A 57,671-nucleotide genomic window follows, 5' to 3' on the forward strand; every position below is an offset into this window, starting at 1 on the left:
ACCCCGACGAGCAGGAAAAACTGATCAAGCTCAACACGTTGCTGGCCAACCTGGTCATCTTCCACAACGCCCTGGACCTGATGGACGTGGTGCGCACTCTGGTGGCCGAGGGCCGGCCCATCACCGCCGAAGAGCTCGGCGCGCTGTCGCCCTACCTGCGCGCCCATATCAGCCGGTTCGGCGCCTATGCCACCGACGAGATCGGTGTAGAGCCTGCGGCGTTCAACCCCGAGCTCAAGGAGATCGACTTCACTGTTCTTGACCTCGCCGCTTGAACCGCGGAGCGGCACTGGCAGAAAGACACCGCGGGCTGATGGCTGATCATTGGCCCCTGCCAGTGGCGTCTCGACCCTCCTCAGCGCCTCATCCAGATCCACCCACTGCTGTGCTCGTCGAAGGAGGGGTTGCCGCCGACCGCGAGCACCTGGTCGCCTCCGGGGACCTTGGCCATGTCGAATACCTCGGGCGCGTTGTTGATCCTGGGCGCCTTCTCGTATGTCCAAGATTGGCCGTCGAAGTGGAGCAGAATGCGATGGTCGTCGTAGGCGTAGTTGGAGGCGCCGAGCCATACCCCGCCGTGGCCGTCCGGCGCCACGGATCCGAACGAGGTCGCCCCGGCAGGGACGCCGCCGGCCAGGTTCCATCGGCCGCCATCCCAGCGCATTAGCAGCGCGGCCTGGCGGCGGCCTGGCCACAGGACCGAGCCTGCGACCCATACCTCCCGCGCCGACATCGCCACGACGTCGCGGAACTGGACCTTTGCGCCGCTGAGCGACGGCGGCGTATGCACGGCTCTCCAGCGGCGTCCGTCCCAGTGCTCGATCACGGAGACGTCGCCCAGATCATCGCCGGCGAGTGCCCACAGGTCGTCCGGGGCCGCCGCGCTTAACCTGCTTATGTAGGGCGAGGGGGAGGAAACCTCGGACCAGCCTGACGGAGACCAACGCGCGAGGGGGAGGGGACGCCAGGACGGACTGCTCCGCGTGCCGACGTTCTGTGTGCCGGCGACCCACACGTCGGCAGGTCCGGCGACGACGGCGTCCTCCACGACGACCGAGCGCGGCCAGGGCGGTCGTCCCCGGCCTGACCACCGGTGGCCGTCCCAGCGCCACGCGTCCGCGTCCCGATCGAAGATCCAGACGTTGTTCGCGGACGTTCCGGACACCACCTTGGGATACAGCAGCCCCTCCGGTGGGCGCGTGGACTGCCATACGCGGCCGTCCCAGCGCTGCAAACTGCCGCCATACCGGCCGACACTCTCGCCGTCGGTACCCACCGCCCACGCCTCGCCGGGCGCGGTCGCGACGACCCTGGTCATCGCGGCGCCCCCACCGCCCGTCTCCGTCCACACTCCCGCGGACAAAGACAGGCCCCCCTCGGCCGGAGTGCTGTGGCCCGGCGCTCTCCCCGAGGAGTCCTGCGGGTCCGCGGCGCCGTCGCCTGAGCATCCCGCCGCGGCGACGCTCAGCACCGCGATCGCGGCTAGTCGCCTGATCATGAGCGGATTGTACGGAAACCGTGCCATGGAGCAGGAGCGGGGGGCAGAGTGTGGTGGAACGAAAACGCACGGTAAGCCCGTTCCCGCAGCTCGGCCATGGTGGTGAAGGCCCCTGGAGGTAGGTCCGTTATAAGAGATCCCGCTCGGGTCCGTGCGGTCGAGTGCAAAGTAGCTCTGGGTGGTGGGCGTGTGCGGAGTTGTCGTTGGCCGAGGTTGGCGACTGTTGACCGGCTTCAAACACCAGGGGCCAGGTGATCACCCGCCTGGGGGCCGCTCAGGGCCGCCTGACGCTTCTCCTCGGTGATCTCTGAGCCGATCACCGCGCACGCCCCGCACTCCTGAGGGGAAAGGGAGCCTCACGGTGATCTCGTGAGGCCCCCGCGTGGCTCTCAGGGCGCTGTGGTTCACCCGTAGCGCTCAGACCAACTGATCACGTATCAGGCTCCAGCGCGGGCTCTGACCAGCCCTATTGGCCCTTTCCGGCTTGCTGCTTGACATCAAAACTCCTGGGATGTCTTTCCGGCGTACTTGGTCTGCCGCACGGAAGGGCTCATCGGGCTCCGACAGCCTCCAGGAGCATGGGCAGCGCCCGGCGCAGCTCCCGGTTCCAGTAGGTCATGTTGTGGCGCCCCGAGTAGAAGTGGGGCTGGAAGGGAATGTCCAGCGACTGCAGGCGGCCGGCGAAGGCCAGTGTCGCCCTGTGGGCGAGTTCCTCGGTGATGTCCCCGAACAGCTCACCGTCCCCCTTGCCGCCGTCGCCCGAGGCCAGGTAAAGGCGGACTCCGCGCAACCTGCCCGCCAGATGGTACGGGTCGTGCCGCTCCCACACCTCGCGATTCTCCCGCGGATCACCCCAGATCCGCTTCCAGTCGGTGCCGAAACAGCCCGCCGTGGTGCCGAGCATGACCGCCAGGTCGACCCCGGGCATGAGGATGTGCACCGCGCCACTGAAGGAGGCCGCGGCCTTGAAACCACCGGCCGCCGCATACAGCATCGCGCCCTGACCGCCCATGGAGTATCCGGCGATGGCCCGCTCCTTGCCCGCGCCGTACCTGCTCTCCAGCAGCGGAAGCAGCTCCTTGAGGTGGTAGGTCGCCCACCTGGGCGGCCCGCCCTCGCCGCCGTTGTACCAGTCGGAGTAACTGCCGCACTTGCCGCCGTCGGGCATGACCACGATGACCTGATCGTTCTCCGTGAACCTCTCGACGCCGGACCTCGACCATCCCTCGTAGTCGTCGAGCCCCCCATGGAGCAGCCAGAGCGTCGGCCAGGTCCTGCCCGCCTCCCTGGACCAGCCCTTGGGCAGCAGCAGCCGCACCCGGGTGACGTCGTCGAGGGCCGCCGAGCGCAGGGTCAGGTCCATCCGGCGGCCGCCGGACCGTTTCTCCCCGACCACCTCGACACCGTCGGGAACCCCTCCCGGCCTCCTGGACGCGTCCGGCGTGCGGGGCCGCTCCGAGGTGGAAGGGCCCGGCGGGTCCGCGACGGTCCCGCGCTGGTTGGAGATCAGGGCGATCGCGGCGGCCACCGCCAGGACGAAAAGACCACCCGCGATCACAACACCGATGAGGAGTCCGCGTAACCGTGAACCGGGTGCCATGGGAGCCTCCGACAGTCTTATTGACGCCGCACATAATAGTGCTCCGACGGCTGTCACCGATGCCCCGCGCCCGCGCGATTACTCGAGAAATAGAGTTAGCCCATGAGCTTTTCTGAGCTGAACCTGTTTCCTCTCTGTCTCGGCGGCAACGTATTCGGCTGGACCGCGGACCGGAACGACTCCTTCGCAGTCCTGGACGCCTATGCCGAGGCGGGCGGCAATTTCCTCGACACCGCGGACGTCTACTCCGCATGGGCGCCCGGACACGTCGGCGGGGAGTCCGAGACCGTCATCGGCGAGTGGATGACCTCCCGCCGCAACCGTGACCGGATCGTGGTGGCGACCAAGGTGGGTTCACTGAACGGCCGCACCGGGCTGTCGGCGGCCAACATCCGAGCGGCGGCCGAGGACTCGCTCCGGCGGCTGCGTACCGACTACATCGACCTGTACTGGGCCCACATCGACGACGCGGCCACCCCTCTGGAGGAGACCCTCGGCGCGTTCGACGACCTGATCACCGAGGGCAAGGTACGCAACATCGGCGCCTCGAACTACAGCGCCGAGCGACTCGCGGAGGCGCTGGAGATCTCCGAGCGGAACGGCCTGGCACGGTACGGGGTGCTGCAGCAGCACTACAACCTTCTCGAGCGCGACTACGAGGGGGCGCTGCGAGACGTGGTGGCCGAGGCCGGGCTGACCAGCACACCGTACTTCGGCCTGGCCCGCGGCTTCCTGACCGGCAAGTACCGGCCGGGGATCACGGTGGACAGCCCCCGCGCGGGCCAGGCGGCGCAGTATCTTCACTCCGAGCGCGGGCCGAGGGTGCTCGACGCCCTGGACAAGATCGCCGCCTCCCACGGAGCCGCCCCGGCCACCGTCGCCCTCGCCTGGCTGGCCGCCCAGCCCACGGTGGCCACGCCGATCGCCAGCGCCCGCAACGTCGAGCAGCTTCGGCCGCTGCTCGCGGTCGCCGACCTGACGCTGTCCGAGGGCGAACTGGCCCTGCTGGACGAGGCGTCCCGCTAGAAGGACCCGGCGGGGCCCGGCCGTGGTGGGCCGGACCCCACCGGGTTCGGAAGCCGTGCCAGGCCGGCACCTAGTCGGCGCTGGGCTCCAGCTCAGGGCCGGTGCCGGGCTGCCGCTGAACCTCGGTGCCCGGCTGGTGCGAGGTGGCCTGCTCGGCACCGATGCCGGTGAGCGAGCGGACCTCGATCTCCGCGTACTTGCCGGCGCTGTACTCCTTGCTGAGCCGCGCGCCGACGAACCCGGCCAGGAAGCCGATCGGGATCGAGACGATGCCGGGGTTGCTCAGCGGGAACCAGGCGAAGTTCGCGTCGGGGAACAGCGCGGTGGCACTGCCGGAGACCACCGGCGAGAAAATCACCAGGACCAGCGCGGAGACCAGGCCGCCATAGATGGCCGAGACCGCGCCCGCGGTGTTGAACCGCTTCCAGAACAGGCTGTAGAGGATCGCGGGCAGGTTCCCCGAGGCCGCCACGGCGAAGGCGAGCGCGACCAGGAAGGCCACGTTCTGCCCCTGGGCGAGGATGCCGAGCCCGATGGCGACCGCGCCGATGACGAAGGCCGAGATCCGGGCGACCAGGACCTCCTCCTTGTCGGTGACGTTGCCGCGCTTGAACACGTGCGCGTACAGGTCGTGGGCGAAGGAGGAACTCGACGCCAGTGTCAGCCCGGCGACGACCGCCAGGATCGTGGCGAAGGCGACCGCCGCGATGACGGCCAGCAGGATCGTGCCTCCGACGTCGCCGAAAATGGTCTTGCCGACCGCTTCGGCGAGCATCGGCGCCGCCGTGTTGCCCGCCTTGTCCTGTGCCACGATCGCCTTGCCACCGACCAGCGCCGCCGCGCCGAAACCGAGCACCAAGGTCAGCAGATAGAAGACACCGATGATGCCGATGCCCCACAGGACGGACTTGCGGGCCTCCCGCGCGGTGGGGACCGTGTAGAAGCGGATCAGGATGTGCGGCAGGCCCGCGGTGCCGAGCACCAGCGCCAGGCCCAGGCTGATCAGGTCGATCTTGCCCGCGATGCCCTGCGCCTCGGTGCCGTACTTCAGACCCGGCTCGAGGAACGCCTGGCCCTTGTCGCTCTGCGCGGCGGCGTCGCCGAGCAGGCCGGACAGGTTGAAACCGTAGTGGCCGAGCACCAGCAGGGTGACCAGGGTGGCGCCGCCCATGAGCAGCACCGCCTTGACGATCTGCACCCAGGTGGTGCCCTTCATACCCCCGACGACCACATAGACGATCATCAGGACACCCACACCGACGATCGTGAGCGCCTTACCCGTCGGCGAGGTGACGCCGAGCAGCAGGCCGACCAGCGCGCCCGCGCCGACCATCTGGGCCAGCAGGTAGAAGATCGACACCGTGATGGTGGAGACACCCGCCGCGGTACGGACCGGACGGGGGCTCATCCGGAAGGCCAGCACGTCGGCCATGGTGAACTTGCCGGAGTTGCGCATCAGCTCGGCGACCAGCAGCAGCGCCACCAGCCAGGCGACCAGGAAACCGATCGAGTACAGGAAGCCGTCGTAGCCCGACAGGGCGATGATCCCGGCGATGCCCAGGAAGCTCGCGGCCGACATGTAGTCGCCACCGATGGCGAGGCCGTTCTGCACGCCGCTGAAGGACCGGCCACCGGCGTAGAAGTCGGTGGCGTCCTTGGTGTTGCGGCTGGCCCAGAAGGTGATCCCCAGCGTTCCCGCGACGAAGAGCAGGAACAGGATCGTGGACAGGGTCTGGTGGCTCATTCGGTCTCCCCCTCGGCCTGGTGACGGATCTCGTCAGCCAGCGGGTCGAGCTTCTTCTCGGCGAAACGGGAGTAGGCCCAGGCGATCCCGAACGTCGACACGAACTGGAGCAGACCGAAGATCAGCGCCACGTTGATGTTGCCCAGGACCTTCGTGCCCATGAAGTCCCGCGCCCAGCCGGAAAGGACGACGTAGAGCAGGTACCACCCGAGGAACGCCGCGGTCATCGGGAACGCCCAGGCCCGAAAACGCCTCTTCAACTCCTGGAACTGTTCACCGGCCTGAATCTCTTCGTAGACCGATGAGTCATGTTGCCTGGCGGTCACAAGACCTCCCACAGATGTGATCTGGATCACGGACAACGTAGGAGGGGACGCTACCCTTCGTGGAGACCCGCTCGCGGACTCTTCGCCGAGGCGCCGCCGCGTCGCGTTCAGCTGGACGTGGCTTGCGGTGAAAGGTCTGTCTCGCGCGACGAACGGTTGCCGCCGAGGAGACCCCGGCCGGACGGCTCGCCGGACCCGTCAGGAGGAGCGGGGCCGCCAGTCACCCCGGTCCAGGTTGAGGATCTCCGGGGTGTGCAGGCGCACCATCGTACGGGCCACGTTCGGCGGGATGCGCCCCGGCGTCAGCAGCGAGACCAGCACCATGACGAGAAAGGCGATCGGCACCGTCCACGCGGCGGGCTGGGCCAGCATGGCACCCACCAGACCGGGATAAGGCCCCCCTCCGATCGTCATCAGAACCGCGCCGCAGGCCAGGCCACCGCCGGCGAGCAGTCCCGCCATCGCCCCGGCGGGAGTCAGCCGGCGCCACCAGATGCCCAGCACCAGCAGCGGGCAGAAGGAGGAGGCCGCCACCGCGAACGCCAGGCCGACGACGTCGGCGACCGGCAGCGAGCGGGCCAGAGCCGCCAGGCCCAGCGGAACGATCACGGCGAGCACCGCCGCAGCCCGGAACGACCGCACCCCTCCCTTGAGAATGTCCTGCCCGATGACCCCGGCGACCGAGACCGTCAGCCCGGAGGAGGTCGACAGGAACGCCGCGAACGCCCCGGCCGTCACCAGCGCCGTCAGCAGGTCACCGGCCACCCCGCCGATCAGCCGTCCCGGCAGCGTGAGCACCACCGTGTCACTGCCCTCCAACTCCGGGACGTAGATCCTGCCCAGCGCGCCGTAGACGGCCGGCAGCAGATAGAAGGCACCGAGCAACGACAGGACCACCAGCGTCGTGCGACGGGCGGCCCGGCCATCGGGGTTGGTGTAGAAGCGGACCAGCACATGCGGCAGCCCCATGGTGCCCAGGAACGTGGCCAGGATCAGCGAGTAGGTCGAGTAGAGGCCGTACTCCCTGCCGCTGGAGAGCGGCAGCGCCCAGGTGGCCACATCCCGCTCGCTCAGCCCCGGCGCCCCCCCGCTCCGCCACGCCAGCAACAAGAACACCAGCGGCACGGCCAGGGCCGTGAGCTTCAGCCAGTACTGGAAGGCCTGCACGAACGTGATCGACCGCATACCGCCCGACATCACGTTCACCGCGACCACGGCCGCCACCAGCAGACCCCCCGCCCACTCCGGAGCGCCGGTGATGGCCCGCAGGACCAGGCCCGCACTCTGGAACTGCGGCATCAGGTACAGCCAGCCGATCAGCACGACCAGCACCCCGGCCATCCGCCGCACCGCCATCGACTCCAGCCGCGCCTCGGCGAAGTCGGGCAGCGTGTAGGCGCCCGAACGGCGCAGCGGAGCCGAGACCAGCACGAGCAGCACCAGATAACCGCCCGTCCAGCCGACCGGCAGCCAGAGCATGTCCGCACCGTAGGTGAGGATCAGCCCGGCGACACCCAGGAAGCTCGCGGCCGACAGGTACTCCCCACCGATGGCCGAGGCGTTCCACAGCGGGGAGACCGTACGGGAGGCGACGTAGAAGTCGGAGGTGGTCCGCGACAACCGGATCCCGAAGGCACCGATCAGCACCGCGGCCAGCACCACCAGCACGACCGCCGTCACACCGTACGCGGTGCTCATCTGATGCCTCCCGGCGTGGAGACCTCGGGCTCCTGGCCCTGGACGGGGATCAACGGGCCCTGTCCACCAACTCGGCGAAGTGGCGCTCGTTCCGCTCCGCCTGCCGGACATAGAGCCAGGCACCGATCACGAACGCCGGGTAGATCAGACCGGCCAGCACCGCCCAGGGCAACGGGATCCCCAGCAGGCGGACCGCGTGCAGCTCGGGCACCAGCAGGAACAGCAGCGGCAGCCCCACCACCACACACCCCAGCACCGTGCAGACGAACAGGGCCAGCCGGAACTGGGTGCGGACCAGCGAGTGCATGTAGATCTCGCCCAGCCGGGTCTGCTCGTCGATCTCTCGGGTGACCGGGTATCGGGGGTGGCGGGGGGCCATGGTGCGAGGACTGGTCACCACCTCGCGCCGCGGCCGCTCGGACTCCCTGCGCGAGCGGTCGGGCTCCTTACGCGACCGCTCGGAATCCTTGCGCGACCGCTCGGTGATCCACCGGCGCGGCTCGGCCTCCTCCCTGGCCCCTGGGTCGCGGCTCACTCCGGCCTGCCCTTGCGCGCCCGGCGGACCAGGAGGTCGCGCAGCTCGCGGGTGTGACGGCGGCTGACCGGGATCTCGGTCTCACCGATGCGGACCACGCACCGGCCCGAGTCGATGTGCAACTCGTCGATGTGCTTGACCGCGACCAGATGGCTGCGGTGCACCCGGACGAAACCCGCCAACGACCAGCGCTCCTCCAACGTGGCCAGCGAGATGCGCACGAGGTGACTGCCACCCGCGGTGTGCAGGCGGGCATAGTCACCCTGTGCCTCGACGTAGCGGACCTCGGTGCTGGCCACGAACCTGGTGACACCGCCGAGCTCGACCGGGATGGTATCGGGGTCGGTACGGCCCGCGCCCTCGCTCTCCGGCAGCTCCGCCGAGACGAACACCCGCCGGATGGCCTCGGCCAGCCGCTCCGGCCGCACCGGCTTGAGCAGGTAGTCCTCCGCCTTGATCTCGAAGGCGTCCACCGCGTGCTCCTCGTAGGCCGTCACGAAGACCACCCGGGGCGGGTTGGCGAACTGCGAGAGCAGACGGCCGAGCACCACCCCGTCCAGGCCCCGCATCCGGATGTCGAGGAAGACCGCGTCGATCGGCCGCCCGTCGGCGATCGCCCGGTCCAGAACGCGCAGCGCGGCGGCCCCGTCCCTGGCCAGGGAGACCTCTCCGATGCGGGGGTCGTCCCGGAGCAGGTAGGCCAGGTCCTCCAGCGCGGGAAGCTCGTCATCCACCGCAAGGACACGCAGGCCGGTCACGGTCACTCCTCCAGGTCGTTCACGTGGGAATTTCTAGAGGGTGATGAATTAGACATCGCCTGTCAACTTTTTCATATTCGGGAGAAGACTCAATCCGGCATGGGCGCCCGGTCAGACCGGAGAGTCCGGTGGCCGGGCGGACGGACCGGCGGGGGTGATCCTGGCGGGCAGCCGGCGAACGGCACGGCGGGCGGACGGGCAGGGCACGGAAGGAGCCCGACCGCGAGCGGAGCGGCTGATCGGGCACGGTTCAACGGACGGAGACACCCGGGTGGTACTTCGGCAGGCGGACGCTGACCTTCGTCCCCGCCCCCCTGGCCGTCTCCGCCACCAGGCCGTACTCGTCCCCGTAGACCTGGCGCAACCGCTCGTCCACATTGACCAGTCCCACTCCTCCCGCCCCCGAGCGCTCGTCGGCGTCACCGGCCAGGATGCGGCGCAGGCGATCCGGTTCCATGCCGACACCGTCGTCCTCCACGCTGATCTGGCATTCCGCCCCGGCGTCCTCGGCGACGATCGAGATGCGCCCTATCCCGGGCTTGCTCTCCAGCCCGTGCTGAACCGCGTTCTCCACCAGCGGCTGCAGGCACAGGAACGGCACCGCGACCGCGAGCACCTCCGGGGCGATGCGCAGCGTCACCTGAAGCTGGTCGCCGAAACGGGCACGTTCCAGGGTGAGGTAGCGGTCGATGGAACGCAGTTCCTCGGCCAGCGTGGTGAACTCCCCGTGCCGCCGGAAGGAGTAGCGGGTGAAGTCGGCGAACTCCAGCAGCAGCTCACGAGAGCGGTCGGGGTCGGAACGGACGAAGCTGGCGATGGTCGTCAGCGAGTTGTAGATGAAGTGCGGGGAGATCTGCGCGCGCAGCGCCCGGACCTCGGCCTCCATCAGGCGTGTCCTGGACCTGTCGAGTTCGGCCAACTCCAGCTGTGAGTCGACCCAGTTCGCCACCTCATGGGCGGCCCTGACCAGCCCCGCCGAGGCGTGCCCGCCGTACGCGGCCAGGGAACCGACCACCCGCCCGTCGGTGGTCAGCGGCACCACCACGGCGAACCTGATCGGACACTCGGGAAGGTCGCACCAGACGACCTCGGGGCCGAGAACCCGGGTCCGGCCCCCGGCGAGCGTCCTGGCGGCGTGGGTGAACGCCTCACGGGCGTGATGGTCGTCGCCCTCGCCGTCGTAGACCAGCAGCCTCTCCTCGTCGGTGACCGCCAGCGCCGGGGAGCCCAGTAGTTCCCGCAGGTGCCGGGACGCCTTCTGCGCCCCCGCCTCGGTCAGCCCGGCCCGCAGCGGTGGCGCGGCGAGGGAGGCGGTGTGCAGGGTCTCGAACGTGGCCCGCTCGGCCGGGCTGCTGCCCAGTTCCCTGCGCCCTCGCAACACCCGCCACAGCACCAGGGCGGGTACCCCGATCAGGGCGACGACCAGCAACACGGCGATGACGGGTTCCACGCTCCGGACCTTATACGCCCAGCCCCACCCGCGCCCGGCCCATGCGGATCACACCGACCTTCCGTATCCGGTCAGAACAGCGGCAGGATCCACTCTCCTCGCCGCCGTCCCCGAGGCCGGAGGCGGTCAGGCGATTCAGGAGGCCGGCGGGGCGGGGCCGAGTGCCTCGCGGACGCGGCGGGCGTAGGTCTCGGCCTCGGCGGGGGTCGTCGTATCTCGTACGGGGCCAGAAGAAGCCGCGCAGGCCGTCCTTGTGGTTACGGGGGACCACGTGGACGTGCAGGTGCGGGACGCTCTGGCTGACGCGGTTGTTCGTCGCGACGAACGTGCCGGCCGCCCCCAGGCCCCGCTCGACGGCGACGGCGACGGCCTGGACGCGTTCGAAGAACGGGCCGACCATCGGCGCCGGCAGGTCCGCCAGCGTCTCGACGTGGGTCAGCGGGGCCACCAGGACGTGGCCTTTGAAGACCGGACGCGTGTCCAGGAAGGCCACGGCCACGCCGTCGGAGACGACGACGTGGGCCGGGCGCTCCCCCGCCGCGATGGCGCAGAACAGACACCGTTCATCTGGCATCACGTCAGGATAGGAGGCGGCGGGCGGCCCTTACCACTGCCTCGTCGACCATCTGGCCCCTGGCGTCGGTGACGACACCTGATCCGGATGCCTCGAAGCGGGCGATCAGGTCACGAGCCCGGTCGAGCTCTTCCTCCGAGGGGGTGAACACCTCGTTGACGACGGCCACCTGGGCCGGGTGGATGCAGGCTCTGCCGCGGAAGCCGAGGCGTTTCAGGGCGAGGGTGGAGACGCGCAGGGCGTCGAGGTCGCGGAAGTCGGTACTGACCGGAGCGAGGGGCGGGGCGAGTCGGGCCGCCGCCGAGGCCAGGACGACCTGGGAGCGAGCCCACAGCAGCTCACGCTCGTCGGGGCCGGTCTCGACCGCGAGGTCCGCCCGCAGATCGGCCTCGCCGATCTGCAGGCGCGCGACACGGGGCGCCCTGGCGATCTCGGGGGCCGCCAGGATCGCGGCGGCACTCTCCAGCAGGGGGCACACCACGATGGAGCCGCCCGGCACTCCCTGGGCCGCCTCGGCGGCGGTCAGCACGGCATCGACGGCCTCCAGTTCGGCGGCCGACTCGGTCTTGGCCACGCAGACCCCGCGCACCCCGGGCAGGGCGACCGCCCGCAGGTCGTCGTGTCCGGCCGCGCCGGGATTGATCCGTACGTAGATCTCGGGGTTGTCGGGGCCGAGCTCGCGCAGCCACGCGGTGACAGCCGCGCGGGCCGCCGCCTTGTGCACGGGCAGGACCGCGTCCTCAAGGTCCACGATCAGGCTGTCGGCTCCCCTGCCGAGCGCCTTGGCGAGTTTTTCGGGCTGGTCACCTGGTACATAAAGGGCAGATCGCATCACCATCCGACTTTAGCGGTACCCGAGATGAGGGATCTCGCGATGACCATCCGCTGGATGTCGTTGGTGCCCTCGCCGATGGCCATCAGGGGCGCGTCGCGGTAGAGGCGTTCGAGGACGAACTCCTGGGAGTAGCCGTAGCCGCCGTGGATCCGCATCGCCTCCATGGTGGTGCGCAGCGCCACCTCGGACGCGAAGTACTTGGCCATCGCGGCCTCGGAGTTCACCGCGCCGTTCTCGGAGCGGACCGCCGCCCAGTAGGTCAGCAGCCGGGCCGCCTGGATGTCGGTGGCCATGTCCGCGAGTTTGAGCTGGATGGCCTGGAAGTCGGAGATGGGCCGGCCGAAGGCGTGGCGCTCACGCGAGTAGCTCAGCGCGGCGTCGTAGGCGCACTGGGAGACGCCGACGGCGCGGGCCGCTATGTTGACCCGGCCGAGTTCCAGGGCGGACAGCGCCTGCTGCATGCCCCGCCCCTCGACCCCGCCGAGCAGCGCCGAGGCCGGGACGCGCACGTCCTGCAGCACGATCTCGCAGGTCTCGGTGCCCTTGTAGCCGAGCTTGGGCAGGTCGCGGCTGACCGTGTAACCGGGAGTTCCCGCCTCGACCAGGATGAGGGACATGCCTCGGTGCGCGGGGTCGGTGAGCGAGGTCTTGACCAGCACGGGCATCGGGTCGGCGTGCCGGGCGTTGGTGATCCACGTCTTGGTGCCGTTGATCACGTAGTGGTCGCCGTCGCGGACGGCCCGCGTCTGGATGCCCTGCAGGTCGGTGCCGGCCGCCGGCTCGGTCAGCGCGATGCCGGTGCGGCGGACACCGGTGGCCAGGTCCGGGAGGTAGCCGCTTCTCTGCTCCTCCGTGCCGTAGGTGGCGATCATCCAGGCGGCCAGGGAGTGCGAGCCGAGCACCCCGGCCACGCCCATCCAGCCACGCGCGATCTCCTCGAAGACCAGGGCGAACGACACCCGGTCCAGGGCCAGCCCGCCGTACTCCTCGGGGATCGTGATCCCGAACAGCCCCATCCGTTTGAAGCCCTCGACGATCTCCGTGGGGTAGCGGCCGGTCCGCTCCCACTCCGGGGCGACCGGCACGATCTCCTTGTCGACGTACTCCCGCAGGGTCCGGCGGAACAGCTGCTGTTCCTCGTTGAGCTCGAAGTCCATCACGAGGTCCTTTCCGGAAAAGCGGTCCCGCGGAGGGGGAGCGGGCCGGTCCTGGCCTGCGGGGGATACTTCACCAGGTGGCGCAAGGACATGATCTCGCACCGTCCCGGCCGGGCCACGGGCCCCCGCCGGAACCTTCCGGCGATCACGGGAAGGATCCCGCTCGGCACGGCCGCGCCAGGCCTGCCGCCGCTCCGGCAGGCGGGCCTCTCAGGCCCCGTCCCGCCCGGGGGCGAAGCCGGGGGCCGGGCCTGATCGGTAGACGCCTTCCGGGCCCACCTGGGCGGCGTGGACCTCCTCGTCCGGAGCGTACAGCCGGATCTGGACGCCGTCGGGGTCGACGAAACCCAGCGCGTGGCCGGAGGAGGCCCTGATGATCGGGCTGTGCGGGATGCCGAGGTCGTCGAGGTGGGCGACCCAGGCATCGAGCCCGGAGAGGGTGACCTGGAGCGCGAAGGGGTCGGCGTCGAAGAGCGCCCTGGCCAGGTCCGGGTTCTGGCGCAGCGCGATCTGGAAGGCGGCGCCGGGGACCTTGAAGCTCATGCCCCTGATCACGCCGTCCTCGTCCTCGAAGCTGGTGTGGTGCTCCAGCCCCAGGACGCGTTCGTACCAGGAGCGGCTCCGCTCCAGGTCACTCACCCAGATCTTGAGGTGGTGCACACCGGTCAGTGCGGCGTTCAACTCGTCTCCTCAGGAGTCCGGCGTCGTGGTGACGGTCGTGGTGAAACGGTGGTTGCAGAATCTCTCGCGCGCCTCCCTCCGGCTGAAGCGCCGCTCGGACTCCTTGCGGTCGAGCTCTTCGAAACTGTCGAAACCGAGTCTGGTCACGCCCTTGCCTCCGGTGGGGGCGGTGAGGACGACCCTTCCCCGGTGCGGGATGTGGCTGCCCGCGGCGCACCAGACACCGTCGGAGTGCTCGCGGCAGCGTAGGACGGCGACCCGCTTGCCGGCGGCGTCGAGCAGCACCGCCCTGGTGGGGCCCCGCCCCGCGGGAAAGCGGCCCCCCACCCAGAAGGTGCCCCAGTAGGGGGCGAAGGACGGGGTCAGGGTCATGGAGTAGTCAAGGGTGTAGGAGACCTGCCTGCTCGGGGCCGCGGAGGGCGTGGCCCTGGCCGTCACCTCGATACCGATCAGTGGTTTGGCCTGGCATTTCCTGGTCACGCTGACACAACTGGCCTGGGCCTGGGGCAGCGGGGCGAGGGCCACCGCGATGAGAGCGAGGCCTGCGGCGATCCCGAGAGCGTGGCGCATGAGACCTCCCGTGTTGTCCTGCCCTGAGAACGCTACATGCGCTCGGGCACGCATGTGCCTGAGTCCGGATACTTCGCCTTTCGCTATGAAAACGCGGCCTGGCCGGTGAAGGCCGATGTGAAGGTCCGGGCGGAGCGAAGGCGATTTCGCGGGACACCAGCGGCGGGAAGGTCCGGGCAGGCGGAGAGGAGGGGGTCCGCCGCCCGCCCGGAAACGGTCAGATTACCCCGGCAGACATGAGTTTGGCTCGCCTGGGCGCACGGGTATCGGCCGGATCTCCGGAGATCCGGCGGTTCGCGTCGTTCCCGGCGGTGCCGAGGGCCGCTCGGAGCACCCCACCGGCCGTCACCGCCAGGGCGGTTTCGAGGGCTTCGGGCCGCCCCCCGTGAATCGTCGGGGACGGCCCTGCCGGTGTCGCCGGACGGCTACCTCTTCCTTCCTCTCCGCAGGACCCGGAAGACGACCAGGGCGAACGCGGCCACCGCCGCGATCGTCAGAACGGGGCGCTTGCCCGCCTCGGCCGTGACCTTCTCCGCCGCGTCCTTGATCTCGGCGGGGGTCACCTCCTTGACCCGGCCGACGACCTCGGGAGCCGCCTCCTTCACACGCTCGACCATCTCGGTGGCGGTGGTGGCGGTCGCCGCTCTCGCCTTGCGCAGGTCCTCCCCAACATGGGCGGCGGTCTCCTGAAAACGGCCCTTCACATCGGTCTTGTGCACCAGTGCCTCCACAGTGTCGCCAAGTTCGCGGCGGGCGTCCTCGATGTCCCGCCGCACGGTTTCCACGTCGTTCCCGTCTTTTTTGATGATCTTGCCGGTCTTCGTCTCGCCGACACCGGTGTCGACGTAGGGTGCGACGTCGGCGGCCGCGTTCTCCGCGAGCCGGGGCGTGCCGTCGCGCTCGGACTCCGGAACGCCGAGATCCTCGCCGGGCGTGCCGTACGGCTGCTTCGGCGGGATGTTCAGCGACTCCCTCTCGTCCGGCGTTATCGGGGCACCGACCCTTTTCCTCCGGGATCCGGTGATCCCTGCCTCGGCCCGGGACCGGTCGGGTCCGCCCGGGTCTGTCTCAGTCATCGGTGGGCCCTCTCCTTTACCGCGTAGATGTCGTCCCTGACGCTCTCGATGGTCCGCGCGGGAGTCGGCGGGGACGCCTCGGCGACCTGGTGCTTGCCGGAGAACCCGAGCACACCGGCCAGGGCCAGCAGCACCACGCCCACGACCGCCGCGGCCACCCAGGCGGGCATAACGTACGCGAGGAGCAGGATCACCGCGGCGACCAGGGAGCCTGTCCCGAACAGGGCCACGACTCCCGCCCCGCCGAACAGCCCCGCGCCGATTCCGGCGTGCTTGCCCTTTTCCGTCAGTTCCGCCTTGGCCAGACGGAGTTCGTCCCTGACCAGACGCGAGACCTGCTCCGACATCTGCCGGATCAGCTCGGACGTCGGCAGTGACTCCTTGGTGTTGACCATGGACTGCCTCCTCCCCTACAGGAAAGGACGCCTACCCCGTCCCACCGCGGCAAACATCCGCCCGGCGGCGGTGTTCACGGGAGCCTCAGGGGTAACACCGCCCCACGACCGCGACCCGCAGGAGCGGCGGCACCGCCCGCACCCCTGACGTGCCGGACACGTCGATCACGTCTCCCGGCCAGGACTAGGCCATGATCATAGGGAGGCCCGCGTGTCCGAGTGGTGGAAAAGTAAAGGTACGGGCGAAGATGAGCCTCTTGAGATACTGCGTGGCACGATGAGCACGATCAGGAAGGCGGCACGCTAGAGATGGCACAGATCGTCGGCGGCGGAAGCCCGGTCAACGACGCCGAGCGACGGGTCATCGCACACCTGCGAGACAGCGCCCCGCCAGACTGGCTGCTGCTGCACAACATCGAGGTGCCCCGCGGCGACGACACCTTCGAGGTGGACGTGATCGTCCTGACCGGTCACTCGCTCTGCGTCATCGACGTCAAGGGCACCCGGGGCAGGATCGAGGTCGCGGGGAACCGCTGGTTCCCGCTGCGGCGGGAGGCGTTCGGCTCCCCTGTCGCCAAGCTGCGCGGCAACGGGCGCGCGCTCAAGGGGCTGCTCACCCAGGAGCGGCGCGAGCTGGACCGGGTCTACGTCGACAGCCTGGTGGTGCTCACCGGGGCCGACGCGGAGCTGGTCGACCCGGCCGGCCGCGACTCACGCCACGTCACCGACCTGGCCGGGCTTGTCGGCACGCTGAGTGACGCCTCCCGCGTCAGGCGCGGCCACACCACGGACACCGCGCCGTACGGCACCGCGATCATCGAGGCGCTCAACGGGAGCGTGCGACGCTCCACGGCACCGCCGCGGTTCGGCAGCTGGGAGGTGGAGGAGCAGCTGGGCGGCGACAACCGGGTCACCGAGTATCGCGCGATCAACGCGACGGTTCCCGGCAGCGAGACGGTTCTGCTGCGCGTCTACCGGGCCGACCCTCTGGCGGAGGAGGAGCCGAGGGCGGCCGAACGGCGGCTGATCACCAACGCCTACCAGGCTCTCACCAGGATCCCGGCGCACCCGTGCGTGGTGCGCGCCCGTGACTTCTTCGCCATCGACGACGAGAGCCGGTTCGTGCTGGTCCTCGACGACGTGCACGGTCAGGCGCTGCACCTGCACCTCACCGCCTCCCCCCGCACGCTCTCCACCGCCGCCCGGCTGGACGTGGTGGAGGACATGCTGCTGGGCCTGGCCCACGTGCACGCCAACAACGTGATCCACCGGGCGCTCAGTCCCGCGTGCGTGCTGGTGACGGAGAACGGCCGGGCGATGCTCACCGGGTTCGACTACGCCAAGCCCGGCCCCCGCGCGCACACCGTTGCCAACGAACTGCCCAACGTGCTCGACACCCACTACGCGGCCCCCGAGTGCCAGGCCATGCCCGAGCGGATGACCGCCGCCTCCGACGTGTACGCGGCCGGGGTGATCGCCTTCCAACTGCTGACAGGGGAGCTCCCACCGGCCAATCCCGACGCCGAACCCGCTTCCAGTGAGGCGTCCGCCGAGGTCATGGACCTGCTCCGGCGCATGCGCGACCACGCGACGCACAAGCGCCCGGACGCCGCCGAGGCCCTGTCCGACCTGCGACGGGCGCGGCGCCCCCGCCCCGCGGCCCTCACCGCGCCGGATTCCGGCGCGTCGGCCCCCCTCCCCCAGGTCCCTGGTACGGCGAACACCGGCGTGGCGGCTCCCGGACGCCCGGAGGGGCCCGAGCCGGAACGCCACCGGCGAGACGCCCACGCGCCCGCGCGGAACGGGGAAGAGCGCGAGGAGAGCCCGCGTGACAGGAGCGGGCCGGGACAGGAGCCGCTGCTCGACAGGCTCAGGATGAGGTTCCGGCGTATCACCGGAAAACAGTCGTGAAGGCGAACCGGACCCGCGACGGAGTAGGGGTGTAACCCATAGAAGGGACACCCGGCACATGGCCGCTCCCCCTGATGCGCCGACGAGAGTCGACGACGCCGCGCTGATAGAACGGTCGCGGCACCGTCCCGACCTGTTCGCGATGCTCTACGACCGCTACTTCGTCGAGATCCACCGCTACGCCGCCGGACGGCTCGGCTCGCAGATCGCCGACGACGTCGCCGCCGAGACCTTCCTGGTGGCGTTCCGTAGACGGGAGACGTTCGACCCCACCAGGGGGACGGTGCGGCCCTGGCTGTACGGCATCGCCACCAACCTGGTCGCCCAGCACCGCAGGAGCGAGACACGCAGGCTGGAGGCGTTCCAGCGGGCATCCGTCGACGGTGAGGCCGACGAGGGATACGAGGAGCGGGTGGCCACCCGCCTCGCCGCCGCGGGCGTGCGGGGGCCGCTCGCGTCGGCGTTGAGCGGCCTTTCCGACGGCGACCGCGACGTGCTGCTGCTGGTCGCGCTCGCCGATCTCAGCTACGAGGAGGTCTCACAGATCCTCCACATCCCTTTCGGCACCGTCGGCTCCCGGCTCAACCGGGTGCGCAGGAAGCTGCGCGCGGCGCTGGGCGGCGTCAATCCCATGATCGGAGGCTCTGATGGATGACCTGACCGCAGTCCGGGACCTGCTCGCGGAGCCGGAACCGTCCCGCGAAGTGATCGCGGCGGGCCGGGACCGGCTCCTGGCCGCCATGCCGTCGCCTCAGGAGCCGCCCGGGGGCCGAGGGCTCCTGCAGGCACGGCGGGGCCGCAGGGCGGCCTGGTGGACGGCCCTGGGGATGGGGGTGGCCGGGACGGCCGCGGCCGCGGCCCTGGTGATCACCTCGTCGACCGCCGCCTCGCCGACGCCACTCCCGCACCTGCCCGCCCCCGGCACGCAGGACACCGGGGCCGAGGCGAGACAGGTCCTGCTGGCCGCGGCCACCGCGGCGGCCAGGGCACCGGTGAAGGGTGCCTACTGGGTCACCCGCGCCGTCCGAGGGAACCAGCGCGTCGCGCCGAATGCCGGCTATCTCATCCTGCGGAGTCACGCCGAGGAGAGGTGGCTGTCACGCGCACGCGACGGGCAGAGCTGGAGGATCAGCCAGTACCTCGGCGCGAAACCGGCGACTCCCAAGGACGAGGCGGCCTGGCGGAAGGACGGCTCCCCCGACCGCTGGCTGTTCGCGGACGGCGCGCTGACGGGCGGCTACGTCTCCGCCGAGGACAGGATCGAGTCCAAACCGGGAGAACGGGAGGCGTCCCGCCTGCGCGGCAAGTGGAAGGGGTCGGCCGGCCACCTGACCAAGGGACTGCTCACCTGGGCCGAGGTGCGCGCGATACCGGACACCCCGGAGAAGTTGAGGATCTACCTGAACGGGCGTGGCAAGGAGTTCACCGCCAAGTGGCCGGGGGCCGAGAAGGCCGAGAAGCAGGTGGAGCCGTGGCTGCTGGAGGACTGCATGATGATCATCACCTCGCTCCCGGTCACCCCCGCGACCCGCGCGGCGGCCTATCGGCTGCTGGCCTCCCTGCCGGGGATGACGTCGGAGGGGAAGGTCGTCGACGGGCTCGGCCGGGTCGGTCAGGCGATCTCCTACCCGGTCAGCACCACCACGCCACAGGGCGAGAGCAAGGTCTACGGAACCAACCGGCTGGTGATCGACGTGTCGAGCGGGCTGCCGCTGTCGCGGGAGCAGGACGGCCTCGACCGGCTCAGGGACGGGCGGACCTACAAGGTCACCTCGTTCACCGCGTACGAACGGATCGGCTGGACCGACGACCTGCCCGACCTGCCCGCCCGGCACGACTGAACGCGGCTCAGGAGTCGACGAAGTCGTCGGGGACCATCACCCGCAGCCCGTTGGGGACGGTGCGGATCGTGATGGGGGTCATCAGGCGGACCTCGCCGTCGACGTCGGCGGCCAGCGGCGGGTCGGTCTCCAGGTGCATCTCTCGCCCCACCACGAAGGGACCTCCCGCGAGGCTGCGCCAGCGGCCGCTGCCGGCCCGGATCATGGTCTCCACCAGCAGGCGCAGCCGCTTGCCCGAGCCGAGCTGGTAGGCGACCAGGCGGCCGTTGTCGATGCTGATGTCCTTGGCGACCTGCCAGCCGCCGTGGAAGCGGCCGTTGGCGATGTTGAGCTGGTGGGTGAGCAGCTCGTGGCGGCGGCCGTCCACGGTGAGGAAGGCCCGGAACGGCCGGTGGCCCGGCAGGACCGTCAGTGCCGTGAGCGGGTAGGCCGCGCGGCCGAGCAGGCGTTTCACCCCGTGCCTGACCTTGCCCGCCACCTCCACCGACACCCCGAAGCTGGCCAGGTTGGCGAACTCGCGGTCTCCGGCGATGCCCAGGTCGATGTCCGCGACCTTGCCGGTGCGCAGCACCTCGATGGCTCCGGCGAGGTCGAGGGGGACGCCGAGGCTGCGGACGAAGTTGTTGGTGGTGCCCAGGGGTAGCACGCCGAGGGCGACGTCGCGGTGGGCGACGTGCTTGACGGCGGAGCTGAGCGTGCCGTCGCCACCGCCCACGACGAGCAGGTCGGGCCCCGCGGCCAGGGCCTCCTCGATGATGGCGCGCAGACGCTTGGGATCTTCCACGGGGAAGAAGCGGATCGATCCGAACCTCTCGGCCCGCAGCGCGCGGACCACCTCCGGGTAGTGGCGCCGGCCTCGGCGCGAGCGCGTGTTGACGACCACGCAGACCCTGCCCTCGGTCCTGATGGCCTCGGTGTGCTCGGCCTTGCTTCGAAGCTCTCCCACGCTGCCCCTATCCGATCGGGTGCCTGCCCGTTCAAATGGTATGGCCCCGCCGTCGGTGACAGCGGGGCCATACTCCTGCGGGGTTTACTTCTTGGGCGGGGTGACCTGAACGATCGCGCCGAGGTTACCCGGCAGCGGGGTGACGAGCTTGAGCTTCACGCCCAGCGCCTTGCCCTCGTCACCGGGGTTTCCGGAGCCGAGGACGTGGCCGCCGCCCATGTCGGTGCCGTACGCCTGGGTGGCCGGGCTGCCGTCGGCGTTGACGACCCGGGTGCTGTACGGCTGGTCGCCCGCCGACGGTACGACCGTCGAGGCGTCGAAGTCGCGGTAGTACAGGCTGGTGCCGCGCGCCTCGAAGCCGGGGTACCAGGTCTTGGCGTCGGTGAACTCCGAGACCCCCTTCAGCCCGTCCACCTTGGTGCAGTACGTGCTGAAGGGCTCGTCCGGCCCCTCGATGCAATCGGTGAAGGGGTAGGTCTTGGCGAAGGAGAAGGCGGCGTTCGAGCTCTGCACGCGTCCCGACATGTTCTTGAGCGTGGTGGGATCCTTCGTGGCCGCCACGCCGGTCCGCCGCAGCGGGTCGAAGTGGGAGTCGACCAGGATCAGGCTGCCCTTGGAACCGATGCTCGGCGCCAGTTCGAGGTTGTTGGCCACCGAGTTGTTGGTGTAGTTCGAGTCGCGGTACCAGACGAGCAGGCCGGGGGCGTTGTACTTGACCTTCTCCACCTTCCACGCGCCGTCACGCGAGTAGTTGGTGGTGTAGGTGTACTGCAGGCCCTTGTCGAACCCGTCGAGGTTGCGCCACTCGGCCAGGTAGAAGCGGGAGACCTCCCGCGTGCCGTCGTTGAGGGCCCAGCCCTGGCCGTTGGTGTTGTTGAAGCTGCCGCCGGTGGCCGTCCAGCCGTTGAGGCCGCCCTCCAGGTCGTCGCTCCAGACGGTCTGGGTGCCGTTGGTGAGCGCGAAGTCGTCGGCGTGCCAGCCGCGCGGGGTGTAGGCGGCGTCGGTGTTGTAGGTCAGGCGGAGCTTGATGTTCTTGCCGGCGAACGGCGTGAGGTCGACGTAGTCGTGCCGCCAGCCGTTGGTGGCGCCGGTGAGGCCGTACTTCTTGTCGCCGAACGCGGCGAGGTTCCCGTTGGGGTCGGTGTAGTCGTCGTCGGTGGAGACCAGGGCTCCGCCGTCGGTGTAGACCCTCTGCTGGCTCCAGGTGGCGCCGCCGTCAACGGAGGTCTCGATGAAGCCGAAGTCCCAGTCGTCCTCGATCTCGTAGTTGTTCCAGAGCCAGAACTTCAGGTCGGTCCCCGCGGGCACCTGAACGTCTCGGGCGATCTTGACGTTGGCCCACTCCTGGTCGAAGTTGGACCAGAGCGTCTTGGTGCCGCTGTGCGGCTCGACCATCGTGACCGGCGGGCTGTCCAGGTTCACCCGGACGCCGTCCTCGGTGAGCTTGGGCGTACGCGAGGCCTGGCCGATCGTCACCGCGCGGGCGCGGTCACCGGGGTTGAAGACCTTGGGGTTGGCCCAGCCGAGGACCCACTTGCTCCAGATGCTCATGTGGGTGGGCATCGACTGGAAGATCGGGCCGCTGTGCGATCCGCTGGACATCAGGTCCCAGAAGTCCACCGCGGAGGACGCCTGGCCGCTGGTGTCGTAGAGGTCCGGAAGGCCCAGGTCGTGGCCGTACTCGTGGGCGAAGACACCGACGCCGGAGTCCTCGGGCTGCACGATGTAGTTGGAGATCTTCACGTTCTTGCCGGGCACCTGGTAGCCGCCGGCCACAGCGCTGGAGTGTGCCCAGATCGCGTAGGTGCCCTCGGCGCCGCCGTCGGAGGACTTGTCCTTGCCCGCGTGGACCAGGACCAGGTGGTCGACCACGCCGTCGGGCTCGGCGAAGTTCCCGTCGCCGTCGGCGTCACCGACGTCCTCGAGGTCGTAGTCGGCCCACGGGAAGTTCGGGTCGGCGGCGGCCAGGGCGTTCACCGCGTCGATGGCGAGCTGGCCGGCTCCGCGCGGGTTGTCCGGGTGGCCGCTCATGTCCTGTACCGGCTGGCCGCAGGCGCGCGCGCCGTAGTATGCCTCGGAGTGCGGGACCTTGATCCACGGGCTTGCCTGCCCGGTGACCGTGTAGGCGCCCTTGGACATCTCCTCGTACATGTTCTTCAGGGTGTGCTTGGAGATGTCTATGCCCTTGCGGCCGTCCCGCGGGTCGGTCAGGTCGGTGCGGACGCGCTGGGTGATGCCCCCGGTGCTGTAAAGCATCTTGTTGAAGTGGTCGGGGCTGAAGTCGGGCACCCAGAAGCTGTTGTTGTCCTTGTGAGACAGCGTGGCCGGGTTGGGGATCTTGTTGTGCAGCGGGCCGTTGAGCCGCGTGCCCGGCGGCTCGGTGACGCACTCGGCCGGGTCCTCGCTGGTCACGCTCGCCGGACGGGAGAATCCGGAGAAGTCGTCGTTCGCCTGGTCGTTGAACTCCACCAGCAGGGTGAGGAGCTTGGCCGTCTTGGGGGTCTTCGCCTTCTTGAAGAGGAGGTCCGCGGGGTTGAGCCCCGTCCTGATCGCCTCGGCCTCTCGGGCGGCCAGCACCCGCGCGGCGACGGGGTTGCCCTCGGAGTACTTCCGGTCGATCTTCCTGGACGGACCGGTCTTGCGCGCCTTGGCCGACGGCACGGCCGGGTCGCCGACCTCCGGCTCGTCCCTGGGCGGCGCGTAGTTGATGTAGTAGTCGGCCGCGGTCGGCTGGTAACGCGCGACCGAGGAGTCGCTATCGGCCGACGCACCGCTCACAGCCAGTCCCGTGACGGCCAGGCCGAGCACGGGAACCATCGCGAGAAGGCGTCTGGGAGCGCCTCCTCTGCTGACTCTGCCGGACAACGTGTCCCCTCCCTGCGCCCGGGTTTACCGGATGCGGACATTTCCGGCGCGCCGGATGAGCGCACCGAACGGGGACGTTAGACGAGAAGGTAAAGCCAGAGTCAAGGCGCCAAATGATGTTGTAAAAATGAAATAAAGTGTCTTTTACTGGGAATGGTGGTGATTTTCACTACGCTCCGACTCGGCGCCGCCGGAAACTGCCTCCGAAAGCCCCTTGAGGTGCGGAATTGGCGTATGGGGGGTTCGGCGTACCGCCGAACACTTGCTCGGGGCCAGGCCGTACAGTCCACTTGTGACCGCTATCTCCGAACTTGTCGCCGCGCTCGCACCGGAGAAGGTGCTGACCGACTCCGACGTGACCGACTCCTACGCCCGGGATCGAACCTTTCTTGAGCCCGGCAAACCGCTGGCCGTGGTGCTCGCGCACACCAGGGACGACGTGGTCGCCGTGATGAGATGGGCCACCCGGTACCGGGTCCCCGTGGTGCCCCGGGGTGCCGGTACCGGCCTGGCCGGCGGGGCGACCGCCGTCGAGGGGTGCGTCGTGCTGGCGCTGCACAGGATGGCGGCCATCAGGGAGCTGTCCCCCGACGACGAGATAGCCGTGGTCGAGCCGGGGGTCATCACCGCCGACCTGGACCGGGCCGCCCGCGAGCACGGGCTGATGTACGCCCCCGACCCCTCCTCCTACGAGATCTCCACCATCGGCGGCAACCTGGCGACCAACGCGGGCGGCCTGCGGTGCGTGAAGTACGGCGTGACCCGCGACTCGGCGCTAGGCCTGGAGGTCGTGCTCGCGGACGGGCGGGTGATCAACACCGGTCGGCGCACCGTGAAGGGCGTGACGGGGTACGACCTGACCGGCCTGTTCGTCGGCTCCGAGGGGACGCTCGGGGTCATCACCGCGGCGACGGTGCGGCTACGCAGAGCGCCGTCGGTCTACCCGGCAACGATCGCGGCCGAGTTCACCTCCCTCAGGGAGGCCGCCGCCGCCGTCTCCGCGATCATCGCGGCCGGGTGCCAGCCGTCCCTGCTGGAGCTGCTCGACCGGAACACGCTCAAGGCCATCGACGACTGGCGGAACATCGGGCTGGAGGAGTCGACCCGGGCGATGCTGATCGCGCAGTCGGACGCGGTGGACGGCCCGGCCGTCTCCGAGCGCATGGCGGAACTCTGCACCGCCAGCGGCGCGGCCTTCGTGGCGGTGTCGTCGTCGGCGCAGGAGGCCGAGCAGCTGATCGAGGTCCGCCGGATGGCGTACGAGGCCAAGGAGCGGCTGGGCAAGTGCCTGGTGGAGGACGTGTGCGTACCGCGCTCCCTGCTGCCTGACATGATCGAGAAGATCGAGGCGATCGCGGCCAAGCACGGCGTGCTGATCACCACGGTCGCCCACGCGGGCGACGGCAACCTGCACCCCGTCTTCGTCTTCGACAGGACCCTGAGCGAACCGCCGCCCGAGGTGTGGGCGGCGGCCGACGAGCTCTTCAGGGAGACCCTGAAGATGGGAGGCACGCTCACCGGCGAGCACGGCGTCGGGCTGCTGAAACAGCGCTGGCTGTCCATGGAGACCGGGCCGGTCACCGAGGAGATCCACCACGGGATCAAACAGGTCTTCGACCCGCTCGGCATTCTCAACCCCGGCAAGGCCATCTGAGCGGGTTTCCACCACACCGGGCGGGAACCCTGCAGATCCCGCCCCACCAGGACAAAAGATGGGACCTCCGCGGATTCCCATCAGACCGAGCACGGGATTCCGCGGCTCCCCGGATCTCCATGGCCGTTCGCTCCCCTCTCGCGCTGGTAGCGTTCTGCCCCACATAAACCATTCTTTTGGGTTTTGTCGGGGGGGCATCTGGTGGAACCACTAACAACGGAGGATCCCCCACGCCTGGGATCGTTCGAGCTGACCGGACGGCTCGGAGAGGGCGGGCAGGGGATCGTCTACCTCGGGCGGGGGCCTGAGGGCGAGCAGGTCGCCGTCAAGCTTCTCCACCACGGACTGGTCGGCGACCCCGAGGCCAGGGCACGCTTCCTGCGCGAGGTGTCGGTCGCGCAACGGGTGGCCCGGTTCTGCACCGCCTCCGTGCTCCACGCCGACCTCGCCGGCAGCCGTCCGTACATCGTGAGCGAGTACGTCCCCGGCCCCTCCCTGCGCCAGCTGGTCGACAGCCAGGGGCCGCGGCGCGGCGCCTCCCTGGAACGTCTCGCCGTCAGTACCGCCACCGCGCTGTCGGCGATCCACCGCGCGGGCATCCTGCACCGTGATTTCAAGCCCGCCAACGTGCTGATGGGTCCCGAGGGCCCGGTGGTGATCGACTTCGGCATCGCCAGGGCGCTGGACTCCCCGGGGATGACCGCGACCGGGGTCGCGATGGGCACCCCTTCCTATCTCGCGCCCGAGCAGCTCGGGGCGGGCGAGGTGACACCCGCGGCCGACGTGTTCGCCTGGGGCGTCACGATGGTCTTCGCCGCGACCGGCAGGCCCGCGTTCGGCCAGGACTCCATCCCCGTCGTGATCAACCGGATCCTGAACACGGAGCCGGAACTGGGCGCGCTGGAGGGAGAGCTGTGCGAGCTGGTCACGGCCTGCCTGTCGAAGGACCCGGCACTGCGCCCCACCGCCGAGCAACTCGTCAACCGTCTGATGGGCACCGCCCCCACCACCCCGGTCCGGCGTCCGGCCCCCCTCCCCGGCCCTGTGCCCGGTCCCGGTCCTGGTCACCTGTCCGTGGCGGCCACGCGACAGAGCGGGCAGCGTCAGGACGGACCGCCGACGGGCGGACCGGGACACGTAGGGCCGGGACACGGCGGACCGGGACACGGCGGACCGGGAGGCACCGCGCCGGGACAGGGCGGACCGGGAGGCACCGCGCCGGGACAGGGCGGCCCCGGGCGGGCCGGGGAGCCTGGTGGGAGGAAGCCGCGCGGGCCTGTGGGGCTCCTGCTCACCGGGGTGGCGGTCGTGGCCGCGCTCGGCGTGACCGCCGGGACCATGGTGGTCCTGCAGAACGACGAGAAGGCCACGATGGCGCGAGCCGGAGCGGCATCCATCGCGGCGGAGACCCCGGGCCCCGACCCGACGACCGTTCCCGGCGATCCGCTCACGGCCGGGAAAGAGGCTTCCCGGCCTCCGGAGAACGAGGAACTCCTCACGATCACGCCCCACCCGTCCCGGCCGATCGCGCGGCCGTCATCCCGACCGGCCGAGAACCCGAGCCGCGCTGCGGGAGCGCCGACGGGGAAGCCGAGCAGGCCCCCCTCCCGGACCTCCAGCCCGGCGGCCACCACCGCCAAGCCCACCCCGCCGGCGGAGCAACCGGGCTCGGCGGAGCCGAGCGGCATCGTCAAGCCCTCATCGGCTCCCGAGCCGACGGCCAAGCCCACCGCCACCTCGCGACCGACCTCGACGGTGAAGCCCACCGTCAAGCCCACTGCCAAGCCGAGTCCCACCCCTCAGAAGCCCAACCCCTATACGGCCACCGGCGTCTGCGGCAGCGGCTACAAGGTCATCAACTCCAAGGCCCTGGGCAGTGTCGCGACGATCTACCTGCTCTACAGCTCCGCCGCGGGCAAGAACTGCGTCGTCACCATGTCCAGGTATGTGATTCCCGCCAAGATCTCAATGAACGCGACACTTCAGGTGCAGGGCGGCTCCAGCGGGAGCAACCCCGGCAAGTTCACCGTCTACGCGGGCCCGGTACGCCTGTCCGGGGCCAAGAAGTGCGTCATCTGGGGAGGCTCACACGGGTCGCTGTCCTGGAAGAGCGGCTGGAGCCACTGCGGCTGAGCACGAGGACTGTCGCATACTCCTCGGTGACCCGCGTGATGTCGCCGCCGCACCTCGTCCACCGCGTGAGCGTCCCGCCCACGACCAGGACGACCGCGGCATCCGACCGGCCCAGAGCCGGCCGGAGATCTCCAGGCGGCTCCGCTCGGAGACGCCGGGGTATGTCTTCAAAGCCATGGATACGGCCGTCCTGACCTGTGCGCAGTGGCGTTTGCCGGGTACATGGCGCTCCAGGTACTTGATCTGGATTTACCGTGAACTCGCGAGTGGGATGTGCTGATCGGCGGCATAGGTTTTCCAGACCATGGAGTGCTGAGAGGAGAAACCGATGCCTGACCCGATGCCGTGGCCGTCCAGGCTGCCGATCGTCCAGGCTCCGATGGCCGGCGGGGCGTCCACGCCCGAATTGGCCGCCTCCGTGTCCGGCGCCGGAGGTCTGGGATTTCTCGCGGCCGGTTACAAGACGGCCGCGCAGATGCGGCAGGAGATCGAGCGGACGCGTGAACTCACGTCTCGCCCGTTCGGAGTGAACGTGTTCATGCCTACGGCCGACGAGGCCGATCAGGCCGAACTCGGCGCCTATGCGCGAGCCATCGAGGGGGAGGCGCGACGGCTTGGCACCGAGCTCGGGGTCCCGCGCGGCGGCGACGACGACTTCACGGCCAAGATCGAGGATCTGCTCGCGGATCCGCCCGCGGTGGTGGGATTCACGTTCGGCTGTCCCGAGGACGAACTCGTCCGGGCGTTCCGCCGCAAGGGGACCGCGGTGCTGGTCACCGTGACGTCGGTGGCCGAGGCCCGGCTGGCCTCGGCCGACGCGTTGTGCGTCCAGGGAGAGGAAGCGGGCGGGCATCGGGGGTCGTTCGCCAACACGGACGCAGCAGGAATGGGCCTGGACCGCTTGCTGCCCCGGATACGTGAGGTGTCACGGCTTCCCCTCATCGCGGCCGGCGGTATCGCCTCGGCCGCCGACGTCTCCCGGGTCCTGTCCGCGGGAGCGGTCGCGGCCGCGGCGGGCACCGCCTTCCTCCTCTGTCCCGAGAGCGGCACCGGCGCGGTCCACCGCGCGGCGCTGACCGATCCGCGCTTCACCCGGACCGCCATGACCAGGGCCTTCACCGGACGTCCGGCGCGCGGCCTGGTCAACCGGTTCATGACGGAGTACTCCGGCCGGGCGCCCGCGGCCTATCCGCAGGTCCATCACCTGACGGCGCCGCTGCGGCGCGCCGCCGCGGCACAGGGGGACGCCGAGGCGCTGCACCTATGGGCCGGAACCTCCTGGCACCGGGCGCGACCCGTACCGGCGGCGCGGGTCACCGTGGACCTGGCCGCGATCTGAATCGGTCAGAGCCGGGCTCGATCAGCGGTGTCGGCGGGCAGGACGGCTCCGGCGCCGTCGGAGCCGACAGCCGCGGCCTCGCCGGGGTGAGGGCGACATCGAATCCATCCCGGCCTCTGGCAGGCGCATGGGTTCTGGGTTACCGTAACTGACGTGATCGTCAAGTCTGAGACGCTCAGCACCCGGGGCCGGCGCACGCGAGCGGCGCTCGTCCAGGCCGGACGGGAGATGTTCGAGGAGCGAGGCTACGACGCCGTGCGTGTCGACGACGTCTGCGCGCGCGCCGGTGTCTCACACGGCACCTTCTACACCTACTTCGGCTCGCGCGAGGAGCTGTTCCGTGAGGTGGCGGCCACCGTGGTGGGCGAGATGTTCACCGCCAGCGTGGTCGGGCCCAGCGCTCCCGACGACCCGTACGCCCGCATCGAGGCCGCCAACCTGCTCTACCTGCGCGCCTGGGCCACCAACTCCCGGTTGGTAAGGATGCTGGAGCAGGTCGCGATCGCCGACGAGGGGTTCCGCGGCCTCCTGCTCGAGTTGCGCGAGGTCTTCGTGCGGCGCGGCGCGGAGGGGCTGCGCCGCCTGCAGGAGCAGGGCCTGGCCGATCCGTCGCTGGACCCCCGGCTGACCGCCGTGATGCTGGGCGGGATGGTCGAGCACTTCGCCCACGTCTGGCTCGACCTCGGCGAGCACGCCGACGAGCGGACCGCCGTAACCATGCTCTCCACGCTCTGGGCCCGGGCCATCGGCCTGACGCCCGCGAGCCGGGGCAACAACATGACGCCAACGTCAATCAAGGAGGCGGGTTCGTGAGCCGGCTGGACACCTCCGGTGACGACTACCTGGCCCGGCGCGAGGCGATGCTCGCCAAGCTGGCCGAGCTCGACGCCGAGCAGGCCAGAGCGGTGGCCGGCGGCGGCGAGAAGTACGTCGACCGGCATCGCGCGCGGGGCAGGCTGCTGGCCAGGGAACGGATCGAGCTGCTCGTCGATCCCGACTCGGCGTTCCTGGAGCTCTCACCGCTGGCGGGCTGGGGCAGCGACTTCCCCGTGGGGGCGAGCGTGGTCACCGGGATCGGGGTGGTCGAGGGCGTCGAGTGCGTACTCGTCGCCAACGACCCGACGGTGCGGGGCGGCTCGTCCAACCCGTGGACGCTGCGCAAAACGCTCAGGGCGGCCGACATCGCCTTCGAGAACCGGCTGCCGCTGATCAATCTGGTGGAGTCCGGCGGGGCCGACCTGCCGACCCAGAAGGAGATCTTCATCCCCGGCGGCCGGATCTTCCGCGACCTGACCCGCCTGTCGGCGGCCGGGATCCCCACGATCGCCCTGGTCTTCGGCAACTCCACCGCCGGCGGGGCGTACGTACCGGGGATGAGCGACCACGTGGTCATGGTCAAGAAGGGCGCGAAGGTCTTCCTCGGAGGGCCGCCGCTGGTCAGGATGGCCACCGGGGAGGAGTCCGACGACGAGTCGCTGGGCGGTGCCGAGATGCACGCCCGGGTCAGCGGGCTGGCCGACTACCTGGCCGCCGACGAGCACGACGCGCTGCGGATCGGGCGGCAGATCGTCAGGGGCCTGAACCGGCGAAGGCTCGGCGCCTCCGCCGGGGCCGTGCGTGACCCGCTGTACGACGAGGACGAGCTGCTGGGCATCGTGCCCGAGGACCTGAAGATCCCGTTCGACCCGCGCGAGGTGATCGCACGGATCGTGGACGGCAGCGAGTTCGACGAGTTCAAACCCCTGTACGGCGGGAGCCTGGTGACCGGGTGGGCCCGCCTGCACGGCTACCCGATCGGGATACTGGCCAACGCCCGGGGGGTGCTGTTCAGCGAGGAGGCGCAGAAGGCCGCGCAGTTCATCCAGCTCGCCGGCCAGGCCCGCACACCGCTGGTCTTCCTGCAGAACACCACCGGCTACATGGTCGGCAAGGACTACGAGCAGGGCGGCATCATCAAGCACGGCGCCATGATGATCAACGCGGTGTCCAACTCGACGGTCCCGCACCTCACGATCGTCATGGGCGCCTCGTACGGAGCGGGCAACTACGGCATGTGCGGCCGGGCCTACGACCCTCGTTTCCTGTTCTCCTGGCCCAGCGCGAAGTCGGCGGTCATGGGGCCCGCCCAGCTCGCCGGAGTGCTGTCCATCGTCGGCAGGGCCGCGGCCCAGGCCCGGGGGCAGGTCTACGACGAGGAGGGCGACGCGGCGATGCGCCGGATGGTCGAGGCACAGATCGAGGCCGAGTCGCTGCCGTTCTTCCTCTCCGGCCGCCTCTACGACGACGGGGTGATCGACCCCCGCGACACCCGGACGGTCCTGGGCCTGTGCCTGTCCGCCGTACACAACGCCCCCGCCCCGGAGCCCGCGGGCTTCGGCGTCTTCCGGATGTGACCATGCCCGCGAACATGCCCGCGAACATGCCCGTGACCGCCTCGCCGATCCGCCGCCTGCTCGTCGCGAACCGGGGTGAGATCGCCCGCCGCGTCTTCCGTACCTGCCGCGACCTCGGCATCGAGACCGTCGCGGTCTTCTCCGACGCCGACGCCGACGCCCCGCACGCGGCCGAGGCGGACCACGCGGTGCGGCTCGGCGGTGTCAGACCCGCCGACACCTACCTGTCGGTGGCGAAGATCATCGACGCGGCCCGCAGATCGGGGGCGGACGCGGTCCATCCCGGCTACGGCTTCCTGTCGGAGAACGCCGCCTTCGCGCGGGCCGTGCGGGACGCCGGCCTGACCTGGGTCGGTCCACCGGCCGAGGCCGTCGCCGCGATGGGCTCCAAGATCGAGGCCAAGGAGCTGATGGCGGCCGCGGGGGTCCCGGTGCTGCCGGGATTCACCACGGGTCCCGGCCACTCGACGGACGACCTGGAACGGGACCTGGACGCCGTGTTCACCCCGATGGGCGGACACCTTCCCCTGCTGGTGAAGGCGTCGGCCGGGGGCGGCGGGCGCGGGATGCGCATCGTACGGCTGACCGGCGACCTGCCGGAGGCGGTCGAGTCGGCGCGCGCCGAGGCCGCGTCGGCGTTCGGGGACGGCACGGTGTTCGTCGAGCCCCTGCTGGAGGGCGCCCGGCACATCGAGGTGCAGATCCTGGCCGACGGGCACGGGACGGTGTGGGCGCTGGGCGAGCGGGAGTGCTCGATCCAGCGGCGGCACCAGAAGGTGATCGAGGAGACCCCCTCCCCGGCGATCTCCCCGGCGACGCGGGCGCGGCTGCGCGACGCGGCGGTCACGGCCGCGCGGGCCATCGACTACGTCGGCGCCGGAACCGTCGAGTTCCTCGTCAGGGGCGACACGGTCGCCTTCCTGGAGATGAACACCCGCCTGCAGGTGGAGCACCCGGTGACCGAGTGCGTCTACGGCGTCGACCTCGTCGAACTGCAACTGCGGATCGCCGAGGGCGCCCGGCTGCCCGCGTCACCGCCCGAGCCGTCCGGGCACGCCGTCGAGGCGCGCCTGTACGCCGAGGACCCGGCCCGCGACTGGCTCCCGCAGAGCGGCACCCTGCACCGCCTCGAGATCCCCGGCGTGGACTCCCGCTTCGCGCCCGCGTCCGGCGGGCGGCACGGACTGCGGCTGGACTCCGGCGTCGAGGACGGCTCGGTGATCGGGGTGCACTACGACCCGATGCTCGCCAAGGTCGTCTCCTACGGCGTGAGCCGCTCCGACGCCGTGCGGCGGCTGGCCTTCGCGCTGGCGGGCGCGCGAATCCACGGCCCCGTCACCAACCGGGACCTGCTGGTCGAGGTCCTGCGCCATCCGGCGTTCCTCGCCGGGGAGACCCATACGGGTTTCCTGACCGAGCACGGCCTCACCGGGGCGGCGCCCGGACGGCAGACCGCCGGAGCCGGGCCGGGGGCCGTGCGCCTGTCCGCCCTCGCCGCCGCGCTCGCGCGGGCGTCGGCCAACCGCGCGGCGGCGACGGTGCAGGCGGGACTGCCGGGCGGATGGCGCAACGTGGTGTCGCAGCCGCAGCGCACCGCGTTCGCGGAGGCGGAGATCTCCTACCGGATCACCAGGGCCGGCCTGCGTGCCGAGGGGTTCCCCGATACCGTTCTGGTCGGCGCGACGCCCTCGCTCGTCGTACTGGAGACCTCCGGCGTGCGGCACAGGTTCGCCGTGGCCCGCTACGACGGCGTGACGCACGTGGACTCCCCGCTCGGTTCCGTACGGCTCACCCCGCTGGAGCGCCTGCCTGCGCCGGTGGAGCAGGTGCTACCCGGCTCCCTGCTGGCACCCATGCCCGGTACCGTGCTGCGGATCGACGTCAAACCCGGCGAGAGGGTCGGTGGGGGGCAGGTGGTCGTGGTGCTCGAAGCCATGAAGATGGAGCACCGGATCACCGCACCCGCACCGGGCACGGTGGCGGCGGTGAACGTGGCGCCGGGCCGCCAGGTCGAGGCCGGGTTCGTGCTGGTCGTGATCGAGGAGCAGACTTGATCCCCTCCCCGGGCTCTCCGGAGCCGGGATACGGGGTCTTGCGGCTGGAAGGATTCAGATGAGAACCGATGGGGGTTGGCCGGTGGAGCGCCTGGTGCACGGGGAGGTGTCCGGAGGGGTGGCGACGATCACCCTCGACTCCCCCCGCAACCGCAACGCCCTGTCGGTGCGGTTGCTGGGCGATCTGGAGGACCGGCTCAACTGGGCGCTGGCCGAGGAGAGCGTCCGGGTGATCGTGCTCACCGGGACCGGGCCGGTGTTCTGCGCGGGCGCCGATCTGAAGGAGCAGCGAGTGACCACCCGCGGCGCGCACGAGGCGCCGGTGACCGCGTCGTTTCCGGAGATCATGAGCCTGATCTGGGAGAGCCCGAAGCCGGTCGTGTGCAGGCTGAACGGCACCGCGAGGGCCGGGGGGCTCGGTCTGGTGGCGGCCTGCGACTTCGCGATCGCCCCCGACTCGGCGTCGTTCGCCTTCAGCGAGGTACGGCTCGGCGTGGTGCCCGCGATGATCTCGGTGACCGTGCTGCGGCGGCTCGACCCGCGCGCCGCCGCCGAGTACCTGCTCACCGGGGAGACGTTCGACGCCGCCCGCGCCAGGGAGATCGGGCTGCTCACCCGCGCCGTGCCCGAGGAGGAGCTGGACGCGACGGTCGCCCACTACACCGGCATGCTGCTGCGCGGCGGCCCCGAGTCGCTCGCTCTCACCAAGCAGCTCGTGCGGACCGTGCCCGAGCTGAGTGTCGAGGAGGGCATGCGCCAGATGGCCGAGCTGTCCGCCCGGCGCTTCACCTCCGCCGAGGGACAGGAGGGGATCGCCGCCTTCATGGAGAAGCGGCCCGCGTCCTGGATCCCCGCCTCCGAGGCGGGCTGACACCGCCTGCATACCCGCCCGAGGAGATCCGATGTTGCGTATCGCCAACTGCTCCGGCTTCTACGGCGACCGGCTGTCGGCCGCCAGGGAGATGGTGGAGGGCGGCCCGATCGACGTGCTCACCGGCGACTGGCTCGCCGAGCTGACCATGCTGATCCTGGCCGGGAACCGGCTCAAGGGCCGCCCCGGCTACGCGCCGACCTTCCTCAAGCAGCTGGAGGAGGTCCTCGGGACCTGCCTGGAACGCGGCATCAAGATCGTCTCCAACGCGGGCGGCCTGGATCCCGCCGGGTGCGCCGGGGCGGTGACCGAGCTGGCGGCGCGCCTCGGGTTGCCGGTGCGGGTCGCCCACGTCACCGGTGACGACCTCACCGGCCACGACCTGGGCGGAGCGCCGAACGCCGACACCGGCGAGCCGCTGCCCGCGCCCGCCCTGACCGCCAACGCCTACCTGGGGGGCCGCCCGATCGCCGCCGCCCTGTCCGCCGGGGCGGACGTGGTGGTGACCGGCCGCGTCACGGACGCCGCCCTGGTCACAGGGCCGGGAATCTGGCGGTACGGGTGGGGGCCCGGCGATCTCGACGCGCTGGCCGGGTCCGTGGTCGCCGGGCACGTCATCGAGTGCGGCTGCCAGGCGACCGGCGGTAACTACGCGTTCTTCGGCGAGGTGCCCGACCTGGCGCGCTGCGGGTTCCCGCTGGTGGAGCTGGAGGCGGACGGCTCCAGCGTGGTCACCAAGCATCCCGGGACCGGGGGGCTGGTCTCGGTCGGCACGGTCACCGCGCAGCTGCTGTACGAGATCGCCTCACCCCGCTATCCCGGCCCCGACGTGGTCGCGCGCTTCGACACGATCCGGCTGGAGCAGCAGGGCCCCGACCGGGTCCGCGTCTCGGGGGTGCGCGGCGAGGCCCCGCCCGCCACGCTCAAGGTCGCCGTCAACTACCTGGCGGGCTACCGCAACACCATGACGCTCGTCCTGACCGGTCTGGACATCGAGGCCAAGGCCGGGCTCGCCCAGGAGGCCATCTGGGCCCGGGTGCCGAGGGAGTCGTTCGACGAGGTCCACGTCGAGCTCACCCCGCTGGCGGGAACCGCCCTGCTGCGCGTCACCGTGATGGACGCCGACCGGCGCAGGGCCGGACGCGCCTTCTCCTCGGCCGTGGTCGAGACCGGCCTGGCGAGCTACCCCGGTTTTTACGGGCTGACCCCTCCCGGTGACGCCTCGCCGTACGGGGTCTACTGGCCCACACTCGTCCCGGCGGAGGCGGTGCGGGCCCGCGTCTGGCTCGACGGCCGCGAGCTCCCCACGGTGCCGGACGCGTCGGGGGACGGCGACCGGGGGCGGTCCGGGCAGGCTCCCCCTCCCCCGGTCACGCGTCCTGGAGCGCCGGAGGGGGGCGCGCCGGGCGGCCCACGGGGCGCGGACGGCGACGGCGGGACGGTGCGGGTCGCGCTGGGCTCGATCGTGGGTGCCCGGTCCGGGGACAAGGGTGGCAACGCCAACCTGGGGGTCTGGGTCCGCACCGCCGAGCAGTTCGGGTGGCTGGAGGACTACCTGACGGTCGAGCGCCTGGCCGGGCTCCTGCCCTGCACCGCGGAGCTGAACGTCGAGCGCTTCGAGCTGCCCAACCTGCTCGCCCTCAACTTCGTCGTCCACGGCCTCCTCGGCCGGGGTGTGGCCGCCAGTCCTCGCCTCGACGCCCAGGCCAAGGCCCTCGGTGAGGAACTCCGCGCCGTACTCGCCGACATCCCGCGGCGCCTGCTGTGATCCCCCGATCGGAACGGCCGTCGCGGTATGGATGGTATTGACCGTCGCAGGCGGGGATCATAGATTCACCCCGACTAGAATATAATTCGGTCAAGGAGGATGTATGACGGCCGCGCACATCGACGTCAACGTGATCGACTTCGGCGTGCTCGGTGCGTGGATGGACGCGCAGGGGCTGCCCCCCGGACCGTTCGAGCGGGTCGCGCCCGTGGCGGGCGGAACGCAGAACGTCATGGTCCGCTTCGAGCGGGGTGGGGCTCGGTACGTGCTGCGCAGGCCGCCGCTGCATCCGCGCGCCAGGAGCAACGAGGTACTCCGCCGGGAGGCGAGGGTGCTGACGGTGCTGCGCGACACGCCGGTGGTGGCGCCGCGCCTCGTCGCGGCCTGCACCGACGAGAGCGTCATGGGCGCGGTCTTCTATCTGATGGAACCGGTCCAGGGTTTCAACCCCACGGTCGGGCTGCCCGAGCCGCACGCGAGCGATCCCGCGATCCGGTACCGGATGGGCCTGGAGGCGGCCTCGGCGCTGGCCGACCTCGGGCGGGTGGACCACGGCGCGCTCGACGGGTTTGGCCGCCCCGACGGGTTCCTGGAGCGGCAGGTACCGCGCTGGATGGGCGAACTGGACGGCTACGGGGCACTGGACGGGTATCCGGGGCCCGACATCCCCGGACTGGCGGAGACGGCCGGCTGGCTGGAGCGCAACCGGCCGAAGGAGTTCACCCCGGGGATCATGCACGGCGACTACCACCTGGCCAACCTCATGTTCGCCTGTGACGGGCCCAGGGTGGCCGCGATCGTCGACTGGGAGATGTGCACGGTGGGCGACCCGCTGCTGGACCTGGGGTGGCTGCTGGCGACCTGGCCGACCGCCGACGGCGTGGGCGTGATCTCCGGCGGCGTCACCGGGCTGGCCCCGGCCGCCGAGCTCGTCGAGTGCTACGCGGCCCTGTCCGACCGCGATCTGTCCGCCGTCGACTGGTACGCGGTGCTGGCCTGCTTCAAGCTCGGCATCGTGCTGGAGGGCACGCACGCTCGCGCGTGCGCGGGCAAGGCGCCCAGGGAACTCGGGGATCTGCTCCACGCGACCACGCTGAACCTGTTCGCCCGCGCCCGCACGTTCATGTGACATAAGGCGAAATAAGTGGAATGTGCGTTATCTGGTGCTTGAAACCTTCATGCAACCCTCCAAACTCTAGGATTGCTCGCAATTGCTCCATGAGTGTGGTTCGGGGAAGGATTCAGTCATGCGCCTCCGGTTCCTTGGTTCAACCTCCGAAGCGGGCGCCTGCCCCTCCCTCTACGAGACCGATCGCGGGACCGTCGTGGTGCAGGGCCTTCGGGTGACCGACGCGGAGGCGCTGGCCGACCTGCGCCACGTCCTGGAGGGTGAAACCGCCGTCGAGGTGCCTCGCGAGTTGCTCGTGGACATCGCACGCCGGGTACTTTCTGTAAATATTGGTCACGATTAGGAGTGCTCTCTGGCTTGATCCACATGCTCGGGTCTAGCGTCGTGCGCACCACGCGGGGGATGACGCGAACCCGCGGGAGGAGCAGGCGGGCGAGAGCGGCCAGGGAGATCGTGTGAGCGGGTTCCAACAGGCCAGAACCGAACTCGGCGCGCGGTTGCGGCACCTGCGGGAGACCGCTCACCTGTCGGGCAAGGAACTGGCCGAACGGCTGAGGTGGCAGGCCTCCAAGGTCTCCCGGATCGAGAACGCCCGCCAGGCCGTCACCGAGGACGACATCGTCCAGTGGGCGCAGGCCACAGACGCCTCCCCCGAGGTGGTCGAGGAGCTGGTGGAGCGGGCACTGGGCCTCCTGGATCGCCAGGACTCCTGGCGGCAGCGGCACCGCAGCGGGCTGGCCGCCCTCCAGGAGGACGTCCGCGACATGGAGGCGCGGACCACGCTGCTGCGGGTGTTCGAGCCCGGCGTGGTCATCGGCCTGCTGCAGACCACCGAGTACGCCCGGAGCATCTTCACTCGGATCAAGCGCCTCTACCGGTCCCCCGACGAGATCGACGCGGCCATCCGGGTCCGCATGCGGCGCCAGGACATCCTCTACGACCAGAGCAGGCGGTTCAGGTTCGTCCTGCCGGAGGCGGTGCTGCGCTACCGGCTGGCCCCGCTGGACGTGATGCGCGGGCAGCTCGACCGGTTACTGGCGGTGACCGCACTGCCGAACGTGGAGTTCGGTGTGATCCCCTTCGAGGCGCCCCTGCCCTCGGCACCGCTCAACGGTTTCTGGATGTACGACGACGACCATGTCGCGGTGCCGACCAGGACGAGGGACCTGCTTCTCCGCGACCCGGACGACGTCGCCTTCTACGCGCGGACCTTCGAGGAACTCTGCGAGGTCGCGGCCTTCGGGGAGGACGCCAGATCGGTGATCGTCCGAGTACTCAACGATTTCTCCGGGCAGCCGAGGGAGTAAACACCGCAATTGCTTGATTAGCATCCCAAGATCGTGCAATTCTCTGTCGAGACGGAGGTGACGCACGATGCTGGACACGCTGTCTTGTCTGGAGAGGTTCGTTGCTGCGATACGACTGCACGCCGACCTTTCCGTACAGCGGATCTCGTTCGGTGATCCCGCGTACGTGTACGTCCGCAACCGTTTCAGCAGCACCCTGGCCGAGACCGTGACCTGCTCCCAGGACGGCCGTTTCATCACCTCGTGGGGTTACCGGCTCGGCACCAGCGAGAACATCGACGGTGCCGCGGCGCGGCTGGCCTTCCTCCTCGCGGCCCTGCCCACCCCCCAGGTCTGACCCGGCGGCCACGGGGTCTCCCCCGCCCGACCCGCCGCTACGAAGCCTCGGCCGGCTCGTCGGGAAAGTCCGAGAGGTGCAGGCCGACCTCCCTGGCGGCGGCGACCCTGGCGTGATGGAGCATCCGGCTCCGCGACATGTTGCCGGTGTGCAGGGTGTACCGGACCACGAGGCCGTCGAGCATGCCGTCGATCCGCTCGGCCGAGCCCAGAGGGTCGTCGCAGGTGAACTCACCCGAGGCCACGCCGGCGGAGATCACCTGGCTGAGGATCTCGATCCAGGCGCCCTCAAGCTCCAGCAGGATGGTGCGGACGTGCTCCTCGCGCACTCCCACGGCCCAGGCGTCGACCCAGAGGATCCAGCTCTGGTCGGAGCGGGAGGCCGGGATGTAGAAGCGCAGGACACGGTCGAGGAGTTGGACGGCGGTGCCGGGGCCCGCGACGATCTCCTTCAGCCGCTGGATCTCCGAGTCGCTGGTACTGCGGAGCATCTCGGTGATGAGATCGTCCTTGGTGGCGAAGTGGTAGTGGATCAGGCCACCGCTCACGTTCGTCGCCTTGGCGATGTCGGCGACACGGGTACTGGCCAGCCCGCGCTCGAGCACGACCCGCCTGGCGGCTTCAAGGAGCTCCGCTCGGCGCTGGTCGGCCTGGTCGGCGCGGCTGCTGCGCGCCCCTACTCCGCTGTGCACGGCGCAAGACTACAGCAGCGCGGGCACACTGCCTCCATACTACTGATTGGTCGATCAGTCAATGACTTCGCCCCTGTCGTACGGGCGAGGAGAGCGGGAGCGGCACGGCACCGGACGGCCGGCCTGCCGGCTCAGCCGCAGCGGTACAGGGACTGGTCGGTGGAGCCGCCGTACTCCGACGCCTTGACCGCCGCGCAGTTGGCCCGCACCCACTCGGTCACCTGGGACCCGCCCCCGTCGGGCCCGCCCCGGCCGCCTCCGGTCATCACGTACCTGAGCCGCCCCGAGGAGACGAGCCCGTTGAGCCGGTCCACGGTCATGGCGGGGTCGCTCCCGGTGAAGCCGCCCATCGCGATGACGGGCAGCCCTGTCGACAGGATGGCCGAGGAGGCGCCCTGCGCGCTGCTCACCGCCACCAGCCAGGTCGCGCCGCCCCGGTTCCTCCTCAGGTATTCGATCATCTGCCGGTCCATGGCACCGCCGGGGCCGCCACCACGCATGCCGCCTCCGGCCGGGAGGCCGTAGCGCGTCCGCGGAACGGCGTCACCGGTCACCCCCTGCTGCGAGTTCTGCCCCGGTACGCCACCGGGAGGTCCGCTGTCACCCTCGGCGCCCCCTCCTCTCGCGCCTCCGGGGAAGCCGCCCCGCATGCCGCCGAAGCCACCGCTCCCCGCGGGACCCGCGGTGGGGTTGGTGCCGTTGACGGCCGAGCCGAGCGGGGTCAGCGCGTAGGCGGCGGGACCGGCGAGACCGGCGGCCAGCCCGGCCGTCAGCGCGACGGCGGCGATCCGCAGCCGGAGCCGCGGCCCCAGGCGGGCCAGGAACAGCCCGGCGACCGCCGTCACCGTGATCGCGGCGACCGCCCAGGCCAGCCAGGGCACGAAGTCCGTGCTGCGGCGCAGCACGGTGAACGCCCACGCCCCGGTGACCGCGATCCCCGCGGGCAGCACCCACGACCACGCCCTGGAGTGCCGGTAGGCCCTCCAGCCGAGCACCCCGCCGAGACCGGTCAGAGCGGCGACGGCCGGGGCCATCGCGGTGGAGTAGTACGGGTGGAAGGTGCCGCTGGAGAAGCTGAACACGACGTAGTGGACCACGAGCCAGCCGCCCCACAGCAGCAGGGCGATCCTGGTGTCGCGGAGCGGGCCGCGGACGGTCAGGGCCAGGCCGGCGACCAGGGCGATCACGGCGAAGGGCAGCAGCCAGGAGATCTGCCCGGCCATGATGTCGTTGAACAGGCGCCCGGCGCCCGCCTCACCGCCGAATCCCATGCCACCCCCGGCCCGGCCCCCGCCGGTGCCGAAGATCCGTCCGAGGCCGTTGTAGCCGATGACGAGGTCCCAGACGGAGTTGTCGGTGCTGCCGCCGATGTAGGGGCGGCTCGACGCGGGCCACAGGTCCACGATCACCATCCACCAGGCGCTGGAGACCACCAGCGCGGCGCCCGCGGCGAGCAGGTGCCCGAGACGGCGGAGCGGCGCCCCCGGAGCCATGGCCAGGTAGAGCGGGGCGAAGGCCGGGAGCACCAGGTAGGCCTGGAGCATCTTGGTGTTGAACGCCAGGCCGACGAGCACCGCCGAGACGACGAGCGCGCGCATCCGGCCGGTGCGTACCGCCTCCTGGCAGAACCAGGCCGCGAGCACCAGCAGCAGGACGAGGAGGGTGTCGGGGTTGTTGTCCCGGTTGATGGCCACGGTGATCGGGGTCAGCGTCATCACCAGGGCCGCGACCAGTGCGGCGGCGTGGCCGTACCCGCCGGGCATGGCTCTTCGCACCGCCGAGTGGAGCACGGCGACGGCGGCGACCCCGGCGGCGGCCTGGGGCAGGAGCATGCTCCAGGTGCCGAACCCGAAGATCCTCGCGGACAGCCCCATCGCCCAGAGCGCGAGCGGTGGTTTGTCCACGGTGATGAACGACCCCGCGTCCAGGGCTCCGAAGAAGAACGCCTTCCAGCTCTGGGTGCCCGACAGGATCGCGGCGGAGTAGTACTCGTTGGCGTGACCGTTGCGCCCCAGCGCCCAGACGTACAGGACGGTGGCCAGCACGAGCACCCCCCACAGGCCGGGCCGCGCCCAGCGGGGGTCGCCGGGGGCGCCGAGGAACACCCGCCGCACCCCGCCCTGCCCGACGGTGTGCCCGACGGTGTGCTCGACGGCGTGCTCGGCGGTGTGCCCGACGGTGTGCCGCCCGCCCGAAGTCGGCAGCACCGCGTCCGGCGAGGTGTGGGTGGTCATCGGCTGTTCTCCTTGGCGCGGCGGGGGTTGAAGACCCAGGTGCGGAGCATCAGGAAGCGTACGAGGGTGGCGACGGCGTTGGCCGTCACGAGCGCGGCGACCTCCGCGGCGGTGGACGCCGCGGGTGCCACGAGGTTGAGCAGGGCCAGGCCGCCGGTGCTCAGCGACAGGCCGACGAGGAGGGCCAGGCCGCCTTCGAGCTGGTGACGGAGGGCTCCGGTACGGCCGGTGACGCCGAAGGTGAAGCGCCGGTTGGCCGCGGTGTTGAGGACCGCGGTGACGAGCAGGGCCACCCCGTTGGCCACGACGGCGGGCATCACCAGGCGCAGGGACACGAACAGGGCCAGGTGCGCCAGGGTGCAGACCACGCCGATGACGGCGAAGCTCGGCAACTGGCGGGCCATGCCCCCGGGCAGCCGCGCCGCCCGCACCCGCGGCGGGACCGGGATCCTGGCCGCCCCCGACAGCGTCTTCCGCGCCACCCTCGCCATCCCCCTGAGGTCGTCCCTGACGGTTCTGACGATGTCGACGCGGCTGTCGGGGTCGTCCACCCAGTCGACGGGCACCTCGTGGATGCGCAGACCGTGCCGCTCGGCCAGGAGCAGCAGCTCGGTGTCGAAGAACCACTCCTCGTCCTCGACCGCGGGGAGCAGCGCCTGCGCGATCTCGGTGCGCACCGCCTTGAAACCGCACTGCGCGTCGGAGAACCGCGCCCCCATCGCCGAGCGGAGCAGCAGGTTGTACGTCCGCGAGATGAACTCCCGTTTCGGCCCGCGGACGACGTTGGACCCCCGAGACAGCCGGGTGCCGATGGCCAGGTCGCTGTGGCCGGAAAGCAGCGGGGCCACCAGCGGCAGGAAGGCGTCCAGGTCCGTGGAGAGGTCCACGTCCATGTAGCTGACCACGTCGGCGTCGCTGGCCGACCACGCCCTGCGCAGTGCCCGGCCCCGGCCCTTGGCGTCGAGATGCAGGGCGCGCACGCCGGACAGCTCGCGGCTGAGGTCGGTGGCGATCTGCCAGGTGGCGTCGGTACTGGCGTTGTCGGCGATCGTGATGCGGAAGCCGTAGGGAAAGGTTCCCGTGAGGTAGGCGTGCAGGCGGCGGACGCTCTCGTCGAGCACCCGCTGCTCGTTGTGGACGGGGACCACGATCTCGACCGTTCGGGTGCGCGCCGGCGCTGTCGCCTGCTTCACGCCGCTCTCCCGGGGTGAGGGCTCGGTTCTCTCATGGCCCCAGAGTCGTCAGGTGACCTTGGGCGATCCTGAGGCGCTCGTTAACACCGGGTGAGAAAACGAAGGAGCCCCGGCGCGCGCGGCCGGGGCCTGGGACCGTCCGCGAGTGCGCCCCCATCCTTCGCACCGGCCGATCAGGCCACCGGCAGCGAGTCAGGCGGGCCCGGCTGCGCATACGCCGGTGGAACAAGAAAAGCCCCCGGCCGCGGCCGGGGGCTCTCAGGCGGTCACTTCCCGGCGGGAGCGGAGAAGGTCATGACCCCGAGGTGGCCGTCGCCCTCCCCGGTCAGCTTCATCAGCAGGCTGTCGTCGTAGATGGAGTCGGAGTCGTTCCTCAGGCGCTGCCCGGTGTGGTCGGCGTACGGCCGCGCCGCGTAGACCTGGTCGGAGACCGTCTCGTCGAAGAACATCTGGGTGGTCAGCACCCGGGCGTTGCCGATGTGCACCATCGCGTGGATGTGCACGCTGCGCCCCTGATACCAGCCCGGGTAGATCGTGACGAACTCCACGATGCCGTCGGCGTTGGTGACCTGGGCGCCGCGCAGGTAGCGCTCCTCGTCGGTGGGCGTGGCGTCGCCCATGCCGTCGTCCGCCCCCCGCCCCTGGCCGCCCGCCCCCGGGCCGCCGGGGCCGCCACTCGGCGGCGCGCCGGTCGGGCGCTCCCCCGTGGGGCCGCCGCCCGCCGCCTGGGAGGCACTCTCGAAACCGGAGTAGACGCCCCCCGCGTCGCAGTGCCAGATCTCCACCACCGCGCTGGGGATCGGCTCACACGTGGCGGCGTCCTGCACCCGGATCGCCACCCGCAGCGTGCTCCCCTGCCGGTCCTCGCGGATGTCGCTGCGGATCTTGTCCGCGTCGAAGTGGTACGGACCCTGGGTGGTCTCCTCGGTCAGGACGCACGTCGACGCGTCCTCGAACAGCGCGGCCAGTCCGGCGGAGGACGCGGTGGTCGGCTGAACCGTCGCGGTACCGCCCGTGGTCGTCGCCACCCGCGTGGTGGTGCTGTCCGGTCCGGTGCAGGCGGCCAGCAGCGCCCCCAGGCCCACGGTGCCGAACCCGGCCAGGGCCGTCCTCCGGTCGATGTTCCTCATGGTGATGCCCTCCTCGTGTCGGCTCCCACGCTCACCGCACCCTCTGGAATCTCGCTGAGCGAATTCTTAACGCCTGATGAGAGACCTCACGGCGCCGCGGGGAGGTGGGCGCGGGCCGGAGAGCCGGGCAGGCGGACGCGCGCGAGGATACCGCCCCCCTCGGCGTTCTCCAGTTCCACCTCTCCCCCGGCGTCGCGCACCGCCTTGGCCACGATGGCCAGCCCCAGCCCCGACCCGGGCATGCTGCGGGCCGAGGACGACCGCCAGAACCTGTCGAACACGTACGGCAACTCCCCCGGGGGGATGCCGGGGCCGTGGTCCCTGACCGTCAGCTCGCCGCCCCGGAGCCTCACCCGCACCGGGCCCTCCCGCCCGTGCGAGAACTTCACCGCGTTGTCCAGCAGGTTCACCACGGCCCGCTCCAGGGCGGCCTGATCACCTCGCAGGTACCAGGGGAGCAGCTCCACCTCGATCGGGGTGTCGGGGGCGCGCAGCCGCGCCCGGCGCACGGCCTCCTCGACGACCTCGTGGAAGGCGACCTCGACGTACGGCTCGTGCTCGTCCTCGGCGCGCGAGAGCTGGAGCAGGTCCCCGACGAGTGTGGACATCTCCTCGAACTGGGCCTTGAGGTTGGTCAGCAGCCTGTGCTTGGGGGCGGGGTCGAGCGGACGCCCGGTGTTCTCGCTGCGCAGCAGCAGGTCGATGTTGGCGCGCAGGCTGGTGAGCGGGGTGCGCAGCTCGTGCCCCGCGTCGGCGATCAGCCGCCGCTGGCGCTCGCGGGACCCGGCCAGCGCGGTGGTCATCGCGTTGAAGGAGACGCCGAGCCTGGCGATCTCGTCGGTGCCCTCGACGGGGATCCTGGTGTCGAGGTCCTCGGTCCTGGCGACGTACTCGACGGCCTCGGTCAGCCGGCCGACCGGGCGCAGCGCGGTGCGGGAGACCAGCAGCCCCGCCGAGGCCGCGCCGAACACGCCGAGCGCGGTGACCCCGGCGAGGATCCAGGCCAGGGCCGCGAGGGTGGTCTGAACCTCCTCCAGCGACCGGGACTCCATGATCGCGATGCCGGGCCCGACGTTCCTCGTCATCACCCGGACCTCCTCGCCGCCGTCGGTCACCCCGTCCCTGATCCTTCTCGTGCCGGGCGGGGCCTGGGTCAGGGCCAGGTCGGCGGGGGTGACCTTGACGGACGCGGTGCCTATGACACACCTGCCGCCACCGGCGTAGATCAGCTGGACCGACGGGATGCGGAACGACGGCCTGCGCTCGATGCTCCCCCTCGGCCCCGCCGGGCCCCCCGCGCAGTACGACTCGATCCACTCGATGCCCTGCGGTCCCTTCGGCACCTCCAGGGAGCGCTCCACCTGCCGCAGCAGCTCGGCCCTGACGACGAACCAGCACAGCACCGCGCAGACCGCGATCGCCAGCGCCACGGCCGCCGCCACCAGCAGGGTCAGCCGCGAGCGCAGCGAACGGCGACCGTTCACGCGGAGTTCCGCAGCACGTAGCCGACCCCCCGGACCGTGTGGATCAGCCTGGGACGCCCGCCGGTCTCGGTCTTGCGGCGCAGGTACATGACGTAGACGTCGAGGGAGTTGGAGGAGGGCTCGAAGTCGAAGCCCCACACCTCACTGAGGATCTGCTCGCGGGTGAGCACCTGGCGGGGATGGATCATGAGCAGCTCCAGCAGCAGGTACTCGGTACGGGTCAGCTCCAGCCGCTCGCCCGCCCTGGTGACCTCCCGGCTGGCGGTGTCCATCCGCAGGTCGCCGAAGACCAGGCCCGCGTCGTCCTCGGCCGCGGGCGCGCTCAGCGCGCCGCGCCGCAGCAGCGCCCTGACGCGTGCCAGCAGCTCGTCCAGCTCGAACGGCTTGACGAGGTAGTCGTCGGCCCCCGCGTCCAGGCCGGAGACCCGGTCGCCCACGGCGTCGCGGGCGGTGAGCATGAGCACCGGCAGGTGGTTGCCCGCCGCCCTGAGCCTGCGGCAGGCGGTCAGCCCGTCCAGCCGGGGCATCATCACATCCAGCAGGACCAGCTCGTACGGCTCCCGCTCCAGCGTCTCCAGCGCCTCCTGGCCGTCCGAGGCCACGCCGACCCGGTAGCCCTCGAACTCCAGGCTGCTCTGCAGCGCCTCCCTGAGCGCGGGCTCGTCGTCCACGACCAGCACCCGCGCCGCCTCACCGTCACCCATGGCCCTCACGTTAGACGCTCATCATGAGAACCCGATGAACACCTCCGGCCACCTTCGCCCAGGCCGGACGGGCTCAGGTGAGCAGCGCCATGGCGGCGTTGTGGCCGGGGATGCCGCTGACGCCACCGCCGCGCCTGGCACCCGCGCCGCAGAGCAGGACGCGCTCGAGGTCGGTCTCCACGCCCCAGCGCCCCGGCTCCCCGTACGGCCAGGACAGGTCGCGGTGGAAGATGTGGCCACCCGGCAGTCCCGCCTCGGTCTCCAGGTCGACCGGGGTCTTGGCCTCCAGGCAGAGACCGCCGTCCGGGGCGCGCAGCAGGCAGTCCTCAAGGGGCTCCGCGAGCACCTGGTTCATCGAGGCGAGCGTGGCGCGCAGCGCGGCCTCGCGCGCCCCGTCCGGGTCGTCACGGAACAGCCTGGCCGGCATGTGCAGGCCGAACAGCGTCATCGTGTGGGCTCCGGCCTCCCGCAACCCCTGGCCGAGGATGGAGGGGTCGGTCAGCGAGTGACAGTAGACCTCGGCCGGGGGCAGCGTGGGGATCCGCCCGGCCGACGCCTCCGCGAACGCGCGGGCGAGCTGGTCGCGGCCCTCGTTGATGTGGAACGTGCCGCTGAACGCGGCCTCGGGGTCCACCGCGGGGTCCTTCAGCCGGGGCAGCCGCGACAGCACCATGTTGACCTTGAGCTGGGCGCCCTCGGGGGCGGGCTCGGCGCCGCCGAGGAGCCGGGCGAGCACGGCGGGCGGCACGTTGGCCAGCACCCGCTCGCCCACCACCGTGTGCTCCCCGCCCGCGTCGCGGAAGACGACCTCGCCCGAGGCGTCGACCGCGAGGACCTCGGCACCGGTCAGGATCTCCGCCCCCGCGGCGCGGGCGGCGTCGGCGAGCGCGCCGGAGACCGCGCCCATGCCGCCGACGGGGACGTTCCAGTCGCCGGTCCCGTCGCCGATCACGTGGTAGAGCAGGCACCGGTTGGCCGGCAGGCCCGGGTCCGAGGGGTCGGCGAAGGTGCCGATGAGGGCGTCGGTGAGGACCACCCCGCGTACGGTGTCGTCGGCGAACCGCTCGTCCACCACCTCACCGATCGGCCGCTCGAACAGGTCGCGCCATGCCTCGTCGCCGACGAGGCGCCGCATCGCCGCACGGTCGACGAGAGGCTCCAGCAGTGTCGGCGCGACCCTGCCGGCCACGTCGGCGGTCATCCCGTAGAAGCGCCGCCACGCGTCCAGCTCACCGGTGCCCCCGGTGACCCGGGTGAAGGAGGCGGCGGTCCGCGCGGCGTCGCCGTTGTCGACCAGCAGCCCGCTCTCCCCCACCGGCGTGTACGAGGCGTAACGGCGCCGGCGCAGCGTGACGTTGAGCCCCAGGTCGGCCACGACCTTGGCGGGCAGCAGGCTGACCAGGTACGAGTAGCGCGAGAGCCGCGCGTCGACGCCGGGGAACGCCCGCGCCGACACGGCGAGACCACCGACGTGGTCGAGGCGCTCCAGGACGAGGACGCGCCGGCCCGCGCGGGCAAGGTAGGCGGCGGCGACCAGGCCGTTGTGGCCGCCTCCGACGATCACTGCTTCATAGCGAGAGCGGAGCACGAGACTTCCCTGTGGGTTGAGGGGACGGTGGAGCCGAGGGCTCCGGCCGCCCGGCGGCGGAGAGGGTGATTCTCAGCAGGGTGGCGGCGGGGCCGCTGGGGGTGCGACCGCGACGCCAGACCGCCCGCAGGCGGCGCGCGAGGTCGATGTCCTTGGTGGGCACCTCGATCAGGCGGCCGGTGGCCAGCTCGGCCTCCACAGCGTAGCCACTGAGCACGGCGGGGGCCGCACCCTCGCGGGCGGCCCCCTTGACCGCCGCGTTGGAACCGAGCTCCAGCTTCGGGGAGGCGACGGCGTAGCCGGTCAGCGCGACGTCCAGCGTCTCGCGGGTGCCCGACCCCCGCTCCCGCACGACCAGCGGGGTGGCGGCCAGCTCGGCGGCGCGCAGCGGGGTACGGCGGCGCGCCCATGGATGGCCCGGCGCGACCACCACCACGAGCCGGTCCGTGGCCACCACCCGCGACACCAGCCCCGACGGCACCGAGGGCCCCTCCACGAAGCCGAGCTCGATCTCACCGCCGATCAGCTTCGCCACCTCCGCCGAGTTCTGCACGTCCAGGCCGACCTGTACCTGGGGCTCACGGTTCTGGAGCTCTCCCAGCCAGCGTGGCAGCAGATACTCGGCCACGGTCATGCTGGCGGCGATGTGCAGGTGGGCGGCCCGGCCGTGCCGTACCGCCTCCACCCCCCTCATGAGCTCCTCGGCCGCCGCCAGCACCTGCGCGGCCCAGGCCGAGACCATCGCGCCCTGCGGGGTGAGGACGGAGCCGCGCGGGGTGCGTTCCAGCAGTTCCAGCCCGAGACGTCGTTCCAGCAGCGAGATGCGCTTGCTCACCGACGGCTGCGCGACGCCCGCCGCCCTGGCTGCCTGACCGAGGCTGCCCAGGCGTTCCACATCGACGAGCAGGCGCAGGGATTCGATGTCGGGCAGCTCACTCATAGCCCTAGGCTATGACCTACCAGCAAGACGACGGGTACCGGCCCCGCCGGGCCACGCCGACACTCGGACAATGCCCTCCTCCCCGCCCGCCCGTTCACCGGGACCTACCCGGCACTCCCCCCCGGCGCCCGCTGCGACGGGGCGGGCACCGGCATCGGGGCTCGGGACGCTCGTGCCCGGGCTCGGGGCGGTGGCCGTCGCGGTGCTGCTGGCCACGGCCATCGCCCGGATCGTTCCCGAGGTGAGCGCCGCCGTGATCGCGGTGGCGCTCGGGGTCGCGCTCACCAACCTCGGCGGCCTGCACCGTTCGCTGGCCCCCGGGCTGAGGTTCGTCTCCCGCCGGGTGCTCCGCCTGGCGATCGTGCTGCTCGGGCTGCAGATCGCGCTGCCGGAACTGCTGGCGCTCGGCTGGCCGGTGCTGGCGGTGGTCGCGGCGGGGACCGGTGTCACGTTCGCGGCGACGCGGTGGATCGGAGGCCGGGTCGGGGTGAGCCCGCGCAGGTCCCTGCTGATCGCGACCGGCGTGTCCGTCTGCGGGGCGGCGGCCGTGGCCGCCATGCACGAGGTCGCGGGAAGCGACGACGACGACGTGGCGGCCGCGGTCGGCGTGGTCGTCCTGTACGGCAGCGCCTCGATCGTCGCGCTGCCACTGCTCGCGGGATCGCTGGGCCTGACACCGCACCAGCTGGGCATCTGGGCCGGCGCCTCGGTTCACGAGGTCGCACAGGTCGCGGCCATCGGCGCGGCGGCCGGAGCGGGGGTTCTGGTGAGCGCGGTGGCCGTCAAGCTGGCCCGGGTGGTGCTGCTGGCCCCGATCGTCGGCCTCACCTCCGCCGCCCTGCGCCGTACCTCGACGGAACCCCCCGGGACCGGGCGGGCGGCGGGCCGGCCGCCGGTGCTGCCGCTGTTCGTCGCCGGGTTCGTCGTGGCCGTGGCGGCGCGGAGCCTGGGCGCGGTACCGCCCGAGGTCATCCGGGCCGTCCCCGGGCTGACGGCGACGCTGCTCGCCGCGGCGCTCTTCGCCCTGGGCACCGGTGTCGATCTCCGAAAGCTCGTGCGGGGCGGGCGGTCACTGCTCCTGGGCGGGATCTCCACGGCCATCATCGGCGGGATCTCACTGATCGGAACCCTACTCATTAGCTGATCTTTAGGTGGACGTCTCCCGGCAACCGCCGTAACGTGCTCTTTTTGGGGAAGACGGTGTCGTTTACACCGTTCCAAAAGCAAGCAATGATTACGACCTCGGACAAGGAGACAGAACCAGCTCATGCGTACCGCCCGACAGTCCCTCGCCGGCATGCCGAGCCCCTCGAGTGAGGTGGCCGAGGCGCTGGAGCAGGGCGCCCCGATCGTGGCCCTGGAATCCACGATCATCTCGCACGGCCTGCCCCAGCCCCGCAACCTCGAGGTCGCGCTGGAGCTGGAGCGGCTCGTCCGCGAGGCCGGGGCGGTACCGGCGACGATCGCGGTACTGGACGGGGTGGCGCGCATCGGTCTCGACAAGAGCCAGCTGGAGCGCATCGCCGGCGAGCCCGGGCTTCGCAAGCTGGGCTTCCGCGATCTGCCCGCCGCCGCCGCGCTCGGGGCGAGCGGGGCGACCACGGTCTCCGCCACCTCGTTCCTGGCCGCCAGGGCGGGCATCCGGATCTTCGCCACCGGCGGTCTCGGCGGTGTGCACCGCGGATGGACCGACAGCCAGGACGAGTCGGCCGACCTCGACATGCTGAGCCGGACCCGCATCACCGTGGTCTGCGCGGGCGTGAAGTCGATCCTGGACGTCGGGGCCACCCTGCAGCGGCTGGAGACCCGTAGCGTCACGGTCGCGGGGTTCCGTACCGACGAGTTCCCCGGCTTCTACCTGCACACCTCTGGCGAGCCGATCGACTGGCGGATCGAGACCCCGGCCGAGGCCGCGGACATCATGCGGGCCCAGGACGCGCTGGGCGGTCCGGAGAGCGCGCTGATCGTCGCCAACCCGGTGCCGCTGTCGGAGCAGCTCGACCCCGAACTGCACGACCGGGTGCTCGCCGAGGCTCTCGCGGCGGCCGAAGAACAGAAGGTCACCGGCCAGGCCATCACCCCGTTCCTCCTGGGTTACCTGGTACGCGGCACCGCCGGAGCCTCACTCGAGGCGAACCTGGCCGCGGTGCGGGGCAACGTCCGCCTCGCCGGGCAGATCGCGGCCTCCTGGAGCCGGGGAAACTGAGGAAACCATGACCGGAACGGGTCTACTGGTCATCGGCGACGTGGTGACCGACGTCGTCGCGCTGCACGGCGGGTCGGCCAGAAGCGGCCTGGCCGTCGGCACGGACACCGCCGCCGACATCGTGCTGCGTCCCGGCGGCTCGGGGGCCAACACGGCCTCCTGGGCCGCCCGGCTGGGCGCCGACACCCGCATCCTGACCCGGGTCGGCTTCGACACCGCCGACTGGCACGCCGCCGAGCTGCGGCGCTTCGGGGTACGGCCGCACCTGCGGGTCGACCCCGATCGGCCGACGGCCGTGGTGATCGCCATGGTCGACGTGACCGGGGAGCGTTCCATGCTCACCAACCGGGGCGCGGGCGGGCACATCGGCACGGGCGACTGGGACGAGAGCCTGCTGGAGGGGGTGGGCCACCTCCACCTGTCCGGATACACGCTGTTCGCCGAGCCGGGGCTCCAGCTTTCCCGGCTGGCCATGGCCGAGGCGTCCCGGCGCGGCGTCTCGATCAGCGTGGACCCCGCCTCGACCGGATTCCTGCGCTCGTTCGGCGCCGAGCGGTTCATCCAGGAGACCCTGACCGCCCAGCTGATCATCCCCAATCTGGACGAGGCGCTGCTGCTCACCCGCGAGACCTCGGCCGAGGGCGCGGCGGAGATCCTGAGCCTGCGCTACGGCGCGGCGGCGGTGAAACTCGGCTCCCGCGGCGCGCTGATGGCCAGGAACGGAAAGTTGGCCGCCCGGGTTCCCGCACTCACCACCGAGGTGATTGACTCCATTGGAGCGGGGGACGCGTTCGCCGCGGGGTTGCTCACGGCCCTGCTGAGCGGGGCCGACGACGAGGCCGCGCTGGACGCCGGACGCCGTGCCGGAGCGGAGGCCGTGACGGTCCTGGGGGGCCGTCCACGTATCCTTCCGTCGGAGTTGGGTACGAACGAGCTTTACCCTCTTAACACCAATTGATAGCTTGCGGCGTAAGCTGCACCATTAGCCACACGCGTCACTTTGGGGAGGTTGCGGTCCGCCGATGGATGCCGAGTCATCGATCTGCCTGAGTGATCTGGTCCCAGCCCTGCGCTGGAGCCGTCCCCAGCAAGTCGCCGAAGCCCTGGCCGACCCCCGGCTGCCCGCCGGCTGGTGGTCCTCGGTCACCCTGCCCAAGGCCCTCGGCTCCGCCGGGCTCGACTGGGTCTGCGACAGGCTGGCCCGGCTCTCGCTGTCGCGCTGGGACCACCTTCCGCTGAGCGACGTGCTGCCCGCCCTGCACGTGCACACGGTCGACCCCACCCTGCCGGGCTGGCCTGAGCCCGCGCGCCTGGCCATCACCGGGCTGGGCGGCTGGAGCCGCCTGCGCCGCCTGACCGCGGGAGACCTGAGCGGGCCCGCGATGCCCGCCTCTCCCGAGGTCCTGGTCACCGCCATGTTCCGCGAGGTGCTCAGCCGTACCCCGGGGCTCGCCGAACAGGCCGAACAGGCCGTGCCGGCCGCCCAGGCTCAGTCCCCGGCACAGGAACAGGCCCCCGCGCAGGTGCCCGCGCCACCGATCCCGGCCCAGCCACCCGCGCCGCAGGAGCAGCGCCAGTCGCCGGCCCCGGAGCCGGTCGCCCCCGCCGCCGAACCCCCCGCCGCCAAACCTCCGGTGCGCCTCAGCGACTATCCGCTGGTGCGCCTGGTGGACAACATGTTCCGCGACTGGAGCCCGCTGGAGCGCGCGGTCGCCGTGGAACGGCTCTTCGCGGTCGACCCGATCAGCCTGCGCGCGCTCGCGCACAAGCTGAACGCCGACCGCGACGCGCTCTCCGCGGCCCAGCGCACCGCCGAGGAACGCATCCTGCTCTGGCTGCGCTCCTCGGAGTCCGCACCGCTGACCGGGCACATGTTCGGGCTGACCGAGTGGCTGGGCGCCGCCGCCACCAAGGACCAGCTCATCGGCGCGGACCCCGCGCACCCGATCGAGGTCCCCACCCTCCAGACCCCGCTCTGGCGGGTGCTGGTCACGCTCATGCCCGATCGGCGGCTCCAGGACGACTGGCTCGTCGTGGGCGATCTGGGCGGCCTGCGCGACCGGACCCGCCAACTCCTGGCGAACAAGCCGATCGACGCCGACGCGGTCGCGCTCATGGAGCACCAGCTCGGCGTCCGGGCCCACTCGGCCCAGGCCTGGCTGGACGCCCTGGCCGCGAGCGGGCAGGAGACGCCTGCCCAGGAGGCCGCCGCCGAGGCGACCAGGCAGCTGCCTCGCCGCACTCCGGGGGCCAACGGCCACCACCACCGCGGCGGCCAGCCGATACCGCAGGTGAACACCGGCAGCATCGATCCCCGCGCCGCCCTGGCCACGCTGTCGGCCCTGTCCGGCGGTAACACCCGGCCGCACCTGATCACCAGCCAGCGGGCTCCGCTCCACCCGCCCGCGAGCCCGTCGGCCGACCCGAGCCGCTGGCAGCGCATCGAGGTGACCAGCGACCACCTGCGGGGCGGTCCCGTGGCCGTGCCCGAGGGGTACGCCACCCGGCTGGGCATGCGTCCCGGCACGCTGCTTTCGGTCACCGGCCCCGGTGACAACGCGGTGGTCCTGGTCTGGCGGGACCACCCTGTCTTCGACTCCCTGCAACCCGTCCTGATGCGCCTGAACGCCCGGCCGGGCGACCAGGTCTACGTCACCGTGGACGGCTACCGCCTGGACGCCCAGCTGCCCGCCTGAACTTCCGGCCCCCTCGGAGTGATTTCCGCCCCCGGGAACCGGCCGTCCGCGGCGACCGAAACCGGCATAGGCGGCCCCCACCCCCGGGGGCCGCTCACCGGTCGCGTCGATTCGGCCACCGAGCGCCGTCGACGACCTGTAATTTCCACCAAGGATTCCGAAACGTCCCCTTTCTCGGCACGGGAATGACCGACCTTTCCCGGCTGCTCTTTTTCGGCGCTATGCTTTTGGGACTCAAGTGACTTAGCGACACCACTGGGGCCCGTTTCCCTGAAATGGGCTCTCGTTGTTGTTGAATCCTGCGACTTTTCGTAAGGAAACGCCATCTGGTGGGAGTCGGGATAGCTCTATCCTCCGTCGCCTTGTGAAGTGTCCCCAGGGACGCGGATGGGGACGGCGGGCGGCTAAGTCGTGATAAGGCCAGGGATTAGAGAGCGACTTCGAACTAGCCGATGAGAAAATTCGCCCGGGTCTGGCTGGGACTGACGTTCTCCACCGTGGGATCACGAGCCGTGAGCGTCGCCTATCCCCTCCTGGCACTGGCCTTGACCGGATCTCCGGTGCAGGCGGGCTGGACCAGCTTCGCCCTGACGTTTCCGGTCCTGATCTTCTACATTCCGGCGGGCGTCCTGGCCGACCGGGTGAACCCGCGCTCGCTCATGCTCCTCACCGAGACCCTGCGGGGGCTGGCCGTCTTCAGCGTGTTCCTCGCACTCGCCCTCGACTGGCCGTCGCTCCCGCACCTACTGGTGGCGGCCTTCCTGGAGGGCACGCTGTGGGTCGTCTACTCGCTGGCGGAGACGGCCTTGATCTCGTCCCTCGTCCCGAGGGACCAGGTCTCCGTCGCGATGGCCAGGAGCGAGACGATCTCGCACGTCGCGGTGCTGGCGGGCAGGCCACTGGGCGGGTGGCTTTTCGGGATCATGCAGGTGGCGTCCTTCGCGGTGAACTCCGCGCTGTTCTTCCTGGCGCTGCTGTCCCCGCTGAGCGTGGCGGGCGGAGGGAGAGGGCGCCGGCCTCGGTCGCACACGATCCGCGAGATCGCCGGCGGGCTCGTCGACGGGCTCAGAAGCCTGGCGGGACGGCATCTGCTGCGAGAGATCGCCGACGGCTTCAACGAACTGGCGAGGCACCCGTTCCTGCGCAAGGCCATGGCCCTGACCATGGTCACCAATCTGATGGTCAACGCGCTCATCATGATCTTCATTGCCGGGTCGGCGAACCTGCCCTCCTACGAGGTCGGCCTGGTACTGGCCGCCGGGGGGATGGGCGGGGTGGCGGGATCGAGCCTGGCTCCCTACCTCAAGCTCAAGCCGAGGAACTCCACGCTCTTCGCCCAGCTGTGGATCTGGGTGCTGGCGCTCCTCATCGCGGCGTACGGTGCCGGGCCGATCTTCTTCGGGCTCGCGATACTGCTGACCGGGTGCACCGGGGCGCTCAGCAACGTGGCCATCAGGACCTTCGAGGTCGACACCGTCGACAAGGGCAAGCTCGGGCGGGTGATGAGCGTGCACCGGCTCGTCACGTACAGCGCCGTGTGCGTCGCGGCCCCCCTCGGCGGGACCCTGGTCGCCGTGGCGGGCGTCCGGATGGCGGCCGTCATCCTGGCCGGCCTGATGTTCTGTGTCGCCCTGGTGGTGACGCTCGTGGCACTGCTGAACCTCCATAGGCGGCTCGGCCTCGCCGGGACGGCCAGGGAGGCCCGGGCGACCGGGGCCCACGCGGCCACGCGGGCGCTCACGACGTGGCGACCAACCGAGCCGCTTCGGCCGCGAGATGGGCAGGGAGGGTGGGCGCCCTCGCCGTCCCCGCCCTCCGGGCCAGATCGGCCGCCGCCGAGGCGTCGCCGGCCAGAGCCTCGATCCGGGCGGCATACAGCAGCACCGGACCGTGATCTCCCACCTCGGTCAGCACAGCCCTGATCTCCCGCCTCGCCTCGGGGAAGCGCCCCAGCAGGGCCAGCGCGAGGGCGTGGGCGGCCCGGGTGGAGGGCCACTGCAGCGGTCTGACCCGGTCGAGGTCGCGCAACGCCGCTTCCGCCTGGCCGAGCCCGGCGAGGATCTCGCCCCGCGCCCGCAACGCCTCGGTGAGGTTTCCCTCCCTTCCCAGAACGTCGTTGAGAACGTCACGTGCCGCATCGGGATGGCCGTCGTACCAGAGCGCCCAGGCGAGCTCGGTCTGGATGCTCATGTCGTTGGGGACGCGGCGTATCGCCGAGTACAGCTCCCGCACCGCGACCGAGGGGCGCCCCTGGGCCAGCCGCAGCCGGCCGATCCCGGCGAGAAGGCCGCCGACGGCCGAGGTCGCCCCCAGCGTCTCGAAGAGGACCGCGGCGGTGCGGTAGTGCGACACGGCCTTCTCGAAGTCCTCCCGCCGGTGCGCCACGTTGCCGAGAAAGGACTCGATCTCCGCGCGGATCCTGGTGTTGTCGCCACACCGCTCCAGAGCCTCCTCGGCCTGTTTGGCGGCCAGCGCGAACTCCCCGTCGCGGAACGAGAGCTCGGCGGCCCGCAGGTAGTCGTCGGGAAGGGCCCGGCTCTCGGCCTGCACGACGAGGCGGTCGTTCTGCAGGATCGGCTGGATGAGACGCTCGTGCGACAGCTCGCACCAGCGCGTGCCCGCCTTGATGTCCTCACGCAGGATGTGGCGGTCCACCAGTGCCCTGACCACCGCGTTCGGCATGCCGGCGGTGACGGTCTCCCCCTGGTAGACGACCTCGCGGGTGCCGAGTTCGGTGATGAAGCAGCGGCGCAGCCAGCTCCTGAGCTCGGCGACGTCGTCTCCGAAGTGGTCGTGGGCCACCTCGGTGATCATTCGCTCGGAGAAGTCGGTGAGGGAACGATCGGCGTTGGCGAACCTGCGGACGTGGTCCGAGGAGATGACCCGCACGTCCTCGGGCAGGGAATGCCACATGGCCGAGCACACGACCTGCAACTGGACGGGCTCGACCACCTTGGCGTCGGCGACGACCTCCTCGCCCAGCGCCCTGCCGACCCTGATCATGCGGAGGTCGTCCACCAGGCCACGCGCCGCGCCCGGGGCGAACGAGCGTCCCGTTCCCTCCAGCGGGCCCTCGGTCGCCCGGACCGCGGCGCCCGTGTCAAGGGCGGTCAGGGAGAAACGGCTCCGGGCCATGCCCGCCAGCTTCGGCTCGTGGGGAAGGATCGCGGCGAGGTAGTCCTCGCGGATCGAGATGAGAAGACGCAGGTTCGGGTCGTCGTCCAGCGCCTCGACGAGCTGGCCGATGAACCATTCCCGGTACGGCTGGCGGTGGGCGAAGTCCCCGAAGAGCTCCTCGGCCTGGTCGATCGCGGCCAGGGTGAGGACCGGGTCGCCGTAGGGGTCCTGGCGCGGCGGGCGCCGGCTGAGGAACTCACGGATCGTCAGCCCCGCCAGCCGGGTGGGCGTCTCGGTGGGAGACCACGACGACAGCAGCGCGAACACGTGCGGGTTGTGCCGGGAGAGCGCGGCCGAGGGGAAGGGCGAGCCGTGCGACACCCTGCCTATCGGCAGGACGTCGGTCCTGCCGGTGTCCAGCAGTGGGAGCACGCCCGCCTGGATCAGCGAGGTCTTGCCCACGCCCGACGGCCCGTACAGCACGGTCAGGCGCCCGGCCTGCCACAGGTCGGAGACCTCGTGCGCCTCCCTGTCGCGGCCGAAGAACTTGGCTCGGTCCTCGCGGCGGAAGGCCCGCAGGCCGACGTACGGCCGGCCGGCCGCGTCCGGCCGGACAAGGTCGGAGGTCACATCAGAGGTCACGGCACCGGTCCCATCCGCCGGCGCAGCTCACGGCAGAACTCCTCCGCCGTCCCCCAGAAGATGGAGATCCGCCAGTCTTCGTAGTATCTGGCCAGCTGACGCTGGACTTCCAGCACGTCCGCCTTCGTGCTGGCGAGCGAGGGGGCGAGCTGGACGCTCACGTGCCTGCGGCGGTTGATTCCGGGAACGGCTTTCAACAACCCATGGAAAAGCACGCGAAATGTCCAGTCCTGCAGGCTGTATCCGATGAACAGCAGGGGTCTCCTGGTCAGCGCCGCGAGAATGGAGGTGGGCAGCATCCGCTGGCCGCCCGCGACACCGTCCACGGCGAGGTTGGTGAGAAACTCCAGATAGTCGTCCTCCGCCAGCACTATCGACGCCGGATCCTGCAGGCTGCCGTGCAGGTGATAGATGAGCGGGGCCTCGGGCCTGGGATTCCAGCCCGCCTCGCTGCTGAACAGATCCTCGGCGTAGGCCAGTCCTTTGTTCCATGGACAGACGGCCACATTCGGTCTTTTTCCCACGGCTTCGAGTGAGCGCAGGATGAAGTCGTCGTAGTTTGTCGTCAGATATAC

General features: G+C 70.9%; 48 protein-coding genes and 1 pseudogene (1 of these 49 running past the window's edge). 22 read left to right on the forward strand and 27 right to left on the reverse strand.

Going from position 1 to position 57,671, the window contains the following annotated elements; all coding sequences use genetic code 11:
• Positions 1-275 (forward strand): Tn3 family transposase (locus ABZU75_RS16480; protein ID WP_355554707.1); only part of this gene is annotated, 275 nt, incomplete at its 5' end.
• Positions 276-355: 80 nt separating this feature from the next.
• Here the strand turns inward: ABZU75_RS16480 and ABZU75_RS16485 are convergent.
• Positions 356-1,498, reverse strand: coding sequence for a hypothetical protein (locus tag ABZU75_RS16485; protein WP_355554709.1), 1,143 nt, complete (start codon positions 1,496-1,498; stop codon positions 356-358).
• Positions 1,499-2,048: 550 nt separating this feature from the next.
• Positions 2,049-3,098: an alpha/beta hydrolase family protein gene (locus tag ABZU75_RS16490; RefSeq protein ID WP_355554711.1), complete on the reverse strand. Its 1,050-nt coding sequence runs from the start codon at positions 3,096-3,098 to the stop codon at positions 2,049-2,051.
• A 102-nt stretch (positions 3,099-3,200) separates the two neighbouring features.
• On the opposite strand from ABZU75_RS16490, the gene ABZU75_RS16495 reads away from it, so the two are divergent.
• Positions 3,201-4,124 (forward strand): aldo/keto reductase, encoded by a 924-nt coding sequence (locus ABZU75_RS16495; protein WP_355554713.1) that lies wholly within the window; start codon positions 3,201-3,203, stop codon positions 4,122-4,124.
• A gap of 70 nt (positions 4,125-4,194) precedes the next feature.
• On the opposite strand, the gene ABZU75_RS16500 is transcribed toward ABZU75_RS16495, so the two are convergent.
• The 13 genes from ABZU75_RS16500 to ABZU75_RS16560 form a co-directional block, all read right to left on the reverse strand.
• Positions 4,195-5,868, reverse strand: coding sequence for a cation acetate symporter (locus ABZU75_RS16500; protein WP_355554715.1), 1,674 nt, complete (start codon positions 5,866-5,868; stop codon positions 4,195-4,197).
• Positions 5,865-6,194 carry a DUF485 domain-containing protein gene (locus ABZU75_RS16505; protein WP_355554717.1) on the reverse strand — a complete coding sequence of 110 codons (330 nt, stop codon included), beginning with the start codon at positions 6,192-6,194 and terminating at the stop codon, positions 5,865-5,867. The genes ABZU75_RS16500 and ABZU75_RS16505 overlap by 4 nt, the downstream gene beginning before the upstream one ends.
• Before the next feature lie 198 nt (positions 6,195-6,392).
• A complete protein-coding gene (locus tag ABZU75_RS16510; RefSeq protein WP_350955866.1) occupies positions 6,393-7,892 on the reverse strand; it encodes a cation acetate symporter in 1,500 nt (499 codons plus the stop codon).
• Between the two features lie 49 nt (positions 7,893-7,941).
• Positions 7,942-8,427, reverse strand: coding sequence for a hypothetical protein (locus ABZU75_RS16515; RefSeq protein WP_355554719.1), 486 nt, complete (start codon positions 8,425-8,427; stop codon positions 7,942-7,944).
• Positions 8,424-9,185 (reverse strand): LytTR family DNA-binding domain-containing protein, encoded by a 762-nt coding sequence (locus ABZU75_RS16520; RefSeq protein WP_211263913.1) that lies wholly within the window; start codon positions 9,183-9,185, stop codon positions 8,424-8,426. The genes ABZU75_RS16515 and ABZU75_RS16520 overlap by 4 nt, the downstream gene beginning before the upstream one ends.
• A 250-nt stretch (positions 9,186-9,435) precedes the next feature.
• A complete protein-coding gene (locus ABZU75_RS16525; RefSeq protein WP_355554722.1) occupies positions 9,436-10,635 on the reverse strand; it encodes a histidine kinase in 1,200 nt (399 codons plus the stop codon).
• A gap of 10 nt (positions 10,636-10,645) precedes the next feature.
• The gene (locus ABZU75_RS16530) at positions 10,646-11,209 is read right to left on the reverse strand and encodes an HIT family protein (RefSeq protein WP_355554724.1); all 564 of its coding nucleotides are present in this window, start codon (positions 11,207-11,209) and stop codon (positions 10,646-10,648) included.
• Between the two features lie 4 nt (positions 11,210-11,213).
• Entirely contained in the window at positions 11,214-12,041 is an 828-nt protein-coding gene (locus tag ABZU75_RS16535) for a CoA ester lyase (RefSeq protein ID WP_355554726.1), read from the reverse strand.
• Positions 12,041-13,201: an acyl-CoA dehydrogenase family protein gene (locus tag ABZU75_RS16540; protein WP_355554728.1), complete on the reverse strand. Its 1,161-nt coding sequence runs from the start codon at positions 13,199-13,201 to the stop codon at positions 12,041-12,043. The genes ABZU75_RS16535 and ABZU75_RS16540 overlap by 1 nt, the downstream gene beginning before the upstream one ends.
• 210 nt (positions 13,202-13,411) lie before the next feature.
• A complete protein-coding gene (locus tag ABZU75_RS16545; protein WP_355554730.1) occupies positions 13,412-13,882 on the reverse strand; it encodes a VOC family protein in 471 nt (156 codons plus the stop codon).
• Positions 13,883-13,891: 9 nt separating this feature from the next.
• Positions 13,892-14,452 (reverse strand): hypothetical protein, encoded by a 561-nt coding sequence (locus tag ABZU75_RS16550; protein ID WP_355554732.1) that lies wholly within the window; start codon positions 14,450-14,452, stop codon positions 13,892-13,894.
• A 425-nt stretch (positions 14,453-14,877) separates the two neighbouring features.
• Complete coding sequence (locus ABZU75_RS16555; protein ID WP_355554734.1) at positions 14,878-15,528, reverse strand: DUF3618 domain-containing protein; 651 nt, start codon at positions 15,526-15,528, stop codon at positions 14,878-14,880.
• Positions 15,525-15,923, reverse strand: coding sequence for a phage holin family protein (locus ABZU75_RS16560; protein ID WP_355554736.1), 399 nt, complete (start codon positions 15,921-15,923; stop codon positions 15,525-15,527). Before ABZU75_RS16560 ends, ABZU75_RS16555 begins: the two co-directional genes overlap by 4 nt.
• A gap of 309 nt (positions 15,924-16,232) precedes the next feature.
• Here ABZU75_RS16560 and ABZU75_RS16565 point away from each other — a divergent pair, with 309 nt between their 5' ends.
• The 3 genes from ABZU75_RS16565 to ABZU75_RS16575 are packed head-to-tail and all read left to right on the forward strand — an operon-like array spanning position 16,233 to position 19,675.
• A complete protein-coding gene (locus ABZU75_RS16565) occupies positions 16,233-17,834 on the forward strand; it encodes an NERD domain-containing protein kinase family protein (RefSeq protein ID WP_355554738.1) in 1,602 nt (533 codons plus the stop codon).
• Between the two features lie 58 nt (positions 17,835-17,892).
• Positions 17,893-18,489 carry an RNA polymerase sigma factor gene (locus ABZU75_RS16570; RefSeq protein WP_355554740.1) on the forward strand — a complete coding sequence of 199 codons (597 nt, stop codon included), beginning with the start codon at positions 17,893-17,895 and terminating at the stop codon, positions 18,487-18,489.
• Positions 18,482-19,675, forward strand: a complete 1,194-nt coding sequence (locus ABZU75_RS16575) for a CU044_5270 family protein (RefSeq protein ID WP_355554742.1) — start codon at positions 18,482-18,484, stop codon at positions 19,673-19,675. Before ABZU75_RS16570 ends, ABZU75_RS16575 begins: the two co-directional genes overlap by 8 nt.
• A 7-nt stretch (positions 19,676-19,682) precedes the next feature.
• Here the strand turns inward: ABZU75_RS16575 and ABZU75_RS16580 are convergent, their stop codons facing one another.
• A complete protein-coding gene (locus tag ABZU75_RS16580; protein ID WP_350928739.1) occupies positions 19,683-20,621 on the reverse strand; it encodes a YegS/Rv2252/BmrU family lipid kinase in 939 nt (312 codons plus the stop codon).
• 84 nt (positions 20,622-20,705) lie between these two features.
• A complete protein-coding gene (locus ABZU75_RS16585) occupies positions 20,706-23,438 on the reverse strand; it encodes an immune inhibitor A domain-containing protein (protein WP_355554745.1) in 2,733 nt (910 codons plus the stop codon).
• A gap of 340 nt (positions 23,439-23,778) precedes the next feature.
• Here ABZU75_RS16585 and ABZU75_RS16590 point away from each other — a divergent pair, with 340 nt between their 5' ends.
• The 12 genes from ABZU75_RS16590 to ABZU75_RS16645 all read left to right on the forward strand — a co-directional run bounded on the left by ABZU75_RS16590 (position 23,779) and on the right by ABZU75_RS16645 (position 38,471).
• Positions 23,779-25,140, forward strand: coding sequence for an FAD-linked oxidase C-terminal domain-containing protein (locus tag ABZU75_RS16590; protein ID WP_355554747.1), 1,362 nt, complete (start codon positions 23,779-23,781; stop codon positions 25,138-25,140).
• Positions 25,141-25,341: 201 nt separating this feature from the next.
• Positions 25,342-27,273: a protein kinase gene (locus ABZU75_RS16595; RefSeq protein WP_355554749.1), complete on the forward strand. Its 1,932-nt coding sequence runs from the start codon at positions 25,342-25,344 to the stop codon at positions 27,271-27,273.
• Positions 27,274-27,601: 328 nt separating this feature from the next.
• Positions 27,602-28,612, forward strand: coding sequence for a nitronate monooxygenase (locus ABZU75_RS16600; RefSeq protein WP_355554751.1), 1,011 nt, complete (start codon positions 27,602-27,604; stop codon positions 28,610-28,612).
• A gap of 153 nt (positions 28,613-28,765) precedes the next feature.
• Positions 28,766-29,425 (forward strand): TetR/AcrR family transcriptional regulator, encoded by a 660-nt coding sequence (locus tag ABZU75_RS16605; RefSeq protein WP_355554753.1) that lies wholly within the window; start codon positions 28,766-28,768, stop codon positions 29,423-29,425.
• A 47-nt stretch (positions 29,426-29,472) separates the two neighbouring features.
• Positions 29,473-31,005: a carboxyl transferase domain-containing protein gene (locus ABZU75_RS16610; protein ID WP_355554798.1), complete on the forward strand. Its 1,533-nt coding sequence runs from the start codon at positions 29,473-29,475 to the stop codon at positions 31,003-31,005.
• Positions 31,006-31,007: 2 nt separating this feature from the next.
• On the forward strand, positions 31,008-33,059 hold the full coding sequence (locus ABZU75_RS16615; RefSeq protein WP_355554755.1) for a biotin carboxylase N-terminal domain-containing protein: 2,052 nt from the start codon (positions 31,008-31,010) through the stop codon (positions 33,057-33,059).
• A 58-nt stretch (positions 33,060-33,117) separates the two neighbouring features.
• Positions 33,118-33,930, forward strand: a complete 813-nt coding sequence (locus tag ABZU75_RS16620) for an enoyl-CoA hydratase-related protein (protein ID WP_355554757.1) — start codon at positions 33,118-33,120, stop codon at positions 33,928-33,930.
• A gap of 31 nt (positions 33,931-33,961) precedes the next feature.
• On the forward strand, positions 33,962-35,698 hold the full coding sequence (locus ABZU75_RS16625; protein WP_355554759.1) for an acyclic terpene utilization AtuA family protein: 1,737 nt from the start codon (positions 33,962-33,964) through the stop codon (positions 35,696-35,698).
• Positions 35,699-35,801: 103 nt separating this feature from the next.
• Positions 35,802-36,827, forward strand: a complete 1,026-nt coding sequence (locus ABZU75_RS16630; protein ID WP_355554761.1) for a phosphotransferase family protein — start codon at positions 35,802-35,804, stop codon at positions 36,825-36,827.
• 118 nt (positions 36,828-36,945) lie between these two features.
• Positions 36,946-37,170: a hypothetical protein gene (locus ABZU75_RS16635; RefSeq protein ID WP_030908087.1), complete on the forward strand. Its 225-nt coding sequence runs from the start codon at positions 36,946-36,948 to the stop codon at positions 37,168-37,170.
• 112 nt (positions 37,171-37,282) lie between these two features.
• Positions 37,283-38,134 carry a helix-turn-helix transcriptional regulator gene (locus tag ABZU75_RS16640; RefSeq protein WP_355554764.1) on the forward strand — a complete coding sequence of 284 codons (852 nt, stop codon included), beginning with the start codon at positions 37,283-37,285 and terminating at the stop codon, positions 38,132-38,134.
• Positions 38,135-38,201: 67 nt separating this feature from the next.
• Positions 38,202-38,471, forward strand: coding sequence for a hypothetical protein (locus ABZU75_RS16645; protein WP_343976512.1), 270 nt, complete (start codon positions 38,202-38,204; stop codon positions 38,469-38,471).
• 37 nt (positions 38,472-38,508) lie between these two features.
• Here ABZU75_RS16645 and ABZU75_RS16650 read toward each other — a convergent pair whose 3' ends face one another.
• From ABZU75_RS16650 to ABZU75_RS16685, 8 genes are all read right to left on the reverse strand, one after another.
• A complete protein-coding gene (locus tag ABZU75_RS16650) occupies positions 38,509-39,162 on the reverse strand; it encodes a TetR/AcrR family transcriptional regulator (protein WP_355554767.1) in 654 nt (217 codons plus the stop codon).
• A 131-nt stretch (positions 39,163-39,293) separates the two neighbouring features.
• Positions 39,294-41,396, reverse strand: coding sequence for a glycosyltransferase family 39 protein (locus tag ABZU75_RS16655; protein WP_355554769.1), 2,103 nt, complete (start codon positions 41,394-41,396; stop codon positions 39,294-39,296).
• Positions 41,393-42,589 carry a bifunctional glycosyltransferase family 2/GtrA family protein gene (locus ABZU75_RS16660; RefSeq protein ID WP_355554771.1) on the reverse strand — a complete coding sequence of 399 codons (1,197 nt, stop codon included), beginning with the start codon at positions 42,587-42,589 and terminating at the stop codon, positions 41,393-41,395. The genes ABZU75_RS16655 and ABZU75_RS16660 overlap by 4 nt, the downstream gene beginning before the upstream one ends.
• Before the next feature lie 266 nt (positions 42,590-42,855).
• Positions 42,856-43,719, reverse strand: coding sequence for an intradiol ring-cleavage dioxygenase (locus ABZU75_RS16665; protein WP_355554773.1), 864 nt, complete (start codon positions 43,717-43,719; stop codon positions 42,856-42,858).
• An 86-nt stretch (positions 43,720-43,805) separates the two neighbouring features.
• The gene (locus ABZU75_RS16670) at positions 43,806-45,203 is read right to left on the reverse strand and encodes a HAMP domain-containing sensor histidine kinase (protein ID WP_355554775.1); all 1,398 of its coding nucleotides are present in this window, start codon (positions 45,201-45,203) and stop codon (positions 43,806-43,808) included.
• Positions 45,200-45,907 (reverse strand): response regulator transcription factor, encoded by a 708-nt coding sequence (locus tag ABZU75_RS16675; RefSeq protein ID WP_350928705.1) that lies wholly within the window; start codon positions 45,905-45,907, stop codon positions 45,200-45,202. Before ABZU75_RS16675 ends, ABZU75_RS16670 begins: the two co-directional genes overlap by 4 nt.
• 73 nt (positions 45,908-45,980) lie before the next feature.
• On the reverse strand, positions 45,981-47,495 hold the full coding sequence (locus tag ABZU75_RS16680; protein ID WP_355554778.1) for an NAD(P)/FAD-dependent oxidoreductase: 1,515 nt from the start codon (positions 47,493-47,495) through the stop codon (positions 45,981-45,983).
• Positions 47,476-48,435, reverse strand: coding sequence for a LysR family transcriptional regulator (locus ABZU75_RS16685; protein ID WP_355554780.1), 960 nt, complete (start codon positions 48,433-48,435; stop codon positions 47,476-47,478). Before ABZU75_RS16685 ends, ABZU75_RS16680 begins: the two co-directional genes overlap by 20 nt.
• A gap of 172 nt (positions 48,436-48,607) precedes the next feature.
• On the opposite strand from ABZU75_RS16685, the gene ABZU75_RS16690 reads away from it, so the two are divergent.
• The 5 genes from ABZU75_RS16690 to ABZU75_RS16710 all read left to right on the forward strand — a co-directional run bounded on the left by ABZU75_RS16690 (position 48,608) and on the right by ABZU75_RS16710 (position 55,259).
• Positions 48,608-49,579 (forward strand): putative sulfate exporter family transporter, encoded by a 972-nt coding sequence (locus ABZU75_RS16690; RefSeq protein ID WP_355554782.1) that lies wholly within the window; start codon positions 48,608-48,610, stop codon positions 49,577-49,579.
• 123 nt (positions 49,580-49,702) lie between these two features.
• Complete coding sequence (locus ABZU75_RS16695; protein ID WP_355554784.1) at positions 49,703-50,641, forward strand: pseudouridine-5'-phosphate glycosidase; 939 nt, start codon at positions 49,703-49,705, stop codon at positions 50,639-50,641.
• Between the two features lie 7 nt (positions 50,642-50,648).
• Complete coding sequence (locus ABZU75_RS16700) at positions 50,649-51,599, forward strand: sugar kinase (RefSeq protein ID WP_355554786.1); 951 nt, start codon at positions 50,649-50,651, stop codon at positions 51,597-51,599.
• Between the two features lie 64 nt (positions 51,600-51,663).
• On the forward strand, positions 51,664-53,337 hold the full coding sequence (locus ABZU75_RS16705) for a hypothetical protein (protein ID WP_355554788.1): 1,674 nt from the start codon (positions 51,664-51,666) through the stop codon (positions 53,335-53,337).
• 452 nt (positions 53,338-53,789) lie between these two features.
• Positions 53,790-55,259 (forward strand): MFS transporter, encoded by a 1,470-nt coding sequence (locus ABZU75_RS16710; protein WP_355554790.1) that lies wholly within the window; start codon positions 53,790-53,792, stop codon positions 55,257-55,259.
• Positions 55,260-55,362: 103 nt separating this feature from the next.
• Here the strand turns inward: ABZU75_RS16710 and ABZU75_RS16715 are convergent.
• Together ABZU75_RS16715 and ABZU75_RS16720 are read right to left on the reverse strand one after the other, a co-directional pair.
• Positions 55,363-57,096 (reverse strand): annotated as a pseudogene (locus ABZU75_RS16715) (hypothetical protein); the annotation flags it as partial.
• Positions 57,093-57,671, reverse strand: partial view of an SIR2 family protein gene (locus ABZU75_RS16720; protein ID WP_245651495.1) — the 3' portion only. The gene runs 312 nt beyond the window's last position; 579 of the gene's 891 nt are visible here — the last part of the coding sequence; the start codon falls outside the window, past its right edge — the gene reads right to left on this strand; it ends in the stop codon at positions 57,093-57,095. The pseudogene ABZU75_RS16715 and the gene ABZU75_RS16720, both read right to left, overlap by 4 nt.

Origin of the sequence: Streptosporangium sp. NPDC005286, from assembly GCF_040607515.1 — a bacterium.
Lineage (GTDB): Bacteria > Actinomycetota > Actinomycetes > Streptosporangiales > Streptosporangiaceae > Streptosporangium.

What these genes read in the sequence shown, in the direction of transcription:
- ABZU75_RS16485 (WP_355554709.1), bottom strand. Translation starts at nt 1,498, where the DNA reads ATGATCAGGCGACTAGCCGCGATCGCGGTGCTGAGCGTCGCCGCGGCG.
- ABZU75_RS16490 (WP_355554711.1), bottom strand. Translation starts at nt 3,098, where the DNA reads ATGGCACCCGGTTCACGGTTACGCGGACTCCTCATCGGTGTTGTGATC.
- ABZU75_RS16495 (WP_355554713.1), top strand. Translation starts at nt 3,201, where the DNA reads ATGAGCTTTTCTGAGCTGAACCTGTTTCCTCTCTGTCTCGGCGGCAAC.
- ABZU75_RS16500 (WP_355554715.1), bottom strand. Translation starts at nt 5,868, where the DNA reads ATGAGCCACCAGACCCTGTCCACGATCCTGTTCCTGCTCTTCGTCGCG.
- ABZU75_RS16510 (WP_350955866.1), bottom strand. Translation starts at nt 7,892, where the DNA reads ATGAGCACCGCGTACGGTGTGACGGCGGTCGTGCTGGTGGTGCTGGCC.
- ABZU75_RS16530 (WP_355554724.1), bottom strand. Translation starts at nt 11,209, where the DNA reads ATGCCAGATGAACGGTGTCTGTTCTGCGCCATCGCGGCGGGGGAGCGC.
- ABZU75_RS16535 (WP_355554726.1), bottom strand. Translation starts at nt 12,041, where the DNA reads ATGCGATCTGCCCTTTATGTACCAGGTGACCAGCCCGAAAAACTCGCC.
- ABZU75_RS16540 (WP_355554728.1), bottom strand. Translation starts at nt 13,201, where the DNA reads ATGGACTTCGAGCTCAACGAGGAACAGCAGCTGTTCCGCCGGACCCTG.
- ABZU75_RS16550 (WP_355554732.1), bottom strand. Translation starts at nt 14,452, where the DNA reads ATGCGCCACGCTCTCGGGATCGCCGCAGGCCTCGCTCTCATCGCGGTG.
- ABZU75_RS16555 (WP_355554734.1), bottom strand. Translation starts at nt 15,528, where the DNA reads ATGACTGAGACAGACCCGGGCGGACCCGACCGGTCCCGGGCCGAGGCA.
- ABZU75_RS16560 (WP_355554736.1), bottom strand. Translation starts at nt 15,923, where the DNA reads ATGGTCAACACCAAGGAGTCACTGCCGACGTCCGAGCTGATCCGGCAG.
- ABZU75_RS16565 (WP_355554738.1), top strand. Translation starts at nt 16,233, where the DNA reads ATGGCACAGATCGTCGGCGGCGGAAGCCCGGTCAACGACGCCGAGCGA.
- ABZU75_RS16570 (WP_355554740.1), top strand. Translation starts at nt 17,893, where the DNA reads ATGGCCGCTCCCCCTGATGCGCCGACGAGAGTCGACGACGCCGCGCTG.
- ABZU75_RS16575 (WP_355554742.1), top strand. Translation starts at nt 18,482, where the DNA reads ATGGATGACCTGACCGCAGTCCGGGACCTGCTCGCGGAGCCGGAACCG.
- ABZU75_RS16585 (WP_355554745.1), bottom strand. Translation starts at nt 23,438, where the DNA reads ATGGTTCCCGTGCTCGGCCTGGCCGTCACGGGACTGGCTGTGAGCGGT.
- ABZU75_RS16600 (WP_355554751.1), top strand. Translation starts at nt 27,602, where the DNA reads ATGCCTGACCCGATGCCGTGGCCGTCCAGGCTGCCGATCGTCCAGGCT.
- ABZU75_RS16610 (WP_355554798.1), top strand. Translation starts at nt 29,473, where the DNA reads ATGCTCGCCAAGCTGGCCGAGCTCGACGCCGAGCAGGCCAGAGCGGTG.
- ABZU75_RS16615 (WP_355554755.1), top strand. Translation starts at nt 31,008, where the DNA reads ATGCCCGCGAACATGCCCGCGAACATGCCCGTGACCGCCTCGCCGATC.
- ABZU75_RS16620 (WP_355554757.1), top strand. Translation starts at nt 33,118, where the DNA reads ATGAGAACCGATGGGGGTTGGCCGGTGGAGCGCCTGGTGCACGGGGAG.
- ABZU75_RS16625 (WP_355554759.1), top strand. Translation starts at nt 33,962, where the DNA reads ATGTTGCGTATCGCCAACTGCTCCGGCTTCTACGGCGACCGGCTGTCG.
- ABZU75_RS16630 (WP_355554761.1), top strand. Translation starts at nt 35,802, where the DNA reads ATGACGGCCGCGCACATCGACGTCAACGTGATCGACTTCGGCGTGCTC.
- ABZU75_RS16635 (WP_030908087.1), top strand. Translation starts at nt 36,946, where the DNA reads ATGCGCCTCCGGTTCCTTGGTTCAACCTCCGAAGCGGGCGCCTGCCCC.
- ABZU75_RS16645 (WP_343976512.1), top strand. Translation starts at nt 38,202, where the DNA reads ATGCTGGACACGCTGTCTTGTCTGGAGAGGTTCGTTGCTGCGATACGA.
- ABZU75_RS16655 (WP_355554769.1), bottom strand. Translation starts at nt 41,396, where the DNA reads ATGACCACCCACACCTCGCCGGACGCGGTGCTGCCGACTTCGGGCGGG.
- ABZU75_RS16665 (WP_355554773.1), bottom strand. Translation starts at nt 43,719, where the DNA reads ATGAGGAACATCGACCGGAGGACGGCCCTGGCCGGGTTCGGCACCGTG.
- ABZU75_RS16675 (WP_350928705.1), bottom strand. Translation starts at nt 45,907, where the DNA reads ATGGGTGACGGTGAGGCGGCGCGGGTGCTGGTCGTGGACGACGAGCCC.
- ABZU75_RS16685 (WP_355554780.1), bottom strand. Translation starts at nt 48,435, where the DNA reads ATGAGTGAGCTGCCCGACATCGAATCCCTGCGCCTGCTCGTCGATGTG.
- ABZU75_RS16695 (WP_355554784.1), top strand. Translation starts at nt 49,703, where the DNA reads ATGCGTACCGCCCGACAGTCCCTCGCCGGCATGCCGAGCCCCTCGAGT.
- ABZU75_RS16700 (WP_355554786.1), top strand. Translation starts at nt 50,649, where the DNA reads ATGACCGGAACGGGTCTACTGGTCATCGGCGACGTGGTGACCGACGTC.
- ABZU75_RS16705 (WP_355554788.1), top strand. Translation starts at nt 51,664, where the DNA reads ATGGATGCCGAGTCATCGATCTGCCTGAGTGATCTGGTCCCAGCCCTG.
- ABZU75_RS16710 (WP_355554790.1), top strand. Translation starts at nt 53,790, where the DNA reads ATGAGAAAATTCGCCCGGGTCTGGCTGGGACTGACGTTCTCCACCGTG.